This is a genomic window from Phormidesmis sp. 146-12, assembly GCF_052939495.1.
The window spans coordinates 1-57,671 of sequence record NZ_JBJPHS010000015.1 but is presented as its reverse complement, the minus strand read 5'-3'; the positions used below and the strand labels follow the sequence as shown (position 1 = coordinate 57,671).

The 57,671-nt window shown below is 46.8% G+C and carries 45 protein-coding genes (1 of these 45 running past the window's edge); 26 read left to right on the top strand and 19 right to left on the bottom strand.

Features of this window, described 5'->3' with window-relative positions; all coding sequences use genetic code 11:
- Together ACKFKF_RS09330 and ACKFKF_RS09325 are read left to right on the top strand one after the other, a co-directional pair.
- Positions 1–776, top strand: partial view of a CNNM domain-containing protein gene (locus tag ACKFKF_RS09330; protein ID WP_446867475.1) — the 3' portion only. 163 nt of this gene lie to the left of the window's left edge; 776 of the gene's 939 nt are visible here — the last part of the coding sequence; the start codon falls outside the window, past its left edge; its stop codon occupies positions 774–776.
- A gap of 12 nt (positions 777–788) precedes the next feature.
- A complete protein-coding gene (locus tag ACKFKF_RS09325) occupies positions 789–1,619 on the top strand; it encodes a Uma2 family endonuclease (protein ID WP_446867474.1) in 831 nt (276 codons plus the stop codon).
- Here ACKFKF_RS09325 and ACKFKF_RS09320 read toward each other — a convergent pair.
- Complete coding sequence (locus tag ACKFKF_RS09320) at positions 1,616–2,005, bottom strand: tautomerase family protein (RefSeq protein WP_446867473.1); 390 nt, start codon at positions 2,003–2,005, stop codon at positions 1,616–1,618. The genes ACKFKF_RS09325 and ACKFKF_RS09320 overlap by 4 nt on opposite strands.
- Before the next feature lie 60 nt (positions 2,006–2,065).
- Complete coding sequence (locus tag ACKFKF_RS09315; RefSeq protein ID WP_446867472.1) at positions 2,066–3,394, bottom strand: D-alanyl-D-alanine carboxypeptidase; 1,329 nt, start codon at positions 3,392–3,394, stop codon at positions 2,066–2,068.
- Between the two features lie 225 nt (positions 3,395–3,619).
- Here ACKFKF_RS09315 and ACKFKF_RS09310 point away from each other — a divergent pair, with 225 nt between their 5' ends.
- From ACKFKF_RS09310 to nadA, 8 genes are all read left to right on the top strand, one after another.
- The gene (locus ACKFKF_RS09310) at positions 3,620–4,168 is read left to right on the top strand and encodes an RNA 2'-phosphotransferase (RefSeq protein ID WP_446867471.1); all 549 of its coding nucleotides are present in this window, start codon (positions 3,620–3,622) and stop codon (positions 4,166–4,168) included.
- Between the two features lie 486 nt (positions 4,169–4,654).
- On the top strand, positions 4,655–5,029 hold the full coding sequence (locus ACKFKF_RS09305; protein ID WP_446867470.1) for a hypothetical protein: 375 nt from the start codon (positions 4,655–4,657) through the stop codon (positions 5,027–5,029).
- A gap of 674 nt (positions 5,030–5,703) precedes the next feature.
- Positions 5,704–6,591 carry an ABC transporter permease gene (locus ACKFKF_RS09300; protein WP_446856379.1) on the top strand — a complete coding sequence of 296 codons (888 nt, stop codon included), beginning with the start codon at positions 5,704–5,706 and terminating at the stop codon, positions 6,589–6,591.
- Entirely contained in the window at positions 6,588–7,895 is a 1,308-nt protein-coding gene (locus tag ACKFKF_RS09295; RefSeq protein WP_446867469.1) for an ABC transporter ATP-binding protein, read from the top strand. Before ACKFKF_RS09300 ends, ACKFKF_RS09295 begins: the two co-directional genes overlap by 4 nt.
- Positions 7,896–7,906: 11 nt before the next feature.
- Complete coding sequence (locus ACKFKF_RS09290) at positions 7,907–8,998, top strand: glycosyltransferase family A protein (protein WP_446867468.1); 1,092 nt, start codon at positions 7,907–7,909, stop codon at positions 8,996–8,998.
- Positions 8,999–9,234: 236 nt separating this feature from the next.
- On the top strand, positions 9,235–10,212 hold the full coding sequence (locus ACKFKF_RS09285) for a glycosyltransferase family 2 protein (RefSeq protein WP_446867467.1): 978 nt from the start codon (positions 9,235–9,237) through the stop codon (positions 10,210–10,212).
- Positions 10,213–10,372: 160 nt separating this feature from the next.
- The gene (locus ACKFKF_RS09280) at positions 10,373–11,476 is read left to right on the top strand and encodes a glycosyltransferase family 2 protein (protein WP_446867466.1); all 1,104 of its coding nucleotides are present in this window, start codon (positions 10,373–10,375) and stop codon (positions 11,474–11,476) included.
- 370 nt (positions 11,477–11,846) lie between these two features.
- Positions 11,847–12,818 (top strand): quinolinate synthase NadA, encoded by a 972-nt coding sequence (gene nadA / locus ACKFKF_RS09275; protein ID WP_446867465.1) that lies wholly within the window; start codon positions 11,847–11,849, stop codon positions 12,816–12,818.
- 183 nt (positions 12,819–13,001) lie between these two features.
- Here the strand turns inward: nadA and ACKFKF_RS09270 are convergent, their stop codons facing one another.
- The 6 genes from ACKFKF_RS09270 to ACKFKF_RS09245 all read right to left on the bottom strand — a co-directional run bounded on the left by ACKFKF_RS09270 (position 13,002) and on the right by ACKFKF_RS09245 (position 18,305).
- Positions 13,002–13,241, bottom strand: a complete 240-nt coding sequence (locus ACKFKF_RS09270; protein ID WP_446867464.1) for a type II toxin-antitoxin system HicA family toxin — start codon at positions 13,239–13,241, stop codon at positions 13,002–13,004.
- Positions 13,234–13,497, bottom strand: coding sequence for a type II toxin-antitoxin system HicB family antitoxin (locus tag ACKFKF_RS09265; RefSeq protein ID WP_446867463.1), 264 nt, complete (start codon positions 13,495–13,497; stop codon positions 13,234–13,236). Before ACKFKF_RS09265 ends, ACKFKF_RS09270 begins: the two co-directional genes overlap by 8 nt.
- Positions 13,498–13,606: 109 nt before the next feature.
- Entirely contained in the window at positions 13,607–14,056 is a 450-nt protein-coding gene (locus ACKFKF_RS09260) for a tetratricopeptide repeat protein (protein WP_446867462.1), read from the bottom strand.
- Positions 14,057–14,091: 35 nt separating this feature from the next.
- Positions 14,092–15,996 carry a tetratricopeptide repeat protein gene (locus ACKFKF_RS09255; RefSeq protein WP_446867461.1) on the bottom strand — a complete coding sequence of 635 codons (1,905 nt, stop codon included), beginning with the start codon at positions 15,994–15,996 and terminating at the stop codon, positions 14,092–14,094.
- Positions 15,997–16,131: 135 nt separating this feature from the next.
- Complete coding sequence (locus tag ACKFKF_RS09250) at positions 16,132–17,295, bottom strand: NB-ARC domain-containing protein (RefSeq protein ID WP_446867460.1); 1,164 nt, start codon at positions 17,293–17,295, stop codon at positions 16,132–16,134.
- A gap of 41 nt (positions 17,296–17,336) precedes the next feature.
- A complete protein-coding gene (locus ACKFKF_RS09245) occupies positions 17,337–18,305 on the bottom strand; it encodes a hypothetical protein (RefSeq protein ID WP_446867459.1) in 969 nt (322 codons plus the stop codon).
- A gap of 608 nt (positions 18,306–18,913) precedes the next feature.
- Between ACKFKF_RS09245 and ACKFKF_RS09240 the strand changes: the two genes are divergently transcribed.
- Entirely contained in the window at positions 18,914–20,644 is a 1,731-nt protein-coding gene (locus ACKFKF_RS09240; protein ID WP_446867458.1) for an ArnT family glycosyltransferase, read from the top strand.
- Positions 20,644–22,296, top strand: coding sequence for an ArnT family glycosyltransferase (locus ACKFKF_RS09235; RefSeq protein WP_446867457.1), 1,653 nt, complete (start codon positions 20,644–20,646; stop codon positions 22,294–22,296). The genes ACKFKF_RS09240 and ACKFKF_RS09235 overlap by 1 nt, the downstream gene beginning before the upstream one ends.
- On the opposite strand, the gene ACKFKF_RS09230 is transcribed toward ACKFKF_RS09235, so the two are convergent.
- Positions 22,293–22,619 (bottom strand): hypothetical protein, encoded by a 327-nt coding sequence (locus ACKFKF_RS09230; protein ID WP_446867456.1) that lies wholly within the window; start codon positions 22,617–22,619, stop codon positions 22,293–22,295. The genes ACKFKF_RS09235 and ACKFKF_RS09230 overlap by 4 nt on opposite strands.
- Positions 22,620–23,027: 408 nt before the next feature.
- On the opposite strand from ACKFKF_RS09230, the gene ACKFKF_RS09225 reads away from it, so the two are divergent.
- From ACKFKF_RS09225 to ACKFKF_RS09215, 3 genes are all read left to right on the top strand, one after another.
- The gene (locus ACKFKF_RS09225; protein ID WP_446867455.1) at positions 23,028–23,567 is read left to right on the top strand and encodes a CAP domain-containing protein; all 540 of its coding nucleotides are present in this window, start codon (positions 23,028–23,030) and stop codon (positions 23,565–23,567) included.
- 105 nt (positions 23,568–23,672) lie between these two features.
- Positions 23,673–24,302: a ribonuclease H-like domain-containing protein gene (locus ACKFKF_RS09220; RefSeq protein ID WP_446867454.1), complete on the top strand. Its 630-nt coding sequence runs from the start codon at positions 23,673–23,675 to the stop codon at positions 24,300–24,302.
- A gap of 130 nt (positions 24,303–24,432) precedes the next feature.
- Positions 24,433–24,651 (top strand): hypothetical protein, encoded by a 219-nt coding sequence (locus tag ACKFKF_RS09215; RefSeq protein WP_446867453.1) that lies wholly within the window; start codon positions 24,433–24,435, stop codon positions 24,649–24,651.
- Positions 24,652–24,733: 82 nt separating this feature from the next.
- Here ACKFKF_RS09215 and ACKFKF_RS09210 read toward each other — a convergent pair whose 3' ends face one another.
- A complete protein-coding gene (locus ACKFKF_RS09210) occupies positions 24,734–25,111 on the bottom strand; it encodes a hypothetical protein (RefSeq protein ID WP_446867452.1) in 378 nt (125 codons plus the stop codon).
- Positions 25,112–25,258: 147 nt separating this feature from the next.
- On the opposite strand from ACKFKF_RS09210, the gene ACKFKF_RS09205 reads away from it, so the two are divergent.
- Together ACKFKF_RS09205 and ACKFKF_RS09200 are read left to right on the top strand one after the other, a co-directional pair.
- On the top strand, positions 25,259–26,875 hold the full coding sequence (locus tag ACKFKF_RS09205; protein ID WP_446867451.1) for a C2 family cysteine protease: 1,617 nt from the start codon (positions 25,259–25,261) through the stop codon (positions 26,873–26,875).
- A 467-nt stretch (positions 26,876–27,342) separates the two neighbouring features.
- Positions 27,343–28,254 (top strand): cation diffusion facilitator family transporter, encoded by a 912-nt coding sequence (locus tag ACKFKF_RS09200; protein ID WP_446867450.1) that lies wholly within the window; start codon positions 27,343–27,345, stop codon positions 28,252–28,254.
- 107 nt (positions 28,255–28,361) lie between these two features.
- Here the strand turns inward: ACKFKF_RS09200 and ACKFKF_RS09195 are convergent, their stop codons facing one another.
- The 4 genes from ACKFKF_RS09195 to ACKFKF_RS09180 form a co-directional block, all read right to left on the bottom strand.
- Positions 28,362–29,033: a LabA-like NYN domain-containing protein gene (locus tag ACKFKF_RS09195; RefSeq protein WP_446867449.1), complete on the bottom strand. Its 672-nt coding sequence runs from the start codon at positions 29,031–29,033 to the stop codon at positions 28,362–28,364.
- Positions 29,034–29,538: 505 nt separating this feature from the next.
- A complete protein-coding gene (locus ACKFKF_RS09190; protein ID WP_446856395.1) occupies positions 29,539–30,393 on the bottom strand; it encodes a cyanophycinase in 855 nt (284 codons plus the stop codon).
- Between the two features lie 94 nt (positions 30,394–30,487).
- The gene (locus tag ACKFKF_RS09185; protein WP_446867448.1) at positions 30,488–31,603 is read right to left on the bottom strand and encodes a DUF1350 family protein; all 1,116 of its coding nucleotides are present in this window, start codon (positions 31,601–31,603) and stop codon (positions 30,488–30,490) included.
- Positions 31,604–32,108: 505 nt separating this feature from the next.
- Positions 32,109–32,972 carry a hypothetical protein gene (locus tag ACKFKF_RS09180; protein WP_446867447.1) on the bottom strand — a complete coding sequence of 288 codons (864 nt, stop codon included), beginning with the start codon at positions 32,970–32,972 and terminating at the stop codon, positions 32,109–32,111.
- Between the two features lie 101 nt (positions 32,973–33,073).
- Here ACKFKF_RS09180 and ACKFKF_RS09175 point away from each other — a divergent pair, with 101 nt between their 5' ends.
- On the top strand, positions 33,074–33,949 hold the full coding sequence (locus tag ACKFKF_RS09175; protein ID WP_446867446.1) for a GNAT family N-acetyltransferase: 876 nt from the start codon (positions 33,074–33,076) through the stop codon (positions 33,947–33,949).
- A 475-nt stretch (positions 33,950–34,424) separates the two neighbouring features.
- On the opposite strand, the gene ACKFKF_RS09170 is transcribed toward ACKFKF_RS09175, so the two are convergent.
- Entirely contained in the window at positions 34,425–34,832 is a 408-nt protein-coding gene (locus ACKFKF_RS09170; RefSeq protein ID WP_446867445.1) for a transposase, read from the bottom strand.
- A 164-nt stretch (positions 34,833–34,996) separates the two neighbouring features.
- On the opposite strand from ACKFKF_RS09170, the gene ACKFKF_RS09165 reads away from it, so the two are divergent.
- Positions 34,997–35,689 carry a chemotaxis protein CheW gene (locus ACKFKF_RS09165; protein WP_446867444.1) on the top strand — a complete coding sequence of 231 codons (693 nt, stop codon included), beginning with the start codon at positions 34,997–34,999 and terminating at the stop codon, positions 35,687–35,689.
- A 96-nt stretch (positions 35,690–35,785) separates the two neighbouring features.
- Here ACKFKF_RS09165 and ACKFKF_RS09160 read toward each other — a convergent pair whose 3' ends face one another.
- Positions 35,786–39,529 (bottom strand): hypothetical protein, encoded by a 3,744-nt coding sequence (locus ACKFKF_RS09160; RefSeq protein WP_446867443.1) that lies wholly within the window; start codon positions 39,527–39,529, stop codon positions 35,786–35,788.
- Positions 39,530–39,954: 425 nt separating this feature from the next.
- On the opposite strand from ACKFKF_RS09160, the gene ACKFKF_RS09155 reads away from it, so the two are divergent.
- The 4 genes from ACKFKF_RS09155 (at position 39,955) to ACKFKF_RS09140 (ending at position 48,199) form a co-directional block, all read left to right on the top strand.
- Positions 39,955–42,804: an esterase-like activity of phytase family protein gene (locus ACKFKF_RS09155; protein WP_446867442.1), complete on the top strand. Its 2,850-nt coding sequence runs from the start codon at positions 39,955–39,957 to the stop codon at positions 42,802–42,804.
- A gap of 200 nt (positions 42,805–43,004) precedes the next feature.
- Positions 43,005–43,796 carry a peptidylprolyl isomerase gene (locus ACKFKF_RS09150; RefSeq protein WP_446867441.1) on the top strand — a complete coding sequence of 264 codons (792 nt, stop codon included), beginning with the start codon at positions 43,005–43,007 and terminating at the stop codon, positions 43,794–43,796.
- A 57-nt stretch (positions 43,797–43,853) separates the two neighbouring features.
- Positions 43,854–46,772 carry a peptidase domain-containing ABC transporter gene (locus ACKFKF_RS09145; protein WP_446867440.1) on the top strand — a complete coding sequence of 973 codons (2,919 nt, stop codon included), beginning with the start codon at positions 43,854–43,856 and terminating at the stop codon, positions 46,770–46,772.
- Positions 46,769–48,199 carry an HlyD family efflux transporter periplasmic adaptor subunit gene (locus ACKFKF_RS09140; protein WP_446867439.1) on the top strand — a complete coding sequence of 477 codons (1,431 nt, stop codon included), beginning with the start codon at positions 46,769–46,771 and terminating at the stop codon, positions 48,197–48,199. Before ACKFKF_RS09145 ends, ACKFKF_RS09140 begins: the two co-directional genes overlap by 4 nt.
- A 634-nt stretch (positions 48,200–48,833) precedes the next feature.
- On the opposite strand, the gene ACKFKF_RS09135 is transcribed toward ACKFKF_RS09140, so the two are convergent.
- Entirely contained in the window at positions 48,834–49,316 is a 483-nt protein-coding gene (locus ACKFKF_RS09135) for a hypothetical protein (protein WP_446867438.1), read from the bottom strand.
- 88 nt (positions 49,317–49,404) lie between these two features.
- Between ACKFKF_RS09135 and hetZ the strand changes: the two genes are divergently transcribed.
- Together hetZ and ACKFKF_RS09125 are read left to right on the top strand one after the other, a co-directional pair.
- Positions 49,405–50,592 carry a heterocyst differentiation protein HetZ gene (gene hetZ, locus ACKFKF_RS09130; protein ID WP_446867437.1) on the top strand — a complete coding sequence of 396 codons (1,188 nt, stop codon included), beginning with the start codon at positions 49,405–49,407 and terminating at the stop codon, positions 50,590–50,592.
- Between the two features lie 11 nt (positions 50,593–50,603).
- On the top strand, positions 50,604–51,605 hold the full coding sequence (locus ACKFKF_RS09125) for a PatU (protein ID WP_446867436.1): 1,002 nt from the start codon (positions 50,604–50,606) through the stop codon (positions 51,603–51,605).
- A gap of 264 nt (positions 51,606–51,869) precedes the next feature.
- On the opposite strand, the gene ACKFKF_RS09120 is transcribed toward ACKFKF_RS09125, so the two are convergent.
- Together ACKFKF_RS09120 and ACKFKF_RS09115 are read right to left on the bottom strand one after the other, a co-directional pair.
- Positions 51,870–54,608, bottom strand: a complete 2,739-nt coding sequence (locus ACKFKF_RS09120) for a right-handed parallel beta-helix repeat-containing protein (protein WP_446867435.1) — start codon at positions 54,606–54,608, stop codon at positions 51,870–51,872.
- Positions 54,609–55,241: 633 nt separating this feature from the next.
- Positions 55,242–56,477: a methionine gamma-lyase family protein gene (locus tag ACKFKF_RS09115; protein WP_446867434.1), complete on the bottom strand. Its 1,236-nt coding sequence runs from the start codon at positions 56,475–56,477 to the stop codon at positions 55,242–55,244.
- A 193-nt stretch (positions 56,478–56,670) separates the two neighbouring features.
- On the opposite strand from ACKFKF_RS09115, the gene ACKFKF_RS09110 reads away from it, so the two are divergent.
- Positions 56,671–57,486, top strand: a complete 816-nt coding sequence (locus ACKFKF_RS09110; protein ID WP_446856410.1) for an acyl-CoA desaturase — start codon at positions 56,671–56,673, stop codon at positions 57,484–57,486.
- Positions 57,487–57,671 lie beyond the last annotated feature (185 nt).

Sequence of the window (57,671 nt, the reverse complement as noted above, 5' to 3'; positions counted from 1 at the left end):
ATCCGAGAACCAGCAAAGCGGCTCAACGAGTTCATTATGCTCAAACCAACCTGGAAAAATACTTGTCTGTCACCCAAACCGGAGTCACAGCGGGCAGTTTGCTTTTGGGGTGGCTTGGAGAAGGGGCAACGGTGCATTGGATTGAGCCGTGGATTAGTCGCATTCCGATCGCTCATCTGCCTGTCATGATCACGTCTCATACGATCGCGGCGACGATCGCGTTTTTGCTCGTGACGTATGTTGAGATTGTGCTGGGCGAACTGGTTCCTAAAGTGTTGGCGGCCCATGCGCCCGAAAAAACGGCTCTGTTGCTGATTGGGCCGCTTCAGATCTGCTCCTATCTGTTTTATCCTGCGCTGGTGGTTTTGAATGGGACGGTGAAGTTGCTGACGGGTTGGTGGTTCGATCGCGAGAATGCCAAGCCGATTTTGCCTGCCTCACACACGCCTTTGGTCTCCAATGATACTCACTCAGTTTTTGTGGCGGGCGCATTAGATTTGCACAGTTTGAATGAAAAATTGGGTCTGAATATTCCCGTTCAAAATACGCACAGTACGCTGGCGGGCTTTATGATTCACCATTTGGGACGGATGCCTGTGGAGGGCGATCGCTTTCAGTGGGGCGAGTTGGAGTTTGAAGCCGTCTCCATTCAAGAAAACCGGGTCGAAACGATTTTGCTGCGTCAAGTCACTCGTCCGTTTGGCGATCTCAAGCTTCAGATTCCCGTCAGCTCAGAAGTTCTAACTCCGAGTACGCTAGAAGATATTCCCGCTTAGGAGGCGAATGTGATGGCTCTGACTGCCCAACAATTGGCTGATCTGATGCCTGATGCGACTCAGCTTGACAGTGACGAACCAGAGATGGAAACTTCTGCACATTACGATCAGCTTGCTCTCTTGGTGACTTGTTTAGAATGGCTGTGGCGTGACCGCGACGACTTCTTTATCGGTGCCAATTTAACCCTCTATTTCAGTCGTCAACAGCTTAAAAATCGAGACTTTCGCGGCCCTGATTTCTTCTTAGTTCAGCAAACTCAAAACCATCCCCGGCGATCGTGGGTAGTCTGGGAAGAAGACGGTCGATATCCTGATTTAATTATTGAATTACTGTCTGATGAAACTGCAAACGTCGATCGTGGACTCAAGAAAAATCTCTACCAAGATCGCTTCCGAACCCATGAATATTTTTGCTTTTCACCGGATAGTTTAGAGTTTGCTGGCTTTCGATTGGTTAGTCAACACTATCAACCGATTTCGCCCAACGATCAGGGATTACTTTGGAGTGAAGCGCTTGGACTTTATCTAGGAATTCACGATCGCCAGTTACGTTATTTCACCCCTCAAGGTGCTCTTGCTCTCACTGCTGGCGAAGCGGCGATCGCTGCTGTACAAGAGGCTCAAACTGTCCAACAACAAGCACAAGAACAGATACGAGAAGCCCAACAACAAGCTCAAGAAGCCCAACAACAGGCACAAGAACAGATACGAGAGGCTGAACAGCAAGCCCAGGAAGCCCAACAACAAGCCCAAGAAGCCCAACGTCGAGCAGAACGACTAGAAGCCCAACTACGATCTCTTCGAGTTACCCGCAAGGGGTCGCTCAACATCGATCCAGACTAAAGTTCTATGGTGTAATTTAACGCTAACTCATCACCTGTTTTGCCTCGAATTCCCCAGTTGTGTTTCGGCATTTCTGTAAGGGTGATTTCGACATCGATCGGGTCAATTTTGGCTTGGCTTGAGAGCCGCTCAAACAACAGATGAATCAGCTTTTTCTTAGTTTCAACGGTGCGCCCTTCAAACAGACTGATTTCGATCACAATATGCTGATGAGTTCGAGTTGAGAAATAGATGAAATCTTCTGGTTTCAGCAAGATAAATCGATGCGCTCTTTTCTCTACTGGAAATACCAACGCCTCCACTACACAAGAATGAATCGCATCAGAAATCAGAGTCCGATTTTGACTGAGAAAGTCTGAACTTCCATAAATTTTGATTTGTGCCATCGCTCTCAACTCACTACATTCTTAACTTAATAATGTTAGTCAGTCCGTCAATTTATAACGCTAATTAACCACCTCACTCAGCGAAGTTTGGGTTGATCGCTTCCCATTGGCCGATAGCTCTGCGGGCGAAGATTGCACCGTTCCCCATTGGCGCATTAGGGTTTGTAAAATCGTCTCTTGCTGCGATCGAAATCCTTCTAAATTTGCGCCGCCGCCATTCATAATTACAAACCAGACAACGCCCTGTTTTTGGGTTGGTAAGGCACCCGCCAACGCACTCACCTCATTGAGACTGCCCGATTTTGTCACTGCCAACGCAGGCAGCTTACGCTCGTCGAGAATGCCTGTATCTTTGCCTACGATCGTGAAAATATCTGCAACCGTCAGCTTCATGGGTTGGAGTGAGCGATCGATTGCCAAAAACATCGCACAAACAGCACGCGGAGAAATCCGATTTTCAACCGCTAGACCAGATCCGTTGACCAGCAAAATTTCACTTTGAGGAACGCCAGCCGCTTCAGCCGCCTTCGAGGCCACAACGTTTGCCCCCCCAACAGAACTAGCGATGATCTCCGCCATCAGATTATTGCTATAGCGATTCATTTTTTTGAGCAACTCAGCCAACGGCAGCGATCGATGACGCGCCAACGGTTTTGTATTAGCGGGCACCGAGGATGCGACTTTGACCGAGCCAGCGATCGCGACTTGAGGACGAGGCGTACCAGGAGGCAGGGTTTGATGTTGAGTTTGCGCGTCTGCTGACCAACTTTGGGCATTGATTCCTTCTTTGAGCAGGGCACCTGACTTTTGCGGGTCTAACTCATAGTTCATATAAAATCCGTTCACGACGATGAGATTGCCCGTAACTCGTCGGATTTGCAGCTTGTTGAGCAGATTGCCCACCGCGATCGCTTCTTCCCATACAAAAAACGGATCTTGCCCGCCCTGCACAATCAGATCGCCTTTGAGAATGCCATTCTCGATCGGGCCGGTGGTGCCAATCTGTGTTTCAAATCGGTGGTCGGGGCCAAAGGTTTGTAGAGCCGCTAAAGAAGTCGCAACCTTGGTCAAAGAAGCCGCCGGGAGAGGTGTGGTGCCTTGATGGTTCGCCAACAAAGTGCTGCCTGACTGCATCCAAACGCCGTGAGATTTTGCTGAAAAGCCTTGGGTGGTAAGCTTGCTCAGATATTGCTCAATGGACTTGCTGGTCTGAGGATCGGGCGCTGTTGTGGGAGCGATCGTCAACGAGGGTAAAGGCTGCTGGCTGTCCGCTGGAGAAGAAACCGGGGTCGGTAACTCAGAGGCAGATTTAGACGATTCCGTAACAGAACAGCCCACCGTGGTCAGCAGCAGCCCCAAAAGCATGGCGAAAGAACGAGAATTTGACATAGCGGTTTTTTTCTGACAACAAGGGGCATCGCCACAACATCAACATTGTGCAACGCTTCTTTGACTATGTTAGGCGGTCGTTTGTACTAATTTGTACTAATTGTATCAGTTTGCTTGATCTCAGAAGCTAATGAACTCTGGTGATCTTACACGCTGGATTGGGATGCAATTTGTAGTTGTTTGTAGTATAAATGTAGTCAGAACGATCGCTCCCCACCCTGGACAATGGAAAACTCACGCCTGGTTAAAGTCAGCAAATATCTCAGCAAACATCTGCGTCACCAGCCAGAACGACTTGGCTTAACCTTGATGCCAGGGGGATGGGTGACGATCGCCGATCTTCTCTCAGCCTGCACCGTCCATCAGTTTCCGATCGCTCTGACTGAGTTGCAAGAAGTGGTTGCCAAAAGTGACAAGCAGCGATTTGCGATCGATCCTACAGGTACGCTGATTCGAGCCAACCAGGGGCACAGTGTCGCTGTCGATTTGCAGCTAGAATCTCAGATTCCGCCAGACGTGCTGTATCACGGGACAGGCGCACCGTTGGAGGAAGCGATCGTGCGATCAGGATTACTCAAAATGGCCCGCCATCACGTTCACCTTTCCTCAGATCTCGAAACTGCTCGCAAAGTCGGTAGTCGAAAGGGTCGCCCGATTATTTTTGTAGTTGATGCGGCGAGAATGCAGGCGGCAAACTTTACTTTCTACTGTTCTGAGAATGATGTGTGGCTGGTGGATTTTGTGCCTCCAGAGTTTTTAGTGCTGCAAAAGTGAGCTAGCCAGGTGACGATCGGGACTTGTTGATCATCAGACGGGATGCGGGTTTTGGTGAGGTGATTGGGGTGAGCGATCGTAGAAGTTAGGCTTAAATGAGCTTTTGTTTAAGTGTGTGCATTGAGTGATTTCATGTGATCTTAAAGCATTCTACGGTGAGTTGGATTTATTTCTTCAAACGGGATGCTTTTTATAGTCTATGAAGTACAGAAACTGCTGTCTTTTGTTTTCTAAGCATTAGTTCTAAGCCTTAGCTGGTAGATTCCAAACTGATTGATCTATTCAATCACGAATGTTTGACTCAATCACTTTTCTAAGTGTTCCATAATCGAATCTAGGATGAGTGAATCCTGTAAAACTCTACTCATCCTACGATCGTTCTATCGTTGTACTAAGGATCGTGGATTAAATAACTTCGAAATTTCACCCTCACCCTAGCCCTCTCCCCAAGGAGAAGGAACCGCAGAACCATACCACCCCCTGGCCTTGAGCTTTGAAAAATTGCTGGGCGATCTCTGCAAGGCGGTCAGCGAGATTCGAGATCCCCGTCAAGCGAACAACGCGACACGCTACCGATTGAGCGACGTGATTCTCGGAGCGTTTTCAGTGTTCTTGATGCAATGCGAATCGTTTCTAGTGACCCTACTGCGCGAATCCGATGGGAAAGTGCTGTACTCCAATGCCTTTGTCACCAATCATGACCTTACTGCCGAAACCGTACCGCAAGTTGTCAGTATCGGGAGAAGTCGGTGGAAAACCGAGAATGAAAATCACCCTGTCCTCAAGGCCAAGGGCGATCATCTGGAACACACTCCTTTACTATCACTCCAGACGAAGCAAAATTACTCAAAAACGATGTAACTCTTTCTCAGTGAACGTTTTAGCATTCACAATTTGTTTCTGTTCCTTCAAGAGAGTAGTAAATGAAGTGCAAATGCTAGACAGTTTGCTAGAGAGGCTTTTCAGCATTTAGAGGGCTGTTTACTTCGCCCATAGTGATTCAAGAGGGGTATCTGACGACCTATCCACAAATCCTCGGTGATTCTGCAAGATTAATCCTGATCTTGTTTAAAGTTGAAGAAGTTAGGTTTAGAGATGAAGATATTTGCAAAGGGGCTGAGAATCAATATCTATATCAGAATCTATATCAGATTGAGGCAGGTCAAAGGATAAGTGCCATTACTACAGCGATCCTAATTTAAGTTGCAAGACTCAGAAACACCCCTAAGTTCTCTTGGGTGAAGATATTCATGAATGTCCTGACAAAAGAAATGCTAAGAGAAGAGTGGATAGAACAATCTCTAACTACATTCACCTTCAGTAATTTTAGTTGAAGTTTATCTAATGATGTGCTCACTGATACTGTCTCTCCACAAGCTTAATAGAAAATTCCTCCACTGACAAGGGTTATCGTTATTTAAGTTTTGTGTAAGTTCATATGGCATTGGTATAACTTACTTAAATTTGAACTTCTTTCATCTGCGACTGGTCATCAAACACTGTCACTATTAAGCCTTTATTCCTGTGTTGAAATTATGAATCATCGAAATCAACCTGGAGCCTACATGCGTCGTCGTTCTTCTCAGCGGGTTTCTTACTCTACTGATAGTCGGATTCGTCGGCCAATAAAGTTGTTCCGGGAGATGGGTCGAGATCTTCTCGCTTCGCGGGAACTAGCCTGGCGCTTGCTGATACGAGATCTTAGTGCTCAGTATCGCCAATCGTTTCTAGGGGTGTTTTGGGCATTTGTACCACCCTTGGTCACATCGCTGGGACTAGTGCTTGCTCGAAATAGTGGAGTCATCAATATTAGTGAGACAGATCTGCCCTATCCCGCTTATGTGATGTTTAGCATGACCATCTGGCAAACCTTTGTAGAAGCGTTGAATGGGCCGATCGCAGCAGTCGGACAAGCCAAGCAAATGCTGGCAAAGATTAATTTTCCTCGTGAGGCAATTGTTTTAGCAAAGTTGGGTGAAGTGTTTTTCAACTTCGCGATTAAGCTTATTCTAATTCTTGGGTTATTTCTCTGGTTCAAAATTCCTGTAACTTGGAGTGCTTGGTTAGCTCCAGTCGCGTTAGTTCACCTGGTAATGTTGGGGACGGCGATCGGGCTTTTGTTAGCCCCCCTAGGGACGCTTTATGGTGATATTTCAAAGGTACTCCCGATCATTACGGCTCCCTGGATGCTGCTAACTCCAGTTATCTATCCAGTTCCTCAAGCGGGTTGGTTTGGGTCAGTAGTTCGCTTAAACCCAGTCACACCATTACTGATCACAATTCGGGAACTACCGACCACTGGGGTAGTCTCAGATCCAGTTGGATTTTGGATCGTGAGTGGATTTGCACTAGTTGGCTTATTGGTTGCTTGGGTGATCTATCGGTTAGCAATGCCTTATGTTATTGAACGAATGAGTGCATGAACATTACACCACTTTCTAAAAATGCTGCTCAAGAGGTGGCAATTCTAGCGCCCTCCAGCGATGATGATATTGTCTTGTCTGTTAATGGGGTATCAAAGAAGTTTTGCCGTAATTTGAAACTCTCCTTGCTGTATGGAATGCAAGATATCGCCTCAGAATTAGTAGGTTCGCGGGGTGGTCACAAGAATGAATTACGCAAGCAAGAATTTTGGGCGCTGAAAGATATAAGCTTTCAACTGCGACGAGGTGAGGCTCTAGGTCTTGTCGGTAAAAACGGTAGCGGAAAGTCAACCATTCTGCGGGTGATTGCTGGACTGATCAACCCAGACGCAGGGACGGTAACCGTCAATGGACGAGTTGCACCACTCATTGCATTGGGCGCAGGGTTTAATCCGATTTTAACTGGACGAGAAAACATCTATGCGAATATGTCCATTTTAGGATTGACCCAGAAGGAAATTGATGAGCGGTTTGAGGAGGTCGTTGAATTTGCTGAGATTGGGGAAGCGATCGAGTCTCCACTACAAAGCTATAGCTCTGGGATGGCAGCCCGATTGGGCTTTGCTAGTGCAATCCATACAAATCCAGAAATTCTCTTGATTGATGAAGTCCTGGCAGTTGGAGACAGCCGTTTTCGGGGAAAGTGTTTCCAAAAACTACATGAACTTCGTCAAAATGGCACAGCTTTTATTCTGGTTAGCCACAATGCCCACTCCATACTCACGGTTTGTGATGAAGCCGTTTATTTTGCCAAAGGGCATCTCAAGAGTATGGGGCCTGTTGCCTCAGTGATGAGCCATTATGAACAAGATCTGTTTATCGATGCCGAAATAGATGCCAGTCTTATTGGGATACCTGCCCTAAAAAAACGCCCCACCGTAGGTTTCGATATTCAAGGAATCGTCTTTAGAGATGAAAAGAACATAGTAGTTGAAAAGCCGATTAGTGGTTGTGCAACTTCTATTGGTATTCAAGCAAAGGTTCTAGATAGTTTAACCAATGTGAGTATTACGATCGCCATCAAAGGTCTAACAGAAGGCGGAGAGATGATGCTTTCACTGAATAGTTTCAATGACTCTATTCCGATCGAGTTGCTGCCAGGAGAGTACGAAATCCAACTACAAATGCCCTATCTCGGACTCAGGCTTGGAGACTACTTAATGGATGTATATGTCAAGAAAGATAAGCTGTTTCATTTAGATGCAGTAGAATCTTTTCGCTTTACTGTTGAGCCAGGTCAAGACGCGATCGGCAGGTCACTTTTTTATCAACCTAGAAGCTGGAATGTTCTTGTTGCCAAATAAAGGAGAGTATTATGCAATTGTCAAATGTGATCTCAACGAGCCACAGAGAATCTACACTTCCAACGTTTTCTATTGTCTTTGAAACTGAAAATCTCTCCAGCGTTGAGCTTGATAATATTTATCGGAGCTTAAACTCCCTGGTCACTCAAGATATTTCGCTAGAGCAAGCCAACGAATTTTTGATTATTGATAGCGGCGATGCACCACCGGAATTGATTGCAGAAATATGCTCAAATTATCCGTGGATTCAAGTTCACCCTGCCCCTCATATTGGCTATTTCGCAGCGAAAATGCTAGGCGCATCGCTTGCTACAGGCGATATTGTCGTTTATTGCGACTCTGATTGTGTCTACACACCAAACTGGCTCAGAGATCTTCTCGTCAGCTTTAATCAGCATCCAGACATCAATATGGTTGCTGGAGAAACGACGACTCCTATTCGATCTATCTACGAACTGGCGATCGCTCTGCATTACTTCTTTCCTCGATTGTCTAGTCAAAGCGACACTTATATCTCTGATGGCTACTTTATGAATAATGTTGCTTTTCGTCGAGCTTTTCTACTAAGCAATCCAATTCCGACATCTCTACCGCTACCGCTATATCGGGGCAACTGTAACATTCATCATTACTTTTTACAGCGTTTCCAGCAGGAGAAGATCATAAAGCACCCTCAAGCTAAAGCCCTTCATGAGCCTCCTACAGTGGGATTTATAACTTGGAGGTACTTGCTGAAGGGGCACGACAGCGTTATCAAAGAGTCTATCAAAGCCTCCCTCACGCAGGATTCTAAACTCACCAACCTCTCAACCTCTTTTACACTGAGTCCATTTGAGCGTGTGTGCGGAATTCTATCGAGTATCTTGAGCATCAAACCCCTTGACATACCGCAAGTTCGCTCTGTGTTGCGTGAGGATAAGACCCGAATTTTATTGTTTCCTCTAGCGCTTCCCATTGTGTTGTTGTTTGAGATGGTGTTTACCTTGGGTAAGGTCGCTACATACCTGAATTTTAACTTGATACTGAATCTTTATTACACTTTCTCAGGAGAGTCAGAAAGTAAAGAGACTAATACCCATGAGGATATCTCCCAATTTTCGTAGGTTCGTCAAACAGTTTGGATAAGGGCAACTCACTGCTGAAAGAACTCTAGTCGCCTTGGGGGATGTTTGGAGAAATCCTATCGTGGGTCAAAAATTTCTCAACCATCCTCTTCAACTGACCAAGCTTGAAATCAAGGGCTGCGATCGCTTAAATCTCTCATAAAACAGCAATCCTGCACAAAACAATGTCTAGTTCATCACTAGATGATTGATTGTAAGAAATAAGTGAGTAAGTCATGCCGACCATTTCAGTTGTTATTCCGGCTCATAACGCGGAAGCTACGATCGGAGAAACTGTTGATTCAGTGCTCCATCAAACTTTCTCAGATATTGAAGTCATTGTTGTCATCGATCGGTCTTCAGACTCGACCTTTGAGATTGTTTCAGCGAAACCAGATCCTCGGATTAAGGTCATTGTATGTGACAAGGGTAATGCTGCGGCCAGCCGCAATATCGGTTTTGCTCAAGCTTCTGGCGAATGGATTGCATTTCTCGATTCAGATGATTTGTGGTTGCCTGATAATCTGTCAGATCAATGGAAGGCTTTACAACCTCCGGTGAAGGCAGCAGTTGCCTATAGCTGGTTCGATCGCATTGATGAATCTGGCAAATTCATCGGAATCGGTGGACGTTGTAATTATTCCGGCAATGTTCATGCTCAGTTGTTGTTGAGTAATATTGTGGGTAATGGTTCTAACTCACTGATAGCCAGAGCGGCTTTGGAAGCAGTCGGAGGATTCGACGAGTCGCTGTCTCATAGCGAAGATCGAGACTTATATATGAAGTTAGCTGAGAAATATGAGTTTGTTTCAGTTCCCAAAGTTAACTTGCTTTATCGGGTTTCCACGCGCTCAAAGTCCTTTCGAGATATTTTCCGGTCAGAAGCCTCTTACTTACAACTCATCGAAGGTGCGTACAGCCGCGCTCCAGAGTCTCTTCGTCACCTAAAATCACAAAGCTTTTCCAATCATTATCAATACTTGATCTCTAAAGCATTGAGCGGCTCAAGCGGTTGGAAAAAATATTGGATTGCTCTGCAACTCTGGACTCACTACTGCGTCAAGCGACCAGGATGCTTGAGTTTTCTGTTGCTAAAAAGAGATTTGCTGCTAAAAATTCTAAATGGAGCCTTTTCAGCATCCGGCTTTCACATAAAGGCTCATTTAAATCTATATTTTTTCAGATTATTCAATACGGCAAAAAGTACTGAATAATAGCGTGGCAATCCCTCAGTTATACTGTATGTTGTTGAAAAAATGAGTGCCTGAGTGTAGTGAGTTTTGTTTGAAGGAAAGCAGGTTCTGAAAGAGTCTCAAGTGCTAACCATAATTCATATCACCTATACGACAGTGTGTAACTCATATCGTGAATTCTATGTCTCACCCAACTCCCAAAGTCAGCGTCGTCATGTCGGTCTACAATGGCTCTCAATATTTGCGAGAAGCTGTAGACAGTATCTTGAACCAAACCTTTACCGACTTTGAGTTCATCATTATCAATGATTGTTCTACAGATAGCACTTGGCCTATCTTAATTGAATATGCCGATCGAGATTCTCGGATTGTATTACTTCATAACGAACGTAATTTAGGACTAACAAAGTCACTAAATAAGGGCTTGAGTGTATCTAAAGGCAAGTATATTGCGCGTCAGGATGGTGATGATATTTCTTTTCTCGATCGCTTGAGTCAGCAGTTTGACTATCTGGAAACGCATCCTGAAGTGGGTACGATCGGGACGGCCGTTGAGTTGATCAATCCCCAAGGGAGTAAAATAGGAGAGGATTATCCTCCTTCAGAGCATGAAAGATTAGAAGCCGCTTTTCTGTTTAATAATCCCATGCATCACTCAACTCTGATGTCACAAAGTGCCCTCATACAGAGCATAGGGGGTTATAACGAAACGTTTTTGCGATCCCAAGATTATGATATATTTTGGCGTTTGAGCCGTCAGTCTCGATTAGAAAACATTTCTAAAATTTTACTAAAACGCCGGATGGATGACAGTTCGCGAATCACTACGATCCATCGTAAGGATCAACTTGAATATGCTTACAAGATTTCCCTAAATGCTGTTCAAGAACTTACAGGAACCCAGTGCTATCTTCCAGAAACGAGCTATCAACGACTCTGGTGGGCTTTGCTTCAGACATTGGACAATGATGCTTATCAAAAATATTGGCTAATGGCGGAAGGAGTAGACGGAGAATTGACTCATCGAGATATTAAAGCTCTCGATTCCTTCTGGGAATTCATTAGAAGTCGTCCGCTAGCGCCAGTTGTCTGGGGGCAACTCTTGGAGGGATTGCTCGTCAATCTGTTTGCTCAAAGAAAACTTATAGAAGGGTTACAGCTTATCCATTTGATAAGGTTTCGATGGAAAGCTGATCTCAACTCTTCTCTAGCTTTTAAGAGTTTTCTCAAACCTTATGCACCTAAATTGCTATTAAAAGTTTGGAGAAAAGTAGCGCAGCTTTAGGAGACCGTCTGTGTAAGTGGATCGATTAGAGCCGATTCAAAGTAATTATAGACTCTGGTCTTTAAGTCTCGTGTGGTTGATTTGCGTTTTGATTCGACAAGGGCACATTTGGCATAGGTTCACTTGGGTTCGATCTCACCCAACCAAGGATTTATACCAAGTATTCACATCGTAGGATTGGCGAAGTTACGCTTAGTCAATCTGTTCACTTAATCACCCTAAAGGGATTGCTCTCTAGTCCGTATTTCTGGACAGATGTCAACTGAGTTTTGAGCGAGTTGGTAGGTTTAGATAAAAATAAACTTGTTGATTTTGGTGAATTAAACTATAATTACAGGAACACAGGTCTTTTATTCAATCGATCGCCATCGTGTTTACTCAGCTTTCCTCTCCAACGGTTCGTTTGCCTCGTGATTTGCCTCGTGATTTGTTTGAGGCGATCGCAGACCTCAAGCGCGAACTCAATGCGGTCATTTTGGCGCACTACTACCAAGACCCCGATATTCAAGACGTGGCTGACTTCTTAGGCGATTCGCTGGGGCTTTCGCAGCAGGCCGCTCAGACAGACGCGGATGTGATCGTCTTTGCGGGGGTGCATTTCATGGCAGAAACAGCCAAAATTCTCAACCCCAACAAGCTCGTTTTACTGCCTGATTTGAATGCGGGGTGTTCTCTGGCCGATAGCTGCCCGCCGGATGCCTTCGCTGAATTTAAGGCAAAACATCCCGATCATTTGGTAATTTCTTATATAAATTGCACAGCAGACATTAAGGCGATGAGTGACATTATTTGCACTAGCGCCAATGCGGTGTCGATCGTGCGTCAGATTCCAGTCGATCAGCCGATTATTTTTGCGCCCGATCGCAATCTCGGCAAGTATGTCAGTGAGCAATCTGGACGCGATCTGGTGCTGTGGCAAGGAAGCTGTATGGTGCATGAGACGTTTTCAGAAAAGAAAATGGTGCAACTTCAGATTCAATATCCTGACGCTGAGGTGATTGCTCACCCAGAATGTGAACCTGCTGTTTTGCGTCATGCAAATTTCATCGGTTCGACAACGGCGTTATTGAAGTATTGTCAGCAAAGTGTGAGTCAGTCTTTTATTGTGGCGACCGAGGCAGGCATTCTTCACCAGATGGCAAAAGCCGCCCCCGACAAGCAGTTTATTCCTGCTCCACCGATGAGCAACTGTGCCTGCAATGAGTGCCCCCACATGCGTCTCAATACGCTAGAGAAGCTGTATCTCGCCATGAAAAACCGCACCCCAGAAATCACCTTACCCGAAGCCACTCGACTCGCGGCCCTCCGACCGATGCAGCGAATGCTAGAAATGAGTGTTTGAGGCTGAGGAAGCTGTTTGAGAAATCCAGATCAGAACAGCCATCAACAGAGAATAGCATCATCATGGAGTTTGCTTGAGTGATATTTGAGCTTGTTGGATATCAACGATCGCGCCTACAAAAGTCAAAAAGTCCATGCCTAAGAGACCATCGACTCCAGCACTAGAGGGAAGGTCTAGACAGCATCAACCCAATAGTTCTTCAATTTCCTCATCTGTAAAGCCAAATTGTCTGAAGATCCTCAACACATAAGCTGGAGACATTTCACCTGCGCCCATATCGATCGGGACAATTCTTTTCTCATCCTCAACAATCCGACGATACAGGCAGTGATCTCCCTTACCTTCGCGATAGAATGTGCAGCCTGCCCGTTCTAAAATTTTGATCAGTTGCTTTGGCTTGAGTGAAGGGATGTTTTTAGGCATGGACTGCCCGTAGTTCGTAAGTTTCTAAGGTTGGCTCTTGAGAGTCAATGTTGAGAAACTCATGCAGCGCTTTGATGGATACAGGTTCAGAGTAGAGATTGTCAGACTGATCGACTAGCTGTACTGAGTCGATCGCGTCTTTTAGCTTTTGAATGGCTGTATCCTGGGTGTGTCCTTGCCCAACAACGCCGTTCTCTAGGCAGAGTGCGACCCAGTATCCTGCGCTTTGTCTTAGAACAAGAGTGTAGAAGTCCATAAGCCTGAATGGTAAGACCTGTTTTTAGGGTATCAGCCGCGTTTGCAAGCGTGATCGCCTCTTCATTTTAACCAGCGATCGTGTTTCTCATGGCTGCCCTTGTGATCGTTTAGTTGATCGACTGACGTAGAACGATCGCCTTTTCCAAGTATTCCACTACTTTGTCATAGCGCCCTTGCAGTTTGCACTGTGCCGCCATGTCGTCATAGAGCGTTGCTAGATTTATTTGTATTCGCTGGGTGTCGGGATGGGCTAGACCAAATTTTGTGGTCAGAATTTGAAGTGATCGCACCAACAAGGGTTCCGCCTGGTCATAGCGCCCTTGCAATGCGTACAACCCTGCCAGATTATTCAGACTGGTTGCCGCATCGGGATGGTCTGGCCCTAACTGCTGCTCTCGAATCTGGAGCGATCGCACATACAAAGGTTCGGCTGCCTCATACCGTCCCTGTGAGTCGTACAACTGTGCCAAATTATTTAGACTGGTTGCCGTATCGGGATGGTCGCCTCCTAACTGCTGCTCTCGAATCTGGAGCGATCGCACCGTGGGATTCAGCAAGGAATCAATTTCTTTAGAGCAGAAATTTTATGGTTCTACTTCAAAATTCTGATATGCGTTGCATGATAACCGTCATTAGTAGTTTCCACCTCGACTTCAACAAGTGTTCCTTTCTGCAACTGTGATAAGCAATTGGTGCCAATATATTTAGCGCTGAAATAAATATCTTTTCCTCCATCGTGAGGAGCAATATGTCCCCATCGGTAATTATTCTGAGGATGAGTCTTGATATGTAACACCAAACCTGTTTTTATTGACGAAACTAGACCTTGACGTAAGTCTGATAAGCCTGAATGAGCAGGTAAAATTTGTAATATCTCATCACAGTAATTCAAAACATCGCTACGTCTATTAGTTCCTTGAATTGCTCCCCGCAATGCTTCCTCCACAGCAGCGTGAGCTTCTTCCAAATGTTGAGTGTTGCTAGCAATCTTAATCGCCTCATGAAGATGGTTTACTGACCAATTAAGGCTTTCCTGACCGCTGTTTTTTGCATACAGTTGCCCCAACCTACAAAGAGCAGTTACCTGTTCCTTTACTCTTTGTTGAGAATCACTAAACTTTTTAGCTTCGCTGAGAACATTACTATAGCAATCTTCAGCTTCATGATATTTGTTCTGGTTTTCAAAGGACTCAGCGCGTATTTTCCACCATACTAATAAATTGCGTTGCTCCTGTAGCTTATCAAATCTATTCCGATACTCCTCAAGACTTTTTTCTGCTTCATCCCACTCCTGAATATCTAGTAAACTATTGATACCTCTTAGTCCATGCTCTAGTTGCTTTTGATCGTTCAGTTTTAGACTAATTTCAATTTGATAATTAAAATCATGAAGGGCATCATTATAATTTTTCAGTCTCTTGTGCAGCAAGCCTCGTATATTCAAGCTACTTGCTAATTCTTGAAGATGGTCAATCTCTGTATAAATTTCGATGGCATATTCAACCGTTCTTTTTGCTTCACTGAAATTACCTCTCTGCTTAAATAGATTTGATAAATCTCTTAAGGTGGAAGCTAAATTTTCTTGACTTTCAAGATAGCTGCGGAGCTTAAATACACGTATAAAATTATTTAGGGCATCTTCAAGATCACGCTGTCTATGAAAAAAACCTCCTAAATGCATTAAGCAAAGTGCTGTTTGTTTCAGATTACCAATTTTTTCAGCTATGGCGACTCTGCGTTGAAAAGCTTTTTGAGCTTCATCAGTTTTAGGAGGTTCTAATAATAAACTCAACTTGGCTAACCTCTCTAGAGGAACAATTTCTCGTCTTTCATCTTTCAAATCTTTCCAAAGCTGAAGTTCGCAATTAACGTAGTATATAGCTTGGTCTTTATCACCTCGCCTCTCGTACAATCTACTTAATTGCTCTAGGCTAATTGCTAAATAGTTCCATTGTTTTAATTCTTTACTAGCTTCAATGGAACGCTTATAGCTATTTAAGGCTTCAGCAAACCGACTTTCATCAGACTCACTTAGTTTTCCAAGCAAGAAACCTTCACAGTTTAATCCCCTTGCGATTGAGTATTTATCATCAAGACTTTGGTTAAGGGTGTTGACCTCTTGATATATTTCTAGAGCGCGCTTAAAATCTTCCTTATCTTGTAAAACTGCTCCTAAACTATCAAGAACATTTCGCTTTTCTAGGTCACTTAGCTTCTCTTTCTCTACGGTCAAACGTGCTTCCTCTAAGAAAATTTCTGCCTGATTTAGTGCCTCTTCTGATTTCCTCTTTTGTAAAAGTCTAGCTCGACGAACTAAGTATTTTACTCTGGCACGTTGGCAAGTTTTAGAGCTTTCAATTTTCGCTAGAGTTGAATTAATAATATTAGCCTCTAGCATCTCTTCTGCCTCTAGCAAATGTCCTTGAAAAGCAAGATATTTTGCCTGACGAGTGCGGAATGTGATTACAGCCTCCCAATCTGCTGAATCTTCTGCCAACTTCTGAAATCCTCCCATTAGCCTAATTGCTTGAGACCAATAGCTGTGGCCATGTTCTCCAAATAATCGGTTTAAGCGGTTGCTGAACTGCAAGTAATTGTAAGTTCTCAATATAGAATTATCTTGTCGTTGTAACTATTGTGCTGCCAAAATAATATCATCAAAATCTTTTGCAACTGTAGAAACATCTTCTTGTCCTTGAACTTCTCTAACAGTTTCTATGAAAAATTCAGCACATCGCCTTTCTACTTCCTCTTGTTTGTTACTTTTCCTTAGACAATATCGAGCGTAAACACGAATCAGAGTATGAAATATATATCGGTCTCCTGCTTTACATAGTAAACAAAGATGGAGAAGTCGCGTAAGATATTTTTTGGTTTTTGATTTTGTACAGCCGCTTGCTACTATTGCTGTCTGAAGTGAAAATCCTTGTTCAGCACAAACTCCTAAGCATGAGAAGAATTCAACTGCACCTTGTTCATCTTTCTCTAGGCGTTGCAGGCTAGAATCCAACGATATAATAATGTTTAGGTCAGTATTAAATTCAAGTTCTTCTAGAAGATCCTTGTCCTGCCATAAAGTGTTTTTAGCCTCTTTTAATGAGGCTGCATAGCTGTCGAGACTCTGATCGTTTGGATGCTTAAGATTTAAAGCAGCTATTTTCACTGCTAATGGAAGCCCCCCTAATGCTTTAATAATGTCATCAACTGCTTTGAGAACGAAGCGAGATTCATCGTCTAAAGTATCTCTAAATAGCTTGCGAGAATCTTCGAGAGGTAGATTGGAGACAGAAATTCTTCTGTTTTCTGGAAGAATCAGAGAATTGAAAACCTTATGATCTTTAGTTGTAAAAATAACAGAACATTGACTTTCAGGGAGAAGTAGAGGTTCAATAGTACGATGATCAGTAACATCATCGAAAATCAACAACATTTTACGATTTGCAATAAATTCTTGCATAATCGCTTCAGCATCTTGCCAACTGTTTTCTGATTCAATCTCTTCTCCACAACGGCGTGCAAGACGAAAAGCAATGGCTATCGCCGTCTCACCACAAACTTTCAATGAAATTACACCATCTGGAAATTCTTTCCTATAAATGTAGGCAAAATGTTGAGCGAGAGCAGACTTACCGAAACCTGCACCCCCGACTAACCCAACAACGTAACGGTCTTGCTCTTCTTCTGAATTGATCAAGAGTTTTTCGAGTTTGCCTAATTCCTCGCTTCGTCCAGTAAAGTTTTTAACGTCTCTTAATGCCGCCTCCTTATTATCTGCAAAGAAGGGAGATTTAGGCATTCGCGTACCACGACCGTTCCTCTCTTGAGAGCGATCGCGATCTACAACTTTTTTGCCAGTTCTTTAGACCACCTTCTAAACGTCGGGAAATTCGTTTGCAAAAATTTCTCCAGATCCAACTCACCTTCCGTCGCCAGACTCACAAACGGCGGAATTGCTGACAACGCCCACTTCACCTTAATCGCCGCCGAAGTCTCCGGTCGGTTCAATTTGTCCCGTAGTCCCAGCAAAATCTGCATGATTTCCGTCGGAGAGTCCTGCTGCGCCTCCAGCCGACCCACCGATTCGACAATTTCCGCCACAATGACTTCAGCATCTGGGTCTGCGATCACTTCCGGTGCAGACTTAGCCAAAATCTGCCAATACTCTTGCTCGTATTCACGAATTTTCGGCTTAATCTTTAGTCGTAATTCCTGCTCAATCTGAACTTTGGGCAATCCTCCTCTCAGCAAAGCTTCTTGTTCAAGCTCGGCTTGTTGCTCTTGAAGGATTTCTAACTGATTTTCTAGGTGACGCAAGCGATCGTGAGACATGAGAGTGGTTTTAGGGTTATCAGATTTCGATTGTGTCCCAAAATGCAGTGTCGGATTGCCCTGAATTTGAATAATCGGCTGGTCTTGCCTTTCATTTACCTGTAATCCTTGCCCACCAAAAATCTGCTGGACGTTTTTAGCATTCACATCCTCAAACCGAACCAACACCTGATGGATTTCTTGAGCGATCGACCTCACCATTTCCACAAATGCTGGATTCTCCATCTCCTTCAGCAAATAATTTTGCACCTGCTTTAGCTCAGGCTCTGACCCTTTTGCCGCTGCTTCTAGCAACTTATCTGTTCCCGGCTTGCCCTTAAAGCAACGATCCCAGACCACCTGTCCCAACTTTTGAATCGGTGCCGTTGCTGCTTCCACCACTTTTTCGCCAAGCTTGGAGCCTACCCCTTCATAGAGCTTATCGAGAATAATTTTTGCGATCGGAGTCGCCAGCAAAAGGGGAATTGTTTCCAACATAGATTCTAGTGACGAATGAGGAGAAGGGCTGTATCTTTTTTAGCAAAGAAATTCTCAATCCGCCCGGAAACTCCACGATCGATTTATCGGTTGTCTCATTTGAAAAGGGAACGATCGAGTTGAAAGAGGGACAATTGCTACCCAAACCCAAAACATTTCCATCTAAAACAAGAACATCCCAACTCAGAACAAGAACATCCCAACTTAGAACAAGAACGTCCCCGCCTAAAACGAGAACGCTTCCTTTTTTAATGCGACTAATCCGCCTGAACCCTACAAGAGTGCCTGCTGAGACTTTACCTTCTTGGGTCTGCGAGCAAACCGTTGCCCCAACTCATCCACCGCCGCCTCGAAGCCCGACCCCTGTCCGCTGACCTTAGCCTTCCTTAGATCCCAATAACTAATAACCAAAAACCAAAACCACGCCACCGAACTGTCTCACGACCAATTTAAGACTGCTATAGCCCAAAGATCCAAGCGCCTCTGAACGAGAACATCACAGCCACAAAGAACATCATTACTCCTCTCTGGTTACGGTTTCAAAAAGTGTGGTTTCGTGTCAAACTACCGCTTGCTGACTTGCTTCTGCATAGAGGAGTTTCGATCGCTTGAATCCGCAGATTTTTGGGCAGAAATTGCCGCCCTGGATCATCCGTCTTTTGCCGATCGTTTGGATCTTCCTGTTGAGTTGTCTGGTCTTTTTTGATCGACTCGGCAGCACGGGATTACTCGACGAAACAGAACCGCTCTTTGTCGAAGCCGCCCGTCAGATGACCGTCACCGGAAACTGGATCACGCCTTATTTCAACGAAGTCACCCGATTTGACAAGCCACCGCTAATCTACTGGCTGATAGCGATCGGCTTCAAAGCGATCGGAGTCAACGAATGGGCCGCCCGTCTCCCCTCCGCCCTCGCTGGCACGCTCCTCCCTGCCTTCTGCTTCCACATTCTCAACATCCATCGCAAAGCCAACGAACCTCACTCCTCACTCCTCACTCCTCACTCCTCACTCCCTTACCTCGGCTCCGCCATCTGTGCGCTCAATCTTCAGTCATTCTTTTTTGGGCGATTGGGCTACTCGGATATGGTGTTGAGTGTTTGCTTTGGAGGATCGCTGTTTGCCTTCTTTTTGGGATATCTTCAGGTCGATCGCCCCCAACTTCAAGCGCGTTTTTATCTGACGTTCTACGCCCTGATGGCGCTGGCAGTTTTGACCAAAGGGCCCGTAGGAATTGTGCTGCCGGGAGCGATCGTGCTTCTCTTTCTGTTTTGTGTGGGCAAGCTGCGAGAAGGGCTGAGAGAACTTAAACTTTTGCCGGGGATGCTGATCTTTTTAGGGTTGAGTGTGCCGTGGTATGGGGCGGCCTATCTTCAAAATGGAGCGGCTTTTGTAGACTCGTTTTTTGGGGTGCATAATGTCGATCGCTTTACCAGTGTCGTCAACCAACATCAAGGCCCGTGGTACTTTCACATTTTGATTGTGCTGGCGGGGTTCTTTCCCTGGTCGATTTATTTGCCTGCTGCGATCGGTCATTTTGCTCGACAAAACTGGAGACAGAAACCGCGATCGCAACACCTCGGACTGCTTGCTTTAATTTGGTTTGGGGTTGTACTGGGATTTTTTACGATCGCCGTCACAAAATACATTACTTACACCTTGCCGCTCGTTCCGGCTGCCGCCATTCTAGTCGCGCTGTGGTGGGATTATCAGATGCAAACTCAGTCCAAATCGTGGGCGTTTAAGCTGAGTGTCTATGTCAGTTTGGCGTTGTGTTTGACGCTGGCGGTTTGTGCGTTTTATAGTCCCAATTGGCTCGATAGTGATCCCTCCATGCCCAATCTGGGTGAGCGAATTCGACAAGCAAAATTGGATTGGGTTGGATTATTGATCTGGTTAGGAGGCGCGATCGCAGGCACAATTTTGATTTTTCAACACAAGATTCAGCGATTTTGGAGCGTTCAGTTAATCACTTACGCAGCATTCATTTTATTGTTTGTCACGCCCGTTTTTGGAGTGATCGATATTGAGCGACAACTGCCTTTGAGAAAGGTTGCCGAAACGGTGGTGCAAATTCGTCAGGCAGATGAACCGATCGTCATGGCGACCAATTCTTTTGAGAAGCCGAGTCTGGTTTTTTACACACAACAACCGATCGTGTTTCTCAACCGCGCCCGCAAACTGCCACCTTATCTAGAAGAATTCCGTCAGAAAAAACAGCGATCGATTCTGGTGATTACAACCAGCAGCACGCTACAAGAAGCCCAAATCTCACCTCAGCAGTACGAAATGCTAAAACAGGTAGGCGTTTATCAAGTCGTTCGTTTTCTGGGTCGGTAATGCAAACAATTCAAAAATGGTGGAGCAACAAAACGAAGCGGGCAATCTCAAAGAGATATCTGCCGAACCAGATCGTCACTCTGCTGATCGGAGGGCTGGTTTTTAGAAGTCTCGTCGCGTTTTTACTACCTCCAGGGTTTGACGAAGCGTACTACTACATTTACACGCTGCACCCCGACTGGAGCTATTTTGACCACCCGCCCCTCGTCGCCTGGACAACCGCTTTTGGCATCTGGCTTACAGGCAGCGTCTCACAATTTACGATTCGATTAGGGGGACTGCTACTCTACACCGCAACGCTGTACTTTCTCTACCGAGCCACCGTCCAGTTATTTTCTCAGAAGGCCGGCTGGTGGACATTGGCGATCGCCTCCTGCATTCCCATCTTTCAAATCGGCTTCGGCATTCTCACACTCCCCGATGGGCCGTTGATGTTTTTTTGGTCACTCTGTTTGTGGGTAGCGGCTTGCGAATTTTTTCCATCTGAACAAATATACCGTCCCACTTATCGATTAGCGCTGATCGGATTGCTCGTCGGCTTCGCATGTTTAGGAAAGTATCATGGCTTTTTGTTAGGCTTTGGTCTGCTGGCATTTGTGTTAACCAGTTCACCTCACCGTATCGCTCTAAAATCGCCCTGGACACTTCTTAGTTTTGGATTGTTTCTATTAACGATTTCACCCATTTTGTATTGGAATGGGCAACACGATTGGGCATCTTTTCGCTTCCAAAGTAATCGTGGCATTCCCTCCAAAGGCTACAGCGTTCCCAACGTCATCAAAACTGCCCTCATTCAGTCAGCCTACCTGTTTCCAACCTTCGGATTGCCGCTCTGGTGGGTATCCCTTAAAGGAATCATCCGCTCCCACACCCCCCACCCCACACCCCACACTCCTCACTCCTCACTCCTCACTCCTCACTCCTCACTCCTCCTCTGGATTTCCGTCCCCGCCTTCCTCAGCTTCACCCTGATCGGAGGCTATCAGCAAATCTTGCCCACCTGGACAATGCCCGGATTTTTTGCCGCCACCCCGCTGCTGGGTCAACAGGCCGCACTCTGGCAACAACGGCATCCAAAATTAACGAAACGATGGCTAAATGGGTCAGCGATCGTCATCTTCACCCTACTCCTGATTGCCCTCTCTCACGTCAGTTTTGGCACGCTACAGACTCCCAGCAGTACCGCATTTTTTGGAGGATTTCTCACGCCAGAAGAAGATGCGTCGATCGAGCTGGTAGATATTCAGCAATTACGGCGAGAGTTTGCCAATTCTCCACAGCTTTTGGCGGCGCTCAAATCGGCCGACTTTATGTTTAGCAATCGCTTTCATCTATCAGGACATGTGGCAATGGCGTTGACACCTTTGGCACCGATTCCGATGACTTGTTTTGATCAAAGAGACGTGCGCGGGTTTGCATTTTGGTCAACCGCAACAGAATGGATCGGCAAAACTGGGCTGTATATCACCTCAAGTCAATATCAGAAGCGAGAAGACTCGGCGGCTGAGTTTGCGCCCTATTTTAAGACCTTTCAAAAGTTAGGAGAAGTGCCACTCAGACGGGGTGGAATTGTCGTTGAAACCTTCTATGTCTATCGCGGAGAAACGTTGGTCAAACCTTATCCTCGTCCGGCGGGTGGCGTAAAGTCTTAGCTTGCTTGAAAGCGATCGCTCAGTTCGTTAATTTCAAACTTTTGGGCCCACTCAATCCAATCACTCGAAACTTTGACGGTCGCGGGCAGCAAAACTGCTACATACGTCTGAGGTTGCTGAACGAGCAGAATGCAATGATTTTGTCCATAAACGATCGCGTGGTCAAAGTCACCTAGTGAGAGCAGCGATCGCAGTCCCATCGTTTGAAAGGCAGTTTGAATCCACATCAGATTGGGGTTGTCTTCGGTGGCAAAATAGCATTGAGGCAACCCCTCTAAATTAAAGGTGGCAATTCCTAAAACAGAGTCTAATCTACTAATCAATGAAATCCTCTGGGAAAAGAGCGATGAGGTGAAAAAATCAGCTTTGAGCATTTCGAGTTAGTAGATTGGGTGGATCAAAGTATATCCTTAATTATTCATGAACTAAAAAACAAATCCCTATAACTTAAGGAATAATTTCTTTTCAGGTTTGTTGGCTTTGAAATAACAAATTGGGGTTTCCACTTAAGCAGATTTACGTGATTTAATTCCTAAAACTGTGAAGCTTTTAAGACTTGCGATCGTTCTACTAATCGATCTCTAAAAAAACTTCTAAAAAAACAGTCGGTCTGTCAGAAGTAGCTCTTTTTTCACCTGTAATTTCACACTCGACTAAGTGACTATCATTACAAAGCGGGAACCTGTAAATTCTCGATACGTCAACCGTTAAGTTGTATAAAAGGGCTGTCCATGCTGAAAAACCTTTTGTCTGGAGTCACGATCGGCACGATAGCGATCGCAAGCAATTTGAGCCTGACTCAGTGCGCTCATAGCTTTACTCCGGCCACACTGCCGCAGGCTACTTCTACAGCACCCAAACTGATTGCTCAAGCCGATCCATCATTAGCCGCGATGGAGCAATCCATTCTCAAGCAGATCAACCAATATCGCGCCACTCGCAAACTACCCGCCCTAAAGCTGGATTCTTCTATCACTCAGCAGGCGAGGCTTCATAGCCAAAATATGGCGAGTGGAAGGGTGTCTTTTGGTCATCAAGGCTTTGACCAGCGCATTCAAGAAATTGGTAAGACGATCGCTTATCGGGCTGCCGCCGAAAATGTGGCCTACAACATGGGCTACAAAGATCCGGCAACTCAGACTGTACAAGGCTGGCTCAAGAGTCCGGGGCATCTGAGAAACATTCAGGGGCAATTCAATCTCACCGGGATTGGCGTAAGCAAAAATGCCAAAAATGAGATCTACTTTACGCAGTTGTTTATCCGTGGATAGTACAAATTGGGAGTAGGAAAGGGAGCTTAGGGAATCAAAAAGGACTAGAATAATCGGGCAAATCACAGCAGGGCAGCATCTCCCTCCCGATTCCTACTCTTTTTTATGGACTCCAACGATTTTCAAATTTACACGGGCGATCTCTCCGCTGACATGCTGGAGACTTATTTGCAGACAGACGCGCTGGCCGTTGATACCGAAACGATGGGGTTGTTGCCTCTGCGCGATCGGCTTTGTCTCGTTCAACTCTGTGATGCTAGCGATCGGGTGACGGTCGTGCGAATCGATCGAGGTCAGACTCAAGCGCCTCATCTCAAACAGCTTTTAGAAGCACCTCACATTACAAAAATCTTTCACTTTGCCCGATTTGATATCACGACGCTGCGCCATCATTTGGGCATTCAGGTCAATCCTATCTTTTGTACAAAAATTGCCAGCAAGCTAATTCGCACTTATGCGCCGCGTCATGGTCTTAAGGATCTGATTCAGGAATTGGAGGGTGTGGAGTTAGACAAGAGTGCCGGAAGTTCTGATTGGGGCAACGCGATGAATTTGTCTGAAGCCCAACTTCGCTATGCGGCGAATGATGTCCGCTATTTGATCAGTGCTCGGCAAAAGTTAATCACTATGCTAGAGCGAGAGGAGCGACTAGACCTGGCTGAACAGTGTTTCCAATGTCTTCCCATCTTTGCGTCGCTGGACTTATTGCAGTATCAAAACATCTTCGATCATTAACAAAAATCTTCAGACATCTCACTACTGACGAATTTCTGGCACCGAGGCTGAAACTCTTACGAGTTGGGAACGATAGCTAGGCCTCTTACAGATTCATTAAGAGGCTTAATAGAAATCCTTCTGAAGTAATATGATCGAACCCATCCAAATCGATAACTCAGTCATTTCCTTCACAGCACCCAAATTTCACTTTGGGCAAAAAGTTCAAGTAAACCGAAGACCTGGTTATATCCTTGGAGCACAGCGCGAAAAGTATTGTTGGAGCTATTTAATTGTCGAGGGCGATCCGCCAAACAATGCCAGTGACGAGCATTGGCATGTAGAAACCGACATCTCTCCAATGGAGTAGAGCCAATCTAAATACATACAAATGCCTGCAAAAGCTTCTCTAAGATCAGTCTAAGGGAGGCTTTTTGCTTTCAACTTAGAATTTAGCTGGATTGTTCCATATAGCTGGATTGTTCCATATAGCTGGATTGTTCCATATACTGGTTGAGATCGTCAATGATCCGACTTAGTTCAGCTTCGGTGGTGATGCGAATCCGATCGTCCCTCAATGTAATCAGCACTTTGGCGGCGAATGGAGTGGGCCAAATATTGGGGTTGCAGAAGATTTCTAGAAAAACATCGCCCGTGTAGCGATATTCCATCGGCTTCTGAGGCGTTGCTCTAGTGCCAGGAGTTTTGGTAGCGGTGGCTTTCAGGCTTTCCATCAGTTGAGCGATCGCTCCCTTTAGGTCGGCAGCCGCTTCGGGGGTAAACCGAAAAGTAACAGAACCTTCGATTAAATTTAGAGTTAGGGATGTCATGACATAAAGCGATAAATCTTTCTTTTATGGTACGGCGATCGGGCTTCTAGAAATGTCTTTTTTGATTTCCGTTTTTTCATTTTCTCCCAAACCTGTGCTGTTATTGAAAACAGGGGGAAGGCTTACCTAGATTTGTGAAGCTAAAAAATGGGTCGCAAATCAGCCCCGATCGCTCATACCAGGAAAGAACAGATGCCCACATCGGATCGCCTCCAACTTGATGCCAACCCCTTGAGTTTATGGAGTTGTGATGCTCCGCTACAGACTGCTCTTGCGGTGAGTGCTGCCTCTCAGTCCGGTGTGGGAGGCTCGGTTCAGCCTGGGGTCTCTACTCAGGAGATGGACTTGGGAACGCTAGCCGGGACTCGCATATTAAGGGGTGATGTGAGCGATCGCAATCCCTTAGACAACTATCGATTTAGCGTTACCTCCAGCATTTCTGCCAGCATTACCTTAACTGGGTTGGCTAGTGACGCAGATATTCAATTAGTCCGCGATACTAACGGTAATAAAATTGTAGACGACAGTGATTCTATTGTTAATTCTCTTCAACGGGGCAGTGTTGCCGAATTAATTGGCGCAGAGTTATCTATCGGAACTTACTTTGTACAAGTCAAACAATTTAGCGGTGACACTCGCTATCATCTCAGCGTTTCCGAAGGCGATTGGTTTAGTACTAACTTACGCGATGCAGGACTGATTGGCGAAGCGCGCTACTTACTGTTTGCAGACGGCTCCCTCAATCGCAACGACATGATTACGCTGCTTCGAGAAACCAAAGACTACAGCACGATCGACCCTACAGAATTGACCGACTTGAGAGCGATCGTGACTCATGCGGCTCAGTTTGGAATGCCAGAATACGTCAAGGTTCTTGCCAACAAAGTCGTCTACAGTGAACCCGCCAATCTGCGCTCTGGAATCGGCAGTCTCTATGCCAACAGCAGCGCTGGACAACTCGATCGTCTGATCGGCAAATGGTTTTTGGGACAGGATCGTCCGATCGCGCTTTCCTACGATCGCACCACAACTTATCAATACGAATCTGTAAATGGCGATCTCTTTCAAAACGGAATCAGCTACCAGGATATCGTGCAGCAAGATGTATCAAACTGCTACTTGCTTTCGGCGTTGGGGGCGGTTGCGTTGCGCGCTCCTAATACCATTCTCAGCATGTTGATTGACAATCGAGACGACACTTACACGGTTCGCTTTTTTAACAAGGGCGTTGCAGATTATGTGACGGTCGATCGCTTTCTGCCCGTTCGTCCCGAAGGAGCGGCGGCCTTTGCCAGTTGGGGGGGCGGTCACTTCACCAATCCTAATAACGAACTATGGGTCGCCCTCATCGAGAAAGCCTATGCTCAACTCAATGAATCAGGCTGGATTGGTCAAGACAACAGCAACTCTTACAACGGTAAAACGATTGCGACTACAGCCACTTTTACCAACGCCAGTGGAATCAATTACGGATGGCCAGACGACACGCTGTCGCAACTGACAGGACGCACTACGAGCAGTCACACCCAACCCAATAACGCCAATCATCTGATCAGCTTAATGAACGCTGGCAGCATGGTTGCACTCAACACAAGAGCGACGGTTGAGTATGGTATTGCGGCCAATCACTCTTACACACTTCTTAACTACAACGCCATCAGCGATCGCTTTCAGCTTTACAATCCCTGGGGCACTCAAATCGAAGTCACACGCAAACAGATTGCAGACAACTTCAACAGTTGGGATTTTACAACCGTCTCTTGACAGGTTTAACGAAATGAAGACAAAAGCGATCGCTCTGTCTATTGATAGATTCTAAGTTGCTCAAGAAAGAAAACAACACTTTCTTAACGTCAGTTCGATGAGAGTGACTCGCTTCGTTTCAATCGGCTTCAGCCCCCTAAATCCCCCACAAGTGAGGGACTTTGAACGAGAAATATTGTCTCAAAGTCCCCCAAAATTGGGGGGTTGGGGGGCAGAAGTGCTGAATAACGAAGTGAGAAAACTCCATCGAATTCACGTTGCCTTAAATGACAAAGATACACATAAAGAAACAGCCTCTCAATCACAAAGACTCGCGCTTTTAACTGTCTTGCTCGATCGCTAGTTGACAGTAGCCTCAAGAGTTCACACACACTATAGAAAGCTGAAATCTGTAAGCAGTCAAGACTTCAGGATTTTTTAGCCCGCTCTGTTCTACACTAATCGTCATAGCAACTAAACGGTATCAGGTGGATCTTGTGATTCTGGACAATCGATCGACAGTACGCAAAGTATTAGTCGTTACTCTACTGCTCAACCTATTTGTCATGGCGCTCAAAACCGTCGTTGGATACTCAACAGGGTCGCTGAGTCTGCTGGCGGATGCCCTTCATAGCCTCACCGATAGCGCTAATAATATTTTGGGATTGATTGCCAGTCGCTTTTCATCTCCTCAGCCCGATCGCGACCATCCCTACGGACACCAAAAGTTTGAGGCGGTGGGCGCACTGGGCATTTCTGCCTTTCTAGGAGTTGCTTGTTTTGAGATTATTCAAGGCGCGATCGAACGGCTGATTGGCACCAACAAACCCATTCAAATCTCTGCAACCGAACTCTGGCTACTATTGCTGGTTTTGGGCGTGAATATCTTTGTGGCATTCTATGAGCGGGGAGAAGGAAAACGGGTCAGCAGTCCGATTTTGATTGCGGATGCCCAACACACCATGAGCGACGTGTGGGTGACGATTAGCGTGTTGGCTGGTTTGATTGGGATCTGGGCGTTTAACTGGCAATGGCTGGATGTGGCGTTGTCTTTTCCGGTGGCGATTCTGGTTTTTACGAGTGGATGGTCAGTGCTGCGCCAAAATTTGCCCTGGCTAGTGGATGAGATGGCGATCGCGCCCGAAGCGATTTACGAAACTGCAACGCAGGTGCCTGGAGTCCTAAATTGTCATGACATTGCCTCGCGGGGAGTGGTCGGTCGTCAATCTTTTATTGAAATGCACCTGATTGTAGATGCTCAAGATGTCGAGACGGCGCACCACATTACCGAAGAAGTCGAAACTCGGCTGGCGGAAAAGTACAGTCCTGTCAGAGTCCTGATTCACGTAGAGCCACCCGCTTATCAATCAGATCACATTAGCTATGAGGCGCGATCGTAAGACTCGTCTGCGAATAGTCACACCACAGTTTGGATTCAGGAGAGTTGGAAGGAGTCGATCGACTGCCCCACAACCCCGATCACCCAACAAGACCGCCACACTTTTGACTACAGTCTTTGAATATCTTGGCGAATGGTTTCGAGATCGATGTAGGAATCAGCAACGTTAATCAACGTATCATTGGTCATCGAACGCAAGCTAACCACTTCGATTTGCACACCTTGATAGCTAATTTGATTGACTGCATAAGTCAAATCGCCATCGCCACTGAGCAAAATCATCGTGTCGCAGTGAGCCGCTAATGTCAGCATATCGATCGCAATCTCAATATCCAGATTCGCCTTTTTGGAACCATCTGGAAGCTGGATTAAATCTTTAGTAACCACTCGATAGCCGTTGCGACGCATCCAATGTAAAAACCCTTGCTGCTTTTCGTTGGAGCGATCGACCCCCGTGTAAAAATAAGCCCGCACCAGACGACGATTTTTGGTTAAATAAGCCAGCAGCCGCGCATAATCGATTTCTAAATTGAGTTGAGAAGCCGCATAAAACAGATTGGAGCCATCAACCAAAATCACCACGCGATCAGACTCACGATAATCTAGAGCGTCATCGGTGTAGCGATCGCGCAAAATTCCAGTGTGCAGGTCACGAGAGCGTCTGTCATCTCCCACCTTTGACTGCTCGGTAAACGCAATCCAGGGTTGATTTGGCGGATGATCAGATTCAAACTTTTTAGAGGACTCTCCATCCCGTCGTGGTCGTGGAACTAGCTGCATTTTGAATGACTCCTTTAGAGCGGCATTTCGATCGAACTCATGGATGGAAAATTCGCCGTTAAAATAATTAAGTAAACATGACAGTGAACTGAAATAGGCACAGAGCTTCAAGAGTGGCTCGTTTTGAAAAGGAAGTAGGAGAAACTGCCCAGGCCTCAAACTCCGAATAGGTCAAACCCTGCCTTCAGAATCGTGTTCACAGTCTATCCTAAACGGAGAATTGAAGAGTCGGTTAAACTTCTCCTAAATCGCGTTTAAAGAAATTGAACAGTTCTTATCTTTTTTTATCTATTACTTGATTTCCCTAACAGTCTCTAGCATCGTTTGATACAAACACACAAATCTTATTATTTCTTAAGTATTAGTCCGACTTAATATGACTGATTAGTAAATCAAACCTTTCACATAAACAGATCCCCGACTTCTTGATGAAACCAGGGATCTGAGGAGATGTTGAATTTAACTTGTCAGCTTGCTATGAAGTTGACTATCAACTCACTGCTGACTAGTCGATCGGCTGCCGCTTCTCTAAGTCAAATTTGTAGCCTTGGGGCAGAATGTGCAACGTGGCACCACACAAAGCAAGTGGCTCATCTTTGAGAAGTTCATCAACGTTGTTATGAGTGATATTGGCAACATCCACAATTGTCACTGCCCCTTCGCCAATCACTTCTAACTCTTTGCCATTGATAGCGATCGCTGTATTTTCATCAATGCCAAATCCTAGATTAACAGGTTGTTGAGCAACGGCTGATAGGAGACGGCCAATTCTGCCGCGTTGGGCAAAGTGTTGATCGACCACCACACCTGGCAAAAAGCCCATGCCGCGATCCATTTGGGCAACTTCCATCCGAGGATTGGTTTCTGATTCGCCTTCAACAATCATCATGTCGGGCATCATCGCCGCGCCTGCACTCGTCCCCGCAATCACAATGCCTTCTGAAAACCGCTTATGCAACAAGGCTTCTAGTTCTGTGTCTTTGAGCAACTCGGTGATCCGTGCCTGATTGCCTCCCGTAAAAAAGACACCCGTTGCTTGCTCGATCAGTTCCAACGCTCTTGGGTCACTGGCATCTTCTGGTTTGGCATTGTCCAAAACTTTGACGCTCGCAACGCCCATTCCCTCAAAAAGTTCGGTGTATTGGGTGCCAACTTCTCCGGGCAATCCTGTTGCAACAGTCATGATCACAAGTCGCGCTTGCAGACCGCCCGATCGCCGCACAAATTCCCGCAGGATTTTGCAATCTCCTTCTTTGTCTTCTGCCCCACCAATGATTACTAGCTGTCCGTGTGTTTCGGGCAATGCGACACTTTCTTGAGGTTCAGTTTCTGCTGCCTCTTGCACCTGATTTGCGACCATGCTGCCTCCGAATTTGTGAGTATGTTGTTCACTAAATCATGACAGCCCAGCCACAAATAACATCCAATTGGTAGATTTCAATACAAAACATCTCTCAGTCTTGTGAAATAGAGACTGCTGACACTGGAATTTTTATACTATTTTTTATACTATTATTGTCCTCTAAGCTTTGAACATTTGAAGCCAGGTTAGGAGCTTGTTGGCGTTGCTGCAACTCTTTTAGAAATTGAAGAACATTATCTTCGAGGGGACGATCGCTAATTCTCTTGACAAACTTATCAAAGGGATTGAGATCCACGATGAATGATCCAATTTTCACGCCCACAGGTTCGAGATGTTTACCCAAAAGCTCTTGATGGAGTAGTGGAAAAGCCCGTTGCTTAAGTTGATTTAGTAACCACAAAACATCATTCTCGGCGTATGGTTTTTGTCCAGGATTGGCAACACTTCCAGCAATGGTGTCGCGATCAAAAGAGATCAAGCCCGTCAAATTAAATAAATCACTTTGAGCAATCAAACATTGGGTCTGTTTGCGCGTAGGTAATACACCTAATTGAAGGCGATCGAGCAGTTGAGCCAGCGCCCGAATCGGAATCGCACTCTCGGTATCTGAAATATCGGGTGCCAGCAAAAGTGAGGGTTGTCCCTTGATCGAAACGGTATTGGGGCGAAGGTCAGCAATGGCGTGTTTGAGTTGCTCAACTTGACGAGCATCCGTACAGGTTTCTAGAAGAGAAGGCCAGCGATCGTCGCTCAAAAATTCTAGTAGTGCAATGTATTTGCAGCCGAGACTGTGACCCATCCAAAAGTAGCGAGTTTTGTCTTGATAAAGGTCACATTCGTAGCCCAACTGTTGAGCCGTCAGCGCAATTTCTCGCCGCAGTTCATCCTGTTCTTTGAGCAGACCTACCGCCAGCGGCCAATGCCGAAAGCTAAACCGAAACGGCAGCGCAATCACTGTATAACCTGCCTCATAGACCCGTCTAAGCAAGTATCGGTAAAACAGTGTGGGAAACGTGCCAAAAAAAGCGCCTCCCATAAACTGTACTACGCCCCTCGGCTGAGGATGAATTGCAACCCAGCTAAAAGAAAGCGGTCGAAAGCAAAATTCTGCATTCATAACGGTGAAGGAGGAAGAGAAAGGACGGGAAGTGTGAAGTGTGATTGTGGGCAGCGATCGTTTCTCAGGAGAATTAGACGATGAACTCAACGCAATGCTTTACTTTGGTTGCATGAAGTTGTCCCTCAAATTCCCCACTTGTAAAGGACTTTGAACCAAAAATCCTGTCTGAAAGTCCTCCAGGTTGAGAGGTTCTGCCGTGTATGCACAAGTTGATCGATCTGTCATTGCTGAGATCCTTCGTCCCCTAAATTTCCCAAAAATGGGGGACTTTGAGCCGTCGTCATGGCTCTGAACTTTGGAAATCTTTCCTTGGTCAAAGTCCCCCAGAATGGGGGATTTAGGGGGCAGAAGCCGCCTGAAACGAAGCGACGACTTGTATGTACACGGTAGGGCTGGGAGGCAGAAGCACCTGAAACCGAAGCAGAAAACTTTGTCGAACTTACGTCGATCGAGGCTTCAACGCGAATTGTTGTAAATTCAATAAAGTCGTTGACTGCGTTATTGATCACGTCGTCTAATCAAACCCTCTAGTTAGGGAGAACTTCAAGCCATAAGTTTTGGTTCAAAGTTCCCCCATGAAGGATTTAACAACTTAGAGCGCAGACATTCTCAGCGGTAGATTTAGCTCGGCGAACGATTGATTTAAGGTTTCAATTTCGTTCCCATTTCCACTTCCGTTACCGTTGCCATTAGATAACATTGCAGCCAACATTGACACAAGATTTGCGGAGTCGGTTCCGTTTCCATTGGCAGGGGGCAGACTGGGGATTTCAGATGTGACTTCGATCCCGACTGCACTACCAGGCACCAACAGTCTAGAAGGCTCAGAGGGCACCAGATTGAGCGCTTTGCCGCTTGCCAATGTTAGAGAGTAGTTGATTTGGTCAAAGTCAGCACTGTTGGGATTGCTGGGGAAATCGTTGGGCAAAAACGTGCCGCGAATTTCAGCATTGAGTAGCACTTTGGCGGGCTGAGGCAGTTGGGGTTTGCCAATCAGTTTTTCAAACGGAGTCGAACCCGAAAAATCGCGAGGCAACGACAGCGACACATAGCCGCGAATTTCTAACTGGGGATCAGGCAAACTGGCAAACTTGGTGACATCAGGTAGCAGTTCGACAGAAGCCGTTTTTTGAGCAGGAATAATAAACTCCTGGCTCACATATCGACCCGTCATGCCAATGCGATTGAGCGTCAAGATGTTGTTAAACCCAGCAATGTCGTAGATCAAAAAGGTGTTGCCTTCTAGAATGCGATCGACCGCATCCATATCCGCGGGACTGTCAGGCAAACTGATGCGAAACTCTAATCGATATCTCAGATCTTTGGCTTCGAGGTTAGAGATTGTCAAAAAGTAGCCTTGAACGACGCGACGCGCGACCGATTGCGCTGCGGGAGGTAATGCCATTTTAGGAGCAATTCGCTTGACCAAGAGTTCCAGGGTTGAGACTTCTATCATGGGTTCCTTTGAGAATTGGGTGTAGGCTGTACTTCTCAAATTCTGCTAATTTTCCTAAACTTCTACAGTGCCCATGCGGGTAATCTGTTTTGGAGGCAGGAATGAATGATTTGAAGGTGCGATCGATGTCGCTGGCGGATGTGCAATTGGCGTTAGATTGGGCTGCTCTGGAAGGCTGGAATCCGGGACTTGAGGACGCGATCGCGTTTTATGCAGCAGATCCCGCAGGCTTTCTCAAGGCAGAGATCAATGGAGAAATGATCGGCTGTATTTCGGCGGTTTGTTACGATCGCACCTTCGCATTCATCGGTCTATACATTGTCAAACCAGAGTGGCGGAAACGGGGCTACGGGCAACAGATTTGGCAAGCTGCGTGGCAGCAATTATCTACAAGATTAGAGCCGTCTCAGCACTGGATTGGACTGGATGGAGTGGTCGATCGAGAAGCCACTTGTTGCCGCCTTGAGTTTATCCCGGCTTATCGTCATGTTCGTCATGTTTATCAAGCGTCGAGCCATGCACAAGGATCTGCACCCGTCCCATCTGATGAAGTGACTCCATTAATCAATGTGCCGTTCTCAGAGCTTGTCCGTTATGATGCCGAACTCTTTTTAGCCAGTCGTCCTCACTTTCTAAAACCCTGGATTTCTGTCCGAGGAGGAGCCGCCTACGGCGTGTTGTCCAGCGATCGCTTGGTGGAATATGGCGTGTTACGTCCTTGTCGTCAAGGTTTCAAAATTGGGGCTTTGTTTGCTGATCACGTTGACATTGCGGATTGTATTTTTCGTGCTTTGATCGGTCATGTTGCAGATCAACCTGTCTTCATTGATCTACCTGATGTGAATCCAGCGATCGCGTCTCTAATTCAAAAGTACCGACTACAGCCTGTGTTTACCTGTGTCCGCATGTATCATGGTCGGATTCCAGACGTAGAGAGCGATCGTATTTTTGGTGTCACCAGTTTGGAGTTAGGTTAGGTTTCATCTCTGATTTTTCAGGAACCCTCAAAAGAGGAGCCTTGACCTAATTCAAATGTATGAACCTAATAACTATGATGTGGAAGCTGAGTTAGTCTCGCCCTTCAAATCCAAATGCTTCTTAACAAGTTTCAACAGCTCTGGAGGGTGGGGAGGTTTAATTAAAAATTCGGTTGCACCAACCATTGTTGCATGGATTCGATCAATTGAAGACTTGTTCTGGCCCGTAAGAATAATAACGGGGGTTTCTTTGAATGCAGGGGTATCTCGTAAAAATTTGCAGATACTATAGAATCCATTTGACATCTATTTAAGTTGCTAATCGCTTCACCATCAACCGAATGAAGCAAAGATTGAGCTTTGTTCTTGCATGTTCTAATGTCCACTCAAAGTTTTTGACCAAGTTCTTGCACCGTTCTACCCAACTATTAGACCGCTCTCTTGCCCAGTCGATGGCGGACGGAGGGAAACCCTCCTACAGGGCTGTGCGCTCAATTACCCATCGCACTGCCACGGGCACAAACCCTGACTTGCCTTGAACCGCCTTCTGAGCCTTTGACGGTTTCTCTGACACCTCAAACTCAATCTTAGTCATAATCTCTGGACAGACCTGCTCCAGCGCTTTCTGAAGCTTGTTAGGGTGATAGCCGTGGTCGAGCAAAAGGGTCGCCTTGGGCAGGTCGGAAGGCTTTTGTCGGAAGTAGTCGATGTTCTGGGTCAGCATCTCAATGAGTCCTTGGTCATCGGTCACATTCGCCCTGGTGCAGTGGGTAAAAAACGGAAAGCCTAAGCTATCAACCGCCAGATGCCGTTTGATCCCATTCGTCGCTTTGATTGCACACCATATCCTTGCTGATATTACGATTGCTGATATTACGATCAACGAGGAGATCTTTATCTTATACCAAATTCACTAGTTACTGATACAGATCCTCGCCCCCTAAATCCCCCATTTTGGGGGACTTTGAAACGGCTTCCCTGATGGGGTTTTTTCAAATCTGAGAGATAGAAATCGGTTAATTAACTGATTTTTATGAGTATCATTTGTTGGTTGATTTGGTATTAAACGCTCCAGAGGAGTGGGGCTGTTTTCCAGAGATTCAACAAAATATCACTAGCGTTGATTGGTTAAACAACAGAACTAATGGTAACGGTGATGACGATGGAGAGCGATCGGAGGGTCTTCAATCTTTATCAGTACAGCAGCTTAAATTTTGCCCAACTGCGACCTCGGAAGAAAGAGCAATTCTACAAGAGCGAACAAACAGGCTCAAACAATCCGCAGATGGGAAACATGCAGAAGGATTAAATCCTTTAGCGGTGATCGCGTTGGGCAATGAGGTTTTTGGATTTGACTTAAAAATCATCAAAGAATTTCTAGATGTTCGTCAAGTCATTCCGATTCCTTGCTGTCCCAGTCATTTTGTTGGAAACATTAACTTTCGGGGTGAGATTCTTACTTTAATTGATATTAAGGAGTTGTTAAATCAGCCATTAAAGACGTTTGTTAGTCCTGCTAAAGTTATGGTCATCGAGGTTAATAGCCTTGTGGTTGGTATCGTGGTTGATGGAATTCGAGATACCATGTTTTTGTTAAATCCACGCGAATTGTCCAAGATCTCAAATGCGATCGAGTCCGTGCCCGTTGACTATCTTCAAGGAACAGTGCCTTATCAAGAGCGATCGCTGTACATCTTTGATCTACCTACATTATTTGCAAAAGGACTAATCACTCAGTAGAGTGACAAACTCTCTAGCTCAAAGTTATTTAGGGAAATGATACTAAAAGGGTAGTGAGAAGTGCTACCCTACAAGTCCTTCAAGTCTCCTTCCTCATCACTGCCATTCCTGTAGCTGAGAAAGCCAGTTTTGCATCAAGGTTGTGACTCGCTCTCGACGGGTTTCAAAGTTAGCAGCCACCCAGATTAGGAGAATTCCAATACACAGACCAATTACCCACTTGAGGAATGAGTAGACCGTAGCTAAAATCACAAGCTGATTGAATACATTAAGCAAAAAGACAGCCGTTCCGACATACAGAAATGCACGGGTCTTTAGTCCCAGTCCGGCAAAAATCGCAATCAAGCTGACAATGCCAGGAAGGATACCATAGTTCTCTTGAGTAAACAAAGCAACAATGCAAATTAAACCCGCTCCACAAATCCGAACATAGTGGCGAGATTCATGCTTGTCTGATTGCTGAAAAGATGGCTCAATGTAAGCAAAGTACAAAGTTGAGACCCCGATCGGTAGCACCTGCCAGAACAACAAATCAACATTCAGCCGATTTAACTGACTCAAAACTAACCAATTTAGTAAGCCAACGCTGAGATAAGTCCAGCGTACTTCTCGACGAATGGAAGCAACTAAACTATAGAAAACGCCTGTAACAATCAGACTGAGCGGCTGTACGATCGCTGCCGTTCCCACCAGCACCAAAAGAGGAACCGCCAACGAAACCCTTTGCCAGGAGCGCTTTGCCCAACCCAACCGATCCCACGGAGTCACGAAGATCAAGAAGGCAGCGATCGCCGTAAGTGCCCCCGCATAAGGACGGAAAATGCTGCTAAAAATTCCGCTAAACCAGGGTTTTGTGCTGAGATACCAGGCTAACCCTGCGGCTTCTAAGAGACCTGCGTAGAGCCAAAACTCGGCTGTTGTGAGGCTAGGGTGTCGTCGTGCCTGAAAAATGGCATACAGCGAGAGGATCATTCCTGTTGTAAAACCAATTAGCGCTAAAGTTCCAGGAGTGGGGACGAGTAATGTGAGAACAGCCGCTCCGATTAAAATAAGGCTACTCATTCCCCAGTGAAGATGGGCCAGTTGTTTCACTTCGGCAAGACTTAATCGAAAGTAGTTTGACCACAGCGGAAATAGCCATCTGTAGAGCGCCATCAGAACGGCACCAAGGGTTGCCATAGCCATTAAGCGATCGCTCCAATCTAATGCCTGAATTTGATAAAACAGCAGTTCATAAGCCGATAGAGAGATGCCGATCGCGCCCAAATAAGTCAATGGTTTAAGCGTCGGAAGGCGGCGACCGACTCCAATGGCAATCAGCGCCACACCCAGAGAAATCATGCCCGTCCACGACTCAAAGGTTTGCAGACGCAGGAACAGCGCAAAGCTACCGTAGACCAAAGGCAATCCATGCCAAACCCAAAATCCATTTGTCTGCCGTCGATCGCCCACCACTTGAGTCGCCAATCCTAATCCGACGTTGATAATGCTCAGATAGGGAATGGAGGGTTCTGCCCAGGCCAGGCTTTCGGCAACTAGTAACTCTAAGCCCAGTCCGATGACCCAAAATGATAGCTCTGAGCGGGTTTGCCAGGTACGGGTGCTGGCGGCTGTCACGAGGAAAATTGCTGCCAGGACAACTAGGGAGGGCGAAGTAAGCGCTGCGTAAAGTGCGATCGCATGAACCGTTGAACCAATCAAAACCCCTGCACAGAGAAACAGGGCCCACCCATCGCTGGCAGTTTCATAAAGGGCAAGAATTTGTGAGGTTCGAGTTTGAAAGATTCCACGCAGTTGCCAAAGTAGGGTTGTAGCGATCGCACCCACCAAAAGCCAACTTTCTGCTTCTCGCATTCCTGGCACCCAATGCCAAAGCAGCCAACTGATAAACGTTAAGCTGAACCCAATTGCGATCTGAGCCGCTTCGAGTTGGAGCAAACAGCGTGAGTTTACGACCGTCAATAAGGCTGCTAACCCCAAGCTAAAGAGTCCTGTTTCTGGAGATTGTAAAGTAAGAAACTGAACCGCCAGAAGCGCGATCGTGCTGACGCAGGCTGCAATTCGTCGTCTGTCTGAGGATCGAACGGCAATTCCAGTTAACGCTAAAGGAATCACTAACCAACTGGTTGATAAAATTGGTGGAGCTTTCTCTAATAATAGCGTATAGGATGCAGCCGCAAAGCCGAATCCAACATACCAGGCGCTTTTCTGCAACACAGTTTGAACGGTTACGCTAAAAACCCACTCTGCGATCGTGAACACGAGCAAGACTCCTGCCCAATGGCTCTGGTCTAAATCTGGAAACCAATAGTGAATCGCAGATAGAATTGTAAATAACCCAATGAGATGAGTGAAATGAACTAAAGAATCATAGGCTAAACGAGAACGACAGCGCCAGGTAACGCATACCAGCGTGACAGTCGATAAGAATAAATTACAGGTTTGAGTCAGGGGCACAAATACACTCAGCCCAGTGAACAAAATTCCCAACGCTAATGCAATTCTGGCAGCGAGTTTTTCTAAGGCTGGTTTCTGCTGCTGGTGCAACCATTCTGACAATGCTAGCGTGATAGGCACGTAGGGAAATAAAATCAACCCTAACAATGCTGCTGGGATTCCTTGAGTTTCAGTCAGGCGCGTAGAAAATTCAACAATCTGTACCTGAGTTGTCGGAGGAATCAAGCGCCAAAGTAACCAGGACATTTGTAGCGCGATCGCGACCAGTCCCACGACCTCAAATCGCCGCCAAAATCGACGCAGCCGTTCTACACAAACCCATAGTCCGATCGCACTCACGACCAGCGCCTGCCAGGGCACGCTGCCGACAGACACTAACCAGCCCAAACCAAGCAATCCACTGCTGAGTGACCACGATCGCCGCGATCGTTCTGTTTGTTGAGCAAATCGAGCCGTCAGCCAGCCACAAATTCCAAACGCTAGACCCAACTGAGCAACATCCACACCGACAATAAACACCGCCCGGATCAAGAGAAGCGCTAAGGCAAACCCAAGCAGTGACAGTAATTTGGACGACGATCGAGGACGTGCGATCGTTAGCCCAACCGCAGCAAGATAAATCGCTAAAATCGGAAATTGTGCGAATTCCCAACCGCTTTGTAAATAGCTGAGTCCCAAATAGCAGAGCAGCGATCGTGTTTTTTCGACGGCACTAGCAGAGAGTAACGAACTTTTAAATAGTGGAAATGTGATTGCTGTGAGAATCAAACCTGCGATCGCTGCCGTTACCCCATTCTGAAGCTGAAAAGACTGAAGGAGAAAACGGTCGATCGCCCAAAAATTAACCGGAACCAACAATAGCGCGATGATTTGTAGCGTCGAGGCTGTCAGCCGCAAATTTTCTTGACGACCCGCCCAGGTTGAGACACCCCAAAAGCTCAAGGTGTAAGCCAACAGCACAAGATACTGACCCACAGACGGAAAGTTTTGCCACTGACTCGCCGCCAGCACCGCCGAAGACACAATCACCATAAACACGCCCAACACCAGCAGCCAAACGACGCTGAGTTCTGCCATGAAGGATTGCATAAATCGAGTCAAAAAATTGCTCGGAGCCGGCCCAGGTTGAGAACGCTGCTCTCTGGGAATCGTTGTGATAAAGTCCGTGACTGCGACTTCCGACGGGTCACTCGAAGAGCTGGCTTCTCTGACAACGGGAGCCACCAAAACGTCTGGCAAAGCACAAATTAAATAAAGACGGCTCAACGACTGAACTTGTCGATCGGTCAGTAAATCAAGCTGCAACCAGGCTTCTAACCCATTTAACAGATTGGGATGATTGGCATCTAGATCGACGGTGATGGGGCGAGGAGAAGAGGTCATAGGACGCTTCTAAACAAGGGTGAATGGCAAATTACTCACAGCTAACCACTTGCGCTTCACTCTATCGGAGCGCCTCTTCTGGTAGCAGGATCAATCACCCATTTTCTCAACTGTCACAAAAACTGTCACATGCACAATGATGAGCAAAAACTAGCGGCGGGTGATCGTGATTCCTGAAGTGATCAATTTAATTAACGCCAGGTTAGCAGCAGGCTATTAACTAATACAATTCGCAACACTCCGCAAAATCTCGGTATCCTTTACGAAATCTTATACTCAATGTCTTCTAGCGAACTTGGATTCACGATCGACATCTACGATACTAAACCTGGTTTTTCTCAATTCAACGCTTCACTCAATCGTCTGGTGAAGGGAATCAGTTTGCTTGTCGGAGTCCCATCGATCGCATTACCATTCCTAAAAATATGTCAAACGCAACCCTTAAAGGATTCGCTTCACTTCCTGCTGACACGTTTGCGCCTGGGCCTCAGGCGGGTAAAGATGTCGTTTCTACAAATCGTCCTTCTCCATTTTCAGGGCAGCCTGTACAGGGGTTTAGCGCCGTCCAATTTGCAGACAAAGAGACTCTCTGGTTTATGCCTGACAACGGGTTTGGAGCAAAGGGAAATAGCTCGGACTTCTTGCTGAGAATCTACCGCATCGATCCTAATTTTCGAGAAGTAGGCAGCGGTGACGGCAGTGTTAAAGTTTTAGATTTTATTCAACTGTCTGATCCTGACCAGAAAGCACCGTTCAAACTCACCAACAACGACACGTCAGAACGGTTGCTAACAGGAGCCGATTTTGATATTGAATCTTTTGTATTTGATGCGGACGGAACGATCTGGATTGGGGATGAATTCGGCCCTTACTTGCTCCACTTTGACACCAGCGGCAAGCTGCTCGATGCGCCTGTTCCCACGCCCAACTTTTTTAAGCTCAATACACTCAACGGACAAACGCCACTCGTTTTGGGTCACCGAGGCGCAAGTGGATTGCGTCCAGAACACACCTTGGCAAGCTATGAATTAGCGATCGAGCAAGGCGCTGACTTCATTGAGCCTGACGTAGTTTCAACCAAAGATGGAATCTTAATCGCACGGCACGAGAATGAGATTTCTGGCACCACGGATGTCGCTAATCGTCCTGAGTTTGCGAATCGCAAGACTACCAAAATGATTGACGGGGCTGCGGTCACTGGATGGTTTACTGAAGACTTCACGTTAGCAGAAATTAAAACGCTACGAGCGATAGAAAGATTACCATTCCGGGATCAGTCTTTTAATGGTTTGTTTGAAGTTCCGACATTGCAAGAAGTGATTGATCTGGCAAAGCGCAAAAGTGCTGAAACTGGGCGGACGATCGGCATTTATCCCGAAACCAAACACCCCACTTATTTCAGCAAGCCGACCTACGTTTCGACTGTGACCCCTGGGCCCCAATCGTTGGCGCTCGAAGAACCTCTAGTCGCAATTCTCAAAGAAAATGGCTGGGACAAAAAAGATTCCCCCGTTTTCATTCAGTCCTTTGAGGTGGGCAATCTCAAAAAGCTAAATCAGCTAATTGATGTGCCGTTAGTTCAGCTTCTCGACGCAGAAGATGTGAGACTCGACGGATCGCTGATTGAAATCAAACCCTACGATTTCGTCGTCAGTGGTGACCCACGCACCTATGCTGACCTGCGATCGCCCGATGGTCTCAAAGAAATCGCTACCTATGCCGACGGAATTGGCCCCTGGAAGCGGATGATTGTCTCGGTCAAAGGCGTGGATGCCAATGGGGACGGTCAAGCCGATGACGTGAACGCAGATGGAGCCGTGAACGACGCAGATAAAACCACCCTGCCTCCGACTTCTCTAGTCAAAGATGCTCACGCAGCAGGCTTACAGGTGCATCCCTACACCTTCCGCAACGAGGCGCGCTATCTAGCTGCCAACTACAATGGCAACCCTGAAGCTGAATTTAGACAATTCCTTCAATTGGGGGTCGATGCTTACTTTACCGATTTTCCCGGCACGGGTGACAAAGTACGCGATCAAGTGGTGGCTGATTTGGTGCGATCGCCCGACAATCCCGATGTCTTGGCAGGCACGAAACTAGCTAATCTTGGCGGTTCGAGAGGTTTTGAGGGAATGGCTGTGAGTCCCGATCGCTTGACGCTCTATCCGTTGCTCGAAGGCTTTGTGGTAGGCGATCCTGAGAATGCGCTGCGGATTCACGAATTTGATGTTGCCTCCAAGCAGTTCAAAGGGTTGGTCGGCTACTATCAGCTAGAATCAGCCAGCAATGCGATCGGCGATTTCACCGTGATCAATGCCACTGAATATTTGGTGATCGAACGTGATAACGCTCAGGGCGCAGCGGCTCAATTTAAGAAGATCTTCAAAGTGGATCTGTCAAAAAAAGATGCCAATGGGTTTGTGGCTAAAGAAGAAGTGGCTAACCTGCTGAATATTCAAGACCCCAATGATCTGAATCAAGACGGCAGCACCACCTTTAGATTTCCCTTCCAAACGATCGAGGATGTTTTGGTCATTGATGCGAATACTATTCTCGTTGCCAATGATAATAACTATCCATTTTCGATTGGCAGACCTCCAGCGATCGATAACAATGAGAGCATTCTACTCACCCTTGATCAGTCCTTAAACCTCGACCCACGGGTTGGTCTGGCGGGTGTGGGATTGCCAACCACATTAATTGAGGGAGGCGACGGAGACAACAAACTGTATGGCACTGCAAAAGATGAGTTGTTTGTTGCAGGAAACGGGAACAACACACTTTTTGGTGGCGGCGGTAATGATGTCTTCAATACTGGTGACGGCAACGATATTGCCTATGGAGGATCACAAAATGACACCTTCAATCTCAGCAACGGCAACAACAAAATCTACGCTGGCGAAGGTAATAATCGAGTCACGACTGGGAATGGTAAAGATCTCATTTACGCTGGCTCCGGAAATGACACGATTAACACAGGTGCAGGAGACGATCTAATCTATGGAGGTCAAGGCAACAATACGATCGCATCTGGTACAGGGAATGACACCGTTTATACCGGAAGCGGCAATGATCGATTCGTTTTGGATGCCGGAATGGGATCGGTGACGATTGTTGGATTTGGTTCTAACGATCGCATCAGTCGCGGTAGCGGTTTATCTGCCAACGCTGTATTGAATGTGACTGCAAGTGGATTGGATACCCTGGTTAGCAGTGGCGATGATCTGCTGGCAACGCTGAAATGGACACAGCCTAACGCCGTTACGATCGTCTAAATGTAACGAAAAAATAGCACTATCTGTAGGGATGTTCTGTCTGGCATTCCTACAGATTTTTAATGCTAAAGAGATTGTAGAAGTGATAGTAAACAATTGATAATGTCACGTTAACCTCATCACAACCTTTTTTGTCTCCAAATACGGTCACAATTGCATCAGGGAATTCCAGGTTAACAACTCTGTTACCAGCAACTATCATGACTGCAAGCTTACAAGCGAACGGATCTTCTCGTTTATTAATCTCTGAAATGACGGAGCAATCCACTTTAGAGCAGCTTCGACAAGGAACGATCGCACCTTCAAAGCTTCTAGCATTACTCACGCAGTATCGATTGTTGCCGCAGCTATTACGTGAGTTGATTATTGATCAAGCGATCGCTTCCTTAGCGTGCAGCTTTGAAGAAACGATCGCCGCCCGTCAGCAGTTTTATGAACAACGTCAGATTGTTGCGGAGAGCGATCGCCAGTCCTGGTTACAGCAAAATCATCTAACGCCCAGCCAACTCGAACAACTCATCACACGCAATCTTAAGATCGAAAAATTTAAGCAAGCAACTTGGGGCAATCACTTAGAATCTCATTTTCTACAGCGCAAAGCCCAACTCGACAAAGTGATTTATTCTCTGATTCGCGTCAGTGATGCAGGGGTAGCGCAAGAGCTTTTTTTTCGCATTCAAGACGGAGAGCAAACCTTTCCAGAACTCGCCCGTGAATACTCTCAAGGTCAAGAAGCCCAAACCGGCGGACTAATCGGCCCAATGGAGCTAAGTACGCCGCATCCCATTCTCGCCAAAATGCTGTCAGCCAGCCAACCCGGACAGCTTCTTCCTCCCACCCGCCTCAACGATTGGATTGTTATCGTCCGCCTCGAAAAATTTCTCCCCGCCCAGCTCGACGACTCCATGCGTCACCGCCTCCTCACCGAACTCTACGAAAGCTGGCTACAAACCAAAATCAACGAGGAATTGACCTTAAACTCCGAACTTTGAGCTTCTAAATGGTGCCTCCTGACTCCTCACCCCTCACTCCTGACTCCTCACCTCTTCATGACCTACACGACCAGCAGCACCCAAACTTTTCTCGCAACACTTGCGCCTTTTGATCAACTTTCAGAAGCCGCGATCGCCACCCTTGCCAACCAAACGCAGTTATTGCGCTACCGGATGGGACAGGTGATTTTGACGCGAGAACAAATGCCGGGTCAAATTTCGATTTTGTTTGAAGGACAAGTACGTTTGTTAGGGCACGATTTTCACGAACCCATTACGCTAGAACGGTCACAGCCCGGTGCTATTCTGGGATGGGTGAGTTGGATCAGAGGAATTGCTTGTGAAACTGCGATCGCTTCCACTGAAACAATCTGCATTACGCTTCCCATTGCAGCTTTTTTAACATTACTGAAACAAGAATCCAAAGTTTCTGATTACTTTTACAATCGTCCTTCTATCATCGAAGTATTCGACCTACTGACTATCGAACTTCAACGCCGCGCAGACAGCGAATTATTTTTACAACAAACAGGAGCCAAAACCCTTAAAGAACTCGCTCTAATTTTTTACCCACAGGCGATCGTTCACACGCCGCAGACCTCAAACGACTCCTACACCTGGCTAATTAGCAGCAAACCTACGTCTCCAGATCAGGCGATCGGCGATCGTATCACTCCCAATAGATCCAATCTGCGTCTCATCGGCTTTCCCAGCGCCCTGCTTGCCCCTTCAGCCGCTCCAATCGTCCCAACGCCCCCATTGCTTGAAGAAATTCCCTACGCGCCCGATCGCCCCCCTGAACCTGATCTAGCTTCCGTTAAGCAGAAGTATCCTCACGTCCGAGGTCACGGTGATTTGGAGTCGGCGATCGCTTGTTTTCAGATGTTGAGTCAGCATTTGAGACTTCCTTTTCGACGTGATGGCGTGCGGCGGGTACTGTCTAATCAGAAAGATCGCACTGGAAAATTGTCTCTGATGCACTGTGGAGCCGTTGCTGAATTGCTCGGACTGCAAGCCCAATTGGTAAAAGTGCCCGTGGGCGCGATCGGACGACTTCAGACACCCGCGATCGTGCAGTGGCGTGATTTTGCAGTGCTGTATGAAGTCACTCAAAAAACCATCGTTTTAGGTGTTCCAGAAGCGGGAATTTTGCGACGAAAACCAGAAGATTTAGCATCAGATTCAGAGCCGTCTGAAACGATCGAAGTTCTGCTATTACAACCGACTAAAAGCGCGCCTACAGGGAAGTTTGGCTTAAGTTGGTTTTTACCTTCGCTATACAAATATCGTCGTATTCTAATTGAGGTTTTTGTTGCATCCTTTTTCGTCCAGCTATTCGGTCTAGCGAATCCGTTAATGACTCAGGTAATTATCGATAAAGTGCTGGTGCAAAATAGTGCCGATACGTTGCGGGTGTTGGGTGTCTTTCTAATCGTTATTGCCGTCTTTGAAGGAATTCTTACCAGTTTACGGACTTATCTCTTTGTTGATACAACCAATCGAATTGATTTAGCGCTGGGTTCCGAAATCATCGATCATCTGTTGCGGTTACCGTTGCGATATTTTGAGCGGCGACCTGTCGGAGAGTTAGCCACCCGAATCAACGAGCTAGAAAATATCCGTCAATTTCTAACCGGAACCGCGTTAACCGTTGTGTTAGATGCCGTGTTCTCTGTGATATACATCGTTGTGATGTTTATTTATAGCTGGCTATTAACACTAGTGGCTTTAGCCACGTTACCTTTATTTGCAGCATTAACCGCAATTACGTCTCCGATCGTGCGTCGTCAACTGCGCGTCAAAGCCGAACGAAACGCCGAAGCCCAATCGCATCTGGTCGAGGTGCTGTCCGGCATTCAGACGGTGAAGGCTCAAAATATCGAACTGCGATCGCGCTGGCAGTGGCAAGAACGATACGCCCGTTACGTGAGTGCTGGGTTTAGGACGGTTCTCACCTTTACGGCAGCCAGTTCTACAAGTAATTTTCTCAATCAACTGTCAGGATTGCTCGTGCTATGGGTGGGCGCTTATCTGGTGCTACAGGGGCAAATTACACTGGGTCAATTGATTGCCTTTCGGATCATTGCAGGCTACGTCACAAGTCCACTACTGCGTCTCACTCAACTTTGGCAAAACTTCCAGGAAACCGCCCTGTCTTTAGAGCGTCTCAGCGACATTTTAGATACGCCGCTCGAAGCGACGGAGGTCGATCGCCAAAATATTCCCATGCCAGTCATTCAGGGCACCGTCAAATATGAAAATGTGTCATTTCGCTTTAATCCGACAGGGCCACTTCAATTAAACAATGTCAGTTTAGAATTTCCGGCAGGCTCATTTGTCGGCGTAGTGGGGCAAAGTGGATCGGGCAAAAGTACCTTGATGAAGCTGTTGCCGCGCCTCTATCCCCTGGAGTCGGGTCGCATTCTCATCGACCAATACGACATTAACAAAGTTGAGCTTTACTCACTCAGACGACAGATTGGAATCGTTCCGCAAGACACTTTATTATTTGAGGGCACCATTCAAGAAAACATTGCGTTGAATTATCCAGACGCAACCGCCGAAGAAATTATTAACGCTGCAAAGATTGCGGCCGCGCATGACTTTATTATGGATCTGGCGAATGGCTATAACACTAGAGTCGGTGAACGCGGATCATCACTATCGGGTGGCCAACGACAACGGATTGCGATCGCTCGTACCATTCTTCAAAATCCCCGCTTACTCATTCTCGACGAAGCCACCAGCGCCCTAGATTACGAATCAGAACGTCAAGTCTGTCTCAATCTGGCACAGGCTTTTAGAGGTCGCACCGTCTTTTTTATTACCCATCGTCTCAGCACCATTCGCAACGCAGACACCATTCTTTTACTCGATCAAGGTTTGGTTGCCGAGCAGGGCACTCATGCCGACTTAATTTCACTCAAAGGTCGATATTTTTGCCTTTACCAACAGCAGGAGGCGGCTAGTGTATGACGACTCAGTTTGACCAGCCTGTTATTCTACAGCGATCGCCCTTCCTCTCGCGTGCGATCGTTTGGGGCATTGTCAGTGTCACCACATTTAGTTTGGTCTGGGCCGGTGTGGCCAAAGTTGAGGAAGCCATTCCCGCGACCGGAAAACTCGAACCTCAAGGGTCAGTTAAAGAAATTCAAGCTCCTGTAAATGGCGTGGTGAAGGCGGTCTATGTCAAAGAAGGTCAGTCGGTAAACCAGGGAGATTTGCTCCTGACGTTAGATTCCACTAGCGCACAGGCACAGCTAACTTCATTACAAAAAATTCGGACTGGATTGATCCAAGAAAAGCAGTTTTATCAAGCAGCAATTGCAGGTTCCATGACCCAAATAGACGAAACAGTGAGGTCGCCAGAATTAGCAGCGTTGACCAAAAATCGTTTGGGATTGGTGTCAGAAAATCAACTCTATCGATCGCAACTCAACGATTCATCAAGCAATCTAACCGCCGACCAACAACTGCGTTTGCGCGCCAGTCAGCAAGAAAAAACATCTCGAACGGCAACTGCACAACTCGAAACCGAACAGCTAAAACGTCAGCTTCAACAAACTCAGACTAGACTTGCCAGCGCCCAAGATATTGCAGCCATTAACCAGGGAATCAACCGCGACCTTGAACCCGTCGCCAGAGAAGGCGGCATTTCTCGGATTCAGTTTCTCAAACAGCAGCAAGAACTGAGAACCAATCAAGCCGAAGTGACTCAACTCATACAGGAAGAGGAGCGTCTAAAGCTGGCGATCGCTCAGTCTGATCAACGCCTCAAAAATACGATCGCCCTCTCGACTCAGGATATATGGGTAAAAATTACAGACAACGAAAAGAAAATTGCCGAAATTGACAGTCAGTTAAATAAAGCGATCGTCGAAAACCAAAAGAAAATTACTGAAATCGATGGTCAACTCAGCCAAACTCAAGTCACCTTAAAGTATCAAGAGCTTCGCGCCCCCGCCGCCGGCACAATATTCGACCTCAAAGCAGCTAATCCGGGATTTGTCGTTAGCTCGACCGAGCCGATTCTCAAAGTCGTGCCCAACAACGCGCTCACCGCCAAAATTTTCATCACCAACCAGGACATCGGGTTTGTCAAAGAAGGAATGCCCGTGGACGTGAGAATCGATTCCTTCCCGTTTAACGAGTTTGGCGACATCAAAGGGCAGTTAGTGGCGATCGGCTCTGATGCGCTGCCCCCGACCCAGATTCGTCCGTTTTACAGCTTTCCAGCGACGATTCGCCTCGATCAACAATCGCTCACCATCCAAGGTCGTACTATTCGGCTCCAGTCGGGCATGTCTTTGACGGTCAATATTAAAGTGCGTCAGCGCCCCGTGATCAACATCCTCCTTGATGGAATGCTGCAAAAAGTCGAGAGCGTAAAATCTGCTCGCTAAAGAAAAGATGGAGACCGAAGACTTTAGACGATCGCCAATGTCCCATGTCCATGTCCAATCTTTAGAACCTAGAGTCCAATGTTTAGAATTCACGCAGTTGTTTTTACTGATTGCTAAACAGTTTGGCGATCTAATTTCTAAAAAGTTCTTAATTAGAAGAAATGGGTAAATTGTGCAATACGTAAGTGTTTTAAAAGGGAATAGAGTAAATTTACAGAAAGATGCTACGTCATTTGTATTAAATAATTGAAATAACCGTCAAATTGCTGAAAAAATCTTGTTTTTTTGCCTAATGATTAGTTAATTCTACGAATTTAACGCAATCACGTTTTAATTGATATTAACTTCAAATCACATCGTGATCTCCGTCACATAGCAGGAGCTTTTACGTAAAGATTTCATGAACTAAGCATCAATTTGTTTAAGAATTCTGTTTGAATTAGTTAACTTGCAAATAACTCCGTAATTACTCGGTACAATCAGAAGCGAAATCATAAATCAGCGGTTGCCATCAAAAATTCAACTTAAGGAGTTGGAACTGAAACTTTGAACCTGTGGAAACTTAAATCCACAACTTGCCAAACCCTACAGTCCCAACTTAAGCATCTCAGTGCTGTAATCTACCAGAAATCACTCAAGCAATATCACTCGGAATATTCGTTTGAGAAGCAGCATCTACCGAACTTTGCCAATATTGATGGATTAATTGCTCTAGCTCACCTCGTTGAATCTCTGTCCCGATCGTCACGTTCCCCGGTGTTTCAAAAAAAATGGTGCTGAAGATTGTATTCATCGCCAGCATTTGAAACAGAATGTCTACGACCGGAACAGGTAGCGCAATCAAGTTGGGATCAGAGCGGGAAAAGGAACCTGCGGACACGTCTTTGAGCGTCGGGAAAGCGTAAATCACGTTCTTCTCTACTTCCGTTTGGGTACGATGACTCAAAGTAAACATCACCCAATCGTTATCTAGCGTTTGCATCACGTAATACTCCAGATGACGCAAGCGACCAGCCAGCAACTTAAGCACAGGAGCGATCGACTCAATCAGCTGAGGCGTATTTCCATCCTGCGGCGCACCCTTGATGAGTGCCTGAACTTGTTGGTCTAGATCCATTTCACCAATCCATCTAAATTTCAGGGGTTTCTTCTACCTACATTCATTGTGATCGATACCTCGTCAAAACCAAATTGAGAGTAAGCAATTGATTTGTAAGACACTAGAAATCGTGGGGGATGTCTGCCAGAGCGTGGATGCCATCTTTGAACTTCTGTTAAGCGAACTGCAACAAGCAACCAATGCCTCAGAGCAAAATTGCCGTGATGTTGCCGATCGCTTGACCCAAGAGGTGGTCAGAATCTGCTCTGAAAGCAAACGCATTCAAGCCTCCGGAGAAGCAGACGCTTGGGCAACGGCGCTGGCTCGGCATCGGCTAGAGCAATGTTTGGGCTACTACCGACTCGGCTCTCGGCGTGGTCGGGTAGAGCTACACAGCAACCTCAGCGCGGTCGTTTATCGCTATATCAATCCCATCCAAAGTCAGTCCAGCTATCAAGCTCGATTGACGCTGATCGAAGACTTTTTACAAGGCTTTTATGTCGAAGCCCTCACCGCTTTTCGTCGAGAAACGCAGGTCGGCTCGATGTATACGCCCAAATCACTGCTAGATCTAGCTGAGTACATGGCGTTTTCTGAGCGCTACGGCAAACGGCGAATCCCCCTTCCCGGCAACCGTAACCAGCAATTGATCATTCTCAGAGCACAAACCTTTTCTCAACAGCAGCCTTCCGAGACCCTGGTTGATATGGAGCGGGCAGCCGAGGGCACACTGTCAGAGTCCGAAACGCCCTGGAATGTGGCCTCGATTCAGCAGGTTCGTGAGCAGATGGTGGCTCAAGAGCCAGAAATTGAAGAAGACACGCTGCGGCAGACGGTGATCAAAGAGTTGATTGCCTATCTCGAAGAACGCAAGCAAAATGATTGTATTGACTACTTTACGCTGCGTCTGAGAGATCTGCCCGCCAACGAAATCGAGCAAATTTTGGGGCTAACGTCTCGTCAGCGCGATTATCTTCAGCAGCGATTTAAATATCACCTGATTCGATTTGCCTTCTCCAGCAATTGGGAACTGGTACATCAGTGGCTAGAGGCTGACCTGGAGCGCAATCTGGGACTATCAAATCGACAGTGGCAGACGCTACACGACAAAATCACGACTCAGCAAGGCGAATTGTTGAAGCTGAAGCAGGAACGGGCAACCGATGCTACGATCGCGCAATCGCTGGGTTGTACGGTCAATCAAGTCCAAAAACAGTGGTATAAACTTCTGGAAATCGCTTGGGAAATTCGTAATGACCAAGATTCCGGAGGAAGTTCAACTCCTGATGAATAGGGTGTTATCAAATGGATTACGACTCAGAGGCTAAACAAAGAAGTTACCTGAAGTTATTGCAAGAACTGGGTTTGACGAATCCTGCCGATCTCGAAAGCATTGATCCCCTGATCCTTGCCGACCTCGCAGAAGACGCAACTCATTCACAAGACTTTACATCGGAGGTCTCTGAGTCGAGCCAACCCAACCTCTTCAAGGAGGATATGTTACTAAAACCGGGAGAGATACCTGCTGTGCAAGACCGTTTTCATGCGCTGCTGAAACGTCGCCTTCAACTTGAAATTCAACAAAAGCCGCCGCTGTTTCCGTGGGAGAAAGAAATTTCTGACTACCGATTGGAGCCAGCGAGCGTCACCAGTCCTGTGTTCTCAACAGCCTCATTGTGGATGGCTCAACTCCGCAATCTCAGTCTGCCTGTTGCCCTGCCCGAAACCGTTTTGGTGCAGCTTTTAGAACGGTGTGAAGCGGTGGTTTTGTCTTCTTTGCGCGAGGGGGCAAAACTCGTCAAGGCGGTAGATGCTCTGTTTCCAGGGCAGACTCAACTGCTTAACGATGTCGCTAGATTAGTCACAGTGGCTCCGGCCCGTTCTGCGGGGACGCTCTTACCCGAAACTGACCTACCCACTAGCTTTGACGATGCGATCGAGCCTCAACAAATGGCCTTGTCGATGATGGCAGTCCGTGAAATTTTGGGGTCTCTGACGCTAACCGTCACACCCAGTCAACCCAAAGTCGATCGACAATGGCTAACCGATCAAGGGCTGCTGACCTTGCAGGCTGAATATCAACTCAGTCAAGGATCGGTGCGGCTCAAGGTAGAAGCAGATCTCCCTTGTGGTGGCAGCCTACAGTTGCAGGGTGAAGAATGGCAAGCCTTAGCCGATCGTCCGGATGCAGGCCGTCTCAATCTAGAGTTACGGGATTTATCTCCCAATAAAACCTACCCATTAGAAGTACAGCTAGGTGAACAAGACAAGCTTGTTTTTGCGATTTCTCCGATGAGCGTGGGATAAAAAATAACGGACGGTAAAGGGTGAATGTTTTCTCAATCAGGTGAAGCATTCTAGTCCTCCAGGTGCAAAGTAGATGCCGTGGTCAGTTGTGGTTCACCCTTTACCGTTTCTCAAGTAATGGATTAGTCCGTTGAATAATATTCATTGAGTTGAACCACGATCGTTTGTGTTCAACTTTTTTTGTGCTGTGTTTGAGGAGCAGAAAAGAGGACTCAAGACTAAAGGCTCTAAATGCTTTTCGGCCCAAAGTCTAAAGTCCAAAGCTTACGGAACTACACAGTCTCCGATCGCGCTAATTGGCAACCCCGACTGAATCACAGGCGGGCCAGCATTCCCCAGCGTGTCAGCCTGGAAGGTTGTCCCAGTTCCTCGTCCCACAATGAGCGGACTGTCACTGGTGTTGTTGTTTAACTTGAGACAGACCCCGCTGTTTCCAGTAGATTGAGCATTGAAGCCGGGGGCGGCATTTTGGGCAAACGTGTTAAATCGGACGTTAGCAAAGATGCGGGCATTGTCCAAGCTGACCATCCCAATCCCGGCAAATCCGTTGGTAAACGTTGCATTGCCGCGAAGTTGGTTGCCCTGCATTGAGATCTGAAGCGCTGCGTTGTTAAAAGCCACCACGATGATGCCGCCGCCTTCTTGTCCTGGAGGGCCTTCGCCCACATTGCCGATCGCCGTATTGTTATTGACGATCGCAACGCCTTGAACTGTCCCGACAGGCGGCGGAGGCAGAATAATCGGATTGGGCGGTGGAGGGGGCGGATTCAAGCCAACGTTGACTTCGATTCCATTCCGGCGATTGTTGTTGGCTGTGTTGTTGAGAATGTTGAAGGTTCCTTTACCCTGATTGGCGACAAAGGCAAAGATTCCGTTTTGTTCGTTGTTGATCGCCGTGTTGTTAGAAATCGTGGTGATGTTCTCGGCTCGTTCTTGTGCGCCGACAAAGATGCCATGTCCACTGGGGAATCCAGGCGGATCAATGTTGGGATTAAGTCGGTTGCGCGAAACGGTGTTGCCAGAGATGAAGCCAATTTCTTTGCTCGATTGTCTTGCTCCAAAAAATAAACCAATCCCCAAGTTATTTGTCGCAGTGTTGTTGAGAATGTTGGCACGCACGATCGAAGTATCTTCTGATCCGATAAACAACCCATTACTTTCGTTGTCTCGAATCATATTGTTAGCGACGGTCACTTCAACTCGTCCGTTGTTAAAAGTTCCGATGCGAATTGCACCATCTTGACCGATTGTTGATTGATTTGTAGTGACAGTATTGTTGGCAACGTTAGCGTTTAACTGAGCGTCATCGAGCGTGAAGATTTTGATTCCCGATGCGATCGTATCAGCCGTTGAATTATCAGTTACCGTTGCTGTAGTTTGTGCGGTTCCTCGGCTTCTAACAAAAATGCCTTCGGCTCTGGTATCCGTGATGGTGTTACGAGCGATCGTAAGATTGACGGGCACTGAGTCATTTTCAACGCTGATTCCTGGAGCAACGCCATTCATAGTTGGAATCACGTTATCGGTAATCGAGACATTTCCTGAAACGTTGTTTGCAGCGATCGCTGACCCAGTATCAGGCGTGATCCGAAAACCAGACAACGCTGAATCGCTACCGAGCGTAATCGTACTCGTCACATTTGGCAAAACTCCGCTCCCCGACTGAGGGAGAAGGACACGATCGCTCTGCGCCGTTCTAACAGTTTGGGGCACCGCATTAGACAACACGCTGACACCCGCTGGGACTGTAAACCCTGCAACTCCAGGATTAGTGCCAGAACGCACGTACACCACCCCATTCGAGGCTGAATTTAAAGCTTGATTGACCGTCCCAAACGGACTCTCGACCGTCCCGTTTCCGCCCGCCGTTCCTAACTCAACGTGAACCACTTGCAAAGGCTGATTAGTTCCGGGTGCCAAAGCAATTACGCGATCGCGATCTTGCTGTTCATCTACAGTGACACTCATCGTCCGCTCGACAGAACTGCCCAACCGAGACACGATCGTCAGATTGCGGTCTTCTCCTCGCGCTGCATTTCCAGGAAAACTCAGTCCCACATTGACAAACGCTCTCGTGTCAAATAGAGAATCGTGCTGAACGGTGAAGCCGATCGCCGCAAACTCATTGATCTTTGCCGCCAACCGCACTCGCCCCCCCAACGCATCATCGCCCTCATTGCCTGCGTAGTAATACAATCCCGCATAGCCGCGCAGAGAGCCACTTTGTCCGAGGTTGGTCAGCTTGCGCCCATACTCCACATCCACCCCAGCCAGTCCCGCTTCATATTGACGAAAGCGATCGAGAACCAGTGAGTTTTGCTGAAAGGTCGCTCCACGATATGCTTCTCCTAACTGATTGCGCGTTGCCCCGATCGGCACATAAACATTCGCTCGCGCCTCCCAGTCTTCACCCAAAGTTTCAACGCCTGCACCCAGTTGATGAAAGAAGCTGTTGCCTGTGTCGCGATTGTCATAGGCCAAGTAGCCACCCAAAATGCGCTGGTTTTGAGGATTTAAGGCGCGGTAGCCGACGAGAAAGTTGCCACCAAAGGCGCGATTTTCGGTGTCGTAAAGCGCACGTCCTTCCAAGAATGTGATCCGCTGAGCAGGCGTTTGCGACAGGGGAATAAAGCCTTCAACGCCAACCACCTGATTGATTCCTGCGCCTTGACTGTTGTAGCGAACCCCGATTCGAGGCGAGAACGTGGGCACAGGGGGCGGGGGAAGTGTGGCAGTGGGAGGAGCTACAGGAGGCGTAGCGGTTTGGGCGACCTTAGAGGCATCCGTCGTTTTGGGTTTGATCGCTTCAACAGATTCTGGAGCAGGCTTGCTGGGCTTGACTGTCTCAAAAGCGGGATGCTTCCACACCTCGTTAACGTAGAATGCCCGCTCAAAGGCTTTGTGGGGCGACACGGATTGAGTTGGGGTCTGGGCTGCCGCAGCGGGCGCAAGGGCGATTAGTCCCCAGGAGATTAGAGTGATATATCGGGTAAATGGTGACATTGAGAATCCTCACACAATGCTTAGAAGGATGTTTAGAAGAGTGCTTGAACAAAGCGCGATCGAGTTACAGAGTTGAGTAGTCACAAACAGGTTTCCTCAAACGCCTGTCCAAAACGCTGTTCCACAAAAATTCATGCAGGCAATTAGCTGTCGAGAAGTTAGAAGCTGCCTAAAACTGGGTTGAAGCAAGACCTCTTCTGTTTCTTAAAGCTTGAGAATTTTTCAACTCAGCCAACAAACTTTGAGAGGTGCCCAACGTTGCCTCCTACGCCTCCTACTATGTATTTTTTATGTATTTTTTCTTAAGCCGCCTTTTGACTGAGTTGATGTATCCGTGAAAATACTGTTTAACCTGGCGGCGAACTGCGTCAACAGAAACACCACTACGTGACTTTAGCAAGAACTATCAAAAGTATACCCGCGAATCACTGAGATGCTATTTAAGAAAATAAAGTTGACCAAGGTCGAGGACTGGTGGAAGCACGATCGACACTTAAGCAATCATGCCCCTAATTTTTGGCACGTAAGCAAATGCAGCGATCGACACCTTATATAATCAGGAAGATATCCGACTATTTACTGACAAAGCCAGCCTCAAATAGCCTGTTTAACTCGCTTCTAAAAAGTCAAAATTTAACGATCGGGTTGCCCAACTGCCTCGATCGCCGCTTCTAATGCGATGGCGATGTGAGTCCAGTGAGTCCCACCCTGACAGAAAACAACATACGGATCTCTTAGTGGCCCATCCGCCGAAAATTCTGAAGTGCTGCCGTCGATAAAGGTGCCCCCTGCCATCACCAGTTCGCTCTCGTAGCCATGCATTTCGCCAGGAACCGGATCGAGATAGGAACCGATCGGCGAATTTTGCTGAATCGATCGACAGAACGCAATAATCTTTTCGGGTGAACCCAGCTTGATCGCCTGAATCACGTCTCTGCGAGGTTCCATCGGTCGAGGATTTACCAAATAGCCCAACTGCTCAAACACGTAAGCCGTCAAATGGTTGCCCTTCACCGCTTCACCCACCATCTGAGGCGCGAGAAAAAGTCCCTGAAAGAGCAGCCGATTTTGATCAAAGGTTGCTCCACCAAAGCTGCCAATCCCCGGAGCTGTCAACCGACAGGCGGCCGCCTCAACCAGATCGGCCCGACCAGCCACATAGCCGCCTGCGGTGACGATCGTGCCCCCTGGATTTTTGATCAGCGATCCCGCCATTAGATCAGCCCCTACCGCCGTTGGTTCTCGATCTTCGACAAATTCGCCATAGCAGTTATCAACAAAGCAGACCGTCTGAGGATTTTGCTGTTTGACGATGTAAACAATTTTTTCGATGTCAGAAATCGACAAACTGGGTCGCCAGGAATAGCCGCACGATCGCTGAATCGACACCAAACGAGTATTGGGATTGATCGCATGTTGTAATCGATGCCAATCGATGGTGCCCTCTGGAGTCAAGTCTAACTGTCGATAGTCAATCCCAAATTCCTTAAGCGAACCTTGCCCCGTGCCCCGCAAGCCGATCACTTCTTCTAACGTGTCATAAGGGGGCCCCGCCACCGCCAACATTTCGTCCCCTGGACGTAGAACACCATATAGGGCAGACGCGATCGCATGAGTTCCCGAAACAAACTGAACCCTGACTGCGGCTGCTTCTGCGCCCACAATTTCGGCAAAGACGCGATCCAAAACCTGCCGCCCCAAATCGTCGTGTCCATAACCCGAAACGCTAGAAAAATGATGCACCCCGACTCGATGATTTCGATAGGCCGCCAAAACTCGTTTCAGATTTTCCTTGACCTGAGAGTCAATACCAGAAAAAATCGGGATCAGTGCTTGTTCTGCTTGTCGCAGCTTTGTCGAGCTATCCATCTGCCTTTTGTGGGTGAGAACGCTAAAGTGAAGTTTGCGAGTCGGTTTAACCTGCCTGGACAGCCTGTTCACCAGATCGGAGACATCGGGAACTCATTATACGGCCCTGCTCCCCTTGACGACAGCGCTTCCCATTCAGGTCACTTCTTCGTACAGACTATAGGCACTGTATTCAAAATATCGAGACAACTGCATGACTGTCGCAACTTCAAAACAACTTCGCTTAGATATGCCCGTCATTTTATTTATGGCTGCGGTGCATATTGGGGCGCTCTTTGCGCTCTTGCCGAGCAACTTTAGCTGGGCAGCCGTGGGTGTAGCGGTTTTTCTACACTGGGTTACAGGTGGTTTGGGGATTACATTGGGATTTCATCGTCTGGTGACACATCGGAGTTTTCAGACTCCCAAATGGTTGGAGTATTTTTTGGTGTTTTGTGGAGCGCTTTCTTGCCAGGGTGCGCCGATCGACTGGATTGGGATGCACCGGATGCACCACTTACATTCTGATCAAGCGGCTGATCCCCACGATTCCAACAAAGGTTTCTGGTGGAGCCACATGGGTTGGATGCTCTATGAAGTTCCTTGTAGAGACGAAATTGGCCGATACACCAAAGACATTGCTAACGATCCGTTTTATCTCTTTTTGCAAAAGTTTTTCTTTCCGATTCAAATCGGTTTAGGCATCATTCTTTATTTGCTGGGTGGTTGGCCCTTTGTGGTGTGGGGCGTGTTTGTCAGACTGGTGGCGGTGTTTCATTGCACCTGGTTTGTCAACAGCGCGACACACAAGTTTGGTTATCAGACTTATGAGTCAGGCGATCACTCCAAAAATTGCTGGTGGGTGGCGATCTTGACCTATGGCGAAGGCTGGCACAACAACCACCACGCTTACCAATTTTCGGCTCGTCACGGCATCAAGTGGTGGGAAATCGACATGACCTGGATGACGATCCAGCTACTACAAGCTCTGGGATTAGCAACCAAGGTCAAACTGGCAGGCGACGAGTAGAAAGCGGACTGTGAGAATCGCGATCGATTTTCCATCGCACTGTTGAACTACTTTTGAACTAATGACTGAGTGTAGAGGCAATCTTTGACCACCCTAAAACTTTTGGGTATGAGAGAAAATTGCCTCTACGTTAACGTGAATTCGATGGAATTTTCTCGCTTCGTTATTCAGCACTTCTGCCCCCC

Excerpts from the sequence above, each read along its gene's own strand:
- ACKFKF_RS09280 (WP_446867466.1), top strand. The coding sequence starts at position 10,373 with ATGTCTCACCCAACTCCCAAAGTCAGCGTCGTCATGTCGGTCTACAAT.
- ACKFKF_RS09120 (WP_446867435.1), bottom strand. The coding sequence starts at position 54,608 with ATGTCACCATTTACCCGATATATCACTCTAATCTCCTGGGGACTAATC.
- ACKFKF_RS09135 (WP_446867438.1), bottom strand. The coding sequence starts at position 49,316 with ATGGATCTAGACCAACAAGTTCAGGCACTCATCAAGGGTGCGCCGCAG.
- ACKFKF_RS09125 (WP_446867436.1), top strand. The coding sequence starts at position 50,604 with ATGGATTACGACTCAGAGGCTAAACAAAGAAGTTACCTGAAGTTATTG.
- ACKFKF_RS09250 (WP_446867460.1), bottom strand. The coding sequence starts at position 17,295 with ATGCCTAAATCTCCCTTCTTTGCAGATAATAAGGAGGCGGCATTAAGA.
- ACKFKF_RS09110 (WP_446856410.1), top strand. The coding sequence starts at position 56,671 with ATGACTGTCGCAACTTCAAAACAACTTCGCTTAGATATGCCCGTCATT.
- ACKFKF_RS09180 (WP_446867447.1), bottom strand. The coding sequence starts at position 32,972 with ATGATAGAAGTCTCAACCCTGGAACTCTTGGTCAAGCGAATTGCTCCT.
- ACKFKF_RS09265 (WP_446867463.1), bottom strand. The coding sequence starts at position 13,497 with ATGGACTTCTACACTCTTGTTCTAAGACAAAGCGCAGGATACTGGGTC.
- ACKFKF_RS09320 (WP_446867473.1), bottom strand. The coding sequence starts at position 2,005 with ATGGCACAAATCAAAATTTATGGAAGTTCAGACTTTCTCAGTCAAAAT.
- ACKFKF_RS09205 (WP_446867451.1), top strand. The coding sequence starts at position 25,259 with ATGGGTCGCAAATCAGCCCCGATCGCTCATACCAGGAAAGAACAGATG.
- ACKFKF_RS09295 (WP_446867469.1), top strand. The coding sequence starts at position 6,588 with ATGAACATTACACCACTTTCTAAAAATGCTGCTCAAGAGGTGGCAATT.
- ACKFKF_RS09310 (WP_446867471.1), top strand. The coding sequence starts at position 3,620 with ATGGAAAACTCACGCCTGGTTAAAGTCAGCAAATATCTCAGCAAACAT.
- ACKFKF_RS09190 (WP_446856395.1), bottom strand. The coding sequence starts at position 30,393 with ATGGTCGCAAATCAGGTGCAAGAGGCAGCAGAAACTGAACCTCAAGAA.
- ACKFKF_RS09285 (WP_446867467.1), top strand. The coding sequence starts at position 9,235 with ATGCCGACCATTTCAGTTGTTATTCCGGCTCATAACGCGGAAGCTACG.
- ACKFKF_RS09235 (WP_446867457.1), top strand. The coding sequence starts at position 20,644 with ATGCAAACAATTCAAAAATGGTGGAGCAACAAAACGAAGCGGGCAATC.
- ACKFKF_RS09325 (WP_446867474.1), top strand. The coding sequence starts at position 789 with ATGGCTCTGACTGCCCAACAATTGGCTGATCTGATGCCTGATGCGACT.
- ACKFKF_RS09155 (WP_446867442.1), top strand. The coding sequence starts at position 39,955 with ATGTCAAACGCAACCCTTAAAGGATTCGCTTCACTTCCTGCTGACACG.
- ACKFKF_RS09140 (WP_446867439.1), top strand. The coding sequence starts at position 46,769 with ATGACGACTCAGTTTGACCAGCCTGTTATTCTACAGCGATCGCCCTTC.
- ACKFKF_RS09195 (WP_446867449.1), bottom strand. The coding sequence starts at position 29,033 with ATGCAGCTAGTTCCACGACCACGACGGGATGGAGAGTCCTCTAAAAAG.
- ACKFKF_RS09315 (WP_446867472.1), bottom strand. The coding sequence starts at position 3,394 with ATGTCAAATTCTCGTTCTTTCGCCATGCTTTTGGGGCTGCTGCTGACC.
- ACKFKF_RS09225 (WP_446867455.1), top strand. The coding sequence starts at position 23,028 with ATGCTGAAAAACCTTTTGTCTGGAGTCACGATCGGCACGATAGCGATC.
- ACKFKF_RS09160 (WP_446867443.1), bottom strand. The coding sequence starts at position 39,529 with ATGACCTCTTCTCCTCGCCCCATCACCGTCGATCTAGATGCCAATCAT.
- ACKFKF_RS09220 (WP_446867454.1), top strand. The coding sequence starts at position 23,673 with ATGGACTCCAACGATTTTCAAATTTACACGGGCGATCTCTCCGCTGAC.
- ACKFKF_RS09270 (WP_446867464.1), bottom strand. The coding sequence starts at position 13,241 with ATGCCTAAAAACATCCCTTCACTCAAGCCAAAGCAACTGATCAAAATT.
- ACKFKF_RS09300 (WP_446856379.1), top strand. The coding sequence starts at position 5,704 with ATGAATCATCGAAATCAACCTGGAGCCTACATGCGTCGTCGTTCTTCT.
- ACKFKF_RS09215 (WP_446867453.1), top strand. The coding sequence starts at position 24,433 with ATGATCGAACCCATCCAAATCGATAACTCAGTCATTTCCTTCACAGCA.
- ACKFKF_RS09115 (WP_446867434.1), bottom strand. The coding sequence starts at position 56,477 with ATGGATAGCTCGACAAAGCTGCGACAAGCAGAACAAGCACTGATCCCG.
- ACKFKF_RS09290 (WP_446867468.1), top strand. The coding sequence starts at position 7,907 with ATGCAATTGTCAAATGTGATCTCAACGAGCCACAGAGAATCTACACTT.
- ACKFKF_RS09150 (WP_446867441.1), top strand. The coding sequence starts at position 43,005 with ATGACTGCAAGCTTACAAGCGAACGGATCTTCTCGTTTATTAATCTCT.
- ACKFKF_RS09210 (WP_446867452.1), bottom strand. The coding sequence starts at position 25,111 with ATGACATCCCTAACTCTAAATTTAATCGAAGGTTCTGTTACTTTTCGG.
- ACKFKF_RS09145 (WP_446867440.1), top strand. The coding sequence starts at position 43,854 with ATGACCTACACGACCAGCAGCACCCAAACTTTTCTCGCAACACTTGCG.
- ACKFKF_RS09245 (WP_446867459.1), bottom strand. The coding sequence starts at position 18,305 with ATGTTGGAAACAATTCCCCTTTTGCTGGCGACTCCGATCGCAAAAATT.
- ACKFKF_RS09175 (WP_446867446.1), top strand. The coding sequence starts at position 33,074 with ATGAATGATTTGAAGGTGCGATCGATGTCGCTGGCGGATGTGCAATTG.